The following is a 57,376-nucleotide window of genomic DNA, read 5'->3' as shown; positions in this document are numbered from 1 at the left end:
AATCGGGCGGCAGGCCGGGCGCCGTCGACCCGACCGGCAACTACGGCGGCCTCTACCAGTTCGACACCCAGACCTGGCAGTCCCTCGGCGGCAGCGGGCGCGCGCAGGAGGCGAGCGCCGGCGAGCAGACGTTCCGGGCGAAGAAGCTGTACGTCCAGCGCGGGTCCAGCCCGTGGCCGCACTGCGGCAGCCGGCTGTAGGGGCGGTGGCCGTCGCCGGTGGTGGCGACGGGGGCGGCCACCGCCTGCGGGGACTCCGGACGCCATGTGCACGGCGGACGGATGCCGCGGGTGGAACGGGCCGGGGTCCTCGGCAGGCCGAGCCGGGGGCCGGGGCCCTTTACGCTTGAGCGGTGAGCACCACTGAGCCTTCTGCGCCCCTGCCTGACTCCGCACCCGCCCCCGGGCCCGCCCCGGTCTCCGACAACCTGCTGGGTCCCGCCGACATCCGGGAACTGGCGGCGGTGCTCGGCGTGCGCCCCACCAAGCAGCGCGGCCAGAACTTCGTGATCGACGCCAACACGGTCCGCCGGATCGTACGGACGGCCGGGGTGCGCCCGGACGACGTGGTCGTCGAGGTCGGCCCCGGCCTCGGCTCGCTGACGCTGGCCCTTCTCGAAGCGGCCGACCGGGTCGTCGCCGTGGAGATCGACGACGCCCTCGCGGGCGCGCTGCCCGCCACCATCGCGGCGCGGATGCCGGGCCGGGCCGACCGCTTCACGCTCGTCCACTCCGACGCGATGCAGGTCCACGAGCTGCCGGGGCCGCCGCCCACCGCGCTCGTCGCGAACCTTCCGTACAACATCGCGGTCCCCGTCCTGCTCACCATGCTGGAGCGATTCCCGACCATCGAGCGGACCCTGGTCATGGTCCAGGCGGAGGTCGCGGACCGGCTCGCGGCCAAGCCGGGCAACAAGGTCTACGGTGTGCCCTCGGTGAAGGCCAACTGGTACGCCGAGGTCAAGCGGGCCGGGTCGATCGGCCGCAACGTCTTCTGGCCCGCGCCGAACGTCGACTCGGGACTCGTCTCGCTGGTCCGCCGTACGGAGCCGATCAGGACTACCGCCGCCAAGGCCGAGGTCTTCGCGGTCGTCGACGCGGCCTTCGCGCAGCGCCGCAAGACGCTGCGGGCGGCGCTCTCGGGCTGGGCCGGGTCCGCGCCCGCCGCCGAGGCGGCCCTGGTCGCGGCCGGGATCTCGCCGCAGGCACGCGGCGAGGCGCTGACGGTGGAGGAGTTCGCCCGTATCGCGGAGGCGAAGGCGTGATGCGTGCGGGTGGGAGCGGTGGAGGCACGAGAGGTGCGGGTATGAGCGGTCGGGGCGTGAGCGGGCCGGTCACCGTCCGCGTGCCCGCGAAGGTCAACGTTCAGCTGGCGGTGGGCGGCGCGCGGCCCGACGGCTATCACGACCTGGCCAACGTCTTCCTGGCGGTCGGCCTGTACGACGAGGTCACCGTCACCCCGTCCGACTCACTGCGGATCACCTGCTCGGGCCCGGACTCGGCGCAGGTCCCCCTGGACGCCACGAACCTGGCGGCGCGGGCCGCGCTCGCGCTGGGCGCGCGCCACGGCATCGCTCCCGACGTCCACATCCACATCGCCAAGGACATCCCCGTCGCCGGCGGCATGGCGGGCGGCAGCGCGGACGGGGCGGCGGCACTGCTGGCCTGCGACGCGCTCTGGGGCACCGGCGCGTCCCGTGCCGAACTCCTCGCGCTCTGCGCGGAGCTGGGCAGTGACGTGCCGTTCAGCCTGGTGGGCGGGGCGGCGCTGGGCACCGGCCGGGGCGAGTACCTCACCGCGCTCGACGTCGGCGGCGACTTCCACTGGGTGTTCGCGGTCGCGGACGGCGGTCTTTCGACGCCGGCGGTGTACGCCGAGTTCGACCGCCTGACCGAGGGCACGGCCGTCCCCGACCCGGTCGCCTCGCCCGCCCTCCTCAACGCCCTGCGCACGGGCGACGCGACGGCGTTGGCCGGCGCCGTGACCAACGACCTCCAGCAGGCGGCCCTCTCGCTGCGCCCCTCGCTGGCCGAAACCCTGGCCGCCGGTACGGCGGCGGGGGCGCTGGCCGGGCTGGTGTCGGGGTCAGGGCCGACGACGGCGTTCCTGACGAAGGACGCGGAGGCGGCGGAGACGGTGGCGACGGCCCTGCGCGAGTCGGGCACGTGCCGCACCGCGAGGGTGGCGGGGGCGCCGGCGGCGGGGGCGCGGGAGGTCTGACGCGGGGTACGGGCCCGCTGCGCGGAGCTTCCCCACCCCGCCCCTTCCCGTAACCGGGGCTCCGCCCCGGAACCCGGTCCTCATACGCCGGACGGGCTGGAGCGGGCGGGGTCGGGAAGCGCGGGGCGGCTACACACCCCGGACCCCCGGTCCTCAAATGCCGGACGGGCTGAATGGGCCCGCAGACGCCGACGGTTGCCGGACGCCACAGGAGGGCTTCGCCTTCCGCAGCTCCGAAGGGGCGGGCGGGGTGGGGCAGGTAGGGGCGTACTCAGGTCGCGAATGAGTACCCGCGCGCTCCCCTCCGCGCCCCGCGTCCGCGACCGTACCCGCATGGGAAACAGCGTTCGCGAGCTCGCCGACAAGACGCCCGAGGGGCGCGACCGGTACATCGATCTGCTGCGTGTCGCCTCGCTGGGGACCGTCGTGGCCGGGCACTGGCTGATGGCCACCGTCGGCGAGGACGGCGAGGTCGGCAATCTGCTCGCCGTCGTACCGGGACTCCAGCTCCTGACCTGGGCGCTGCAGATCATGCCCGTCTTCTTCTTCGTCGGCGGTTTCTCGCACGCCCTCTCCTACCGCTCGCTGCGCCGCAAGCAGCCCGGGGGCACCTCGGTGTACTCGGCGTTCCTGCGGGCCAGGCTCCAGCGGCTGCTGCGGCCCACCATGGTCTTCATCCTCGTGTGGGGCGCCGCCGCGCTCGTGGTCCAACTCCTCGGCGGCGGCAGCGGGCTGACCGGAGTCGCGTTGCGGCTCGTCGCCCAGCCGCTGTGGTTCATCGGCATCTACCTCGCGATGGTGGCCTTCACGCCGCCGCTGCTCAAGCTGCACGAGCGGTACGGCTGGGGCGCGTTCTGGGTGCTCGTCGCGGCTGCCGCTTCCGTCGACGTACTGCGGTTCGGCCTCGACGTGCCTTTCGTCGAGTTCCTCAACTTCGCCTTCGTCTGGCTGGCCGTGCACCAGCTGGGGTTCCTGCGCGCCGACGGCATGATCCGCATGCCGTCCGCCCTCGCGGGCACCGGTCTGCTCGCCGCGACAGGCCTGGTCGCCTTCGGGCCGTACCCGCTGAGCATGGTCGGAATGCCCGGCGAGAAGGTCAGCAACATGGCGCCGCCCACCCTCGCCCTGCTGTGCCACGCCCTGTGGCTCGTCGGCGCGGTCGAGCTGCTGCGCGCCCCCGGCGCACGCCTGGTGGCCCGGCCGCGGGTCTGGCGTGCGGTCGTCGCCGCCAACGGCATCGCGATGACGGCGTTCCTGTGGCACCTCACCGCGATGCTCGGTGTGTACGGGGCCCTGCTCGCCCTCGACGTCCCCCTGCCCGCACCGGCGGGCGGCGCCTGGTGGGCGCAGGTCCCGCTCCGGTTCGCCGCGGCGACCGTTCTCACCGCACTGTTCGTCGCCGCGTTCCGGACCTTCGAGCGGCCCGCCGCGGCGCGCCCCGCCGCCACCCGGCCCGCCGGGTCGCGCCCGGCCGGTCCCGCCGCCCCCGGCCCGCTCGCGGGGCCCGCCGCCGCCCTCGGCATCACGCTCTGCCTGCTCGGGGTGCTCGGCCTGTCGATGGTCGGCTTCGGCGAGCTGCTCGAAGGGCGCACGGCGATGCTCATAGCCGTGCCGGTCAGCGCCCCCTCCGCGGTGTTCATGGCTCTCGGGGGCTGGCTCCTCGTCGAGGCCGCAGGCCGGGCGCGTACCGGTGCGGGAAGGCTCTGAGAGGCCCGGAAACGGCCTCATCGAGGCCGCGGCTCAGGGACCGGCCTTCGGCGACTACGCTGGAGCGTCGATCCCATTCCCGTTCCTGGAGCGCGCATCAATGGCCGTCAACCTGGTCAATGTCGAGGCAGTCAGCAAGGTGTACGGCACCCGTGCCTTGCTCGACGGCGTGTCCCTCGGCGTGTCCGAAGGGGACCGGATCGGCGTCGTGGGCCGTAACGGCGACGGCAAGACCACCCTCATCCGCATGCTCGCCAAGCTGGAAGAGGCCGACTCCGGCCGCATCACCCACATCGGCGGTCTCGTCCTCGGTGTGCTGACCCAGCACGACTCGCTGGACCCCGCGGCGACCGTCCGCCACGAGATCATCGGCGACCTCGCCGACCACGAGTGGGCGGGCAACGCCAAGATCCGTGACGTACTGACCGGACTCTTCGGCGGCCTCGACCTGCCCGGCTTCGGGCAGGGCCTGGACACCGTGATCGGCCCGCTCTCCGGTGGTGAGCGCCGCCGCATCGCGCTGGCCAAGCTCCTCGTCGGCGAGCCCGACCTGCTGGTTCTCGACGAGCCGACGAACCATCTCGACGTCGAAGGCATCGCCTGGCTGGCGCAGCACCTGCGCGCCCGCCGCTCCGGGCTCGTCTGCGTCACTCACGACCGCTGGTTCCTGGACCAGGTCTGCACCCGCATGTGGGACGTGCAGGGCGGCTCCGTCCACGAGTACGAGGGCGGCTACTCCGACTACGTCTTCGCGCGCGCCGAGCGGGAGCGCATCGCGGCGACCGAGGAGACCAAGCGCCAGAACCTGGTCCGCAAGGAGCTGGCCTGGCTGCGCCGCGGCGCCCCCGCCCGTACGTCGAAGCCGCGCTTCCGCGTCGAGGCGGCCAATGAGCTGATCGCGGACGTGCCGCCGCCGCGCGACACCTCCGCGCTGATGAAGTTCGCCAACTCGCGGCTCGGCAAGACCGTGTTCGACCTGGAGGACGTCACCGTCCAGGCGGGCCCGAAGACGCTGCTCAAGCACCTCACCTGGCAGCTCGGCCCCGGCGACCGTGTCGGCCTGGTCGGTGTGAACGGCTCGGGCAAGACCTCGCTGCTGCGTGCGCTCACCGAGGCGGCCCGCACGCTGGGCGACATCCAGCCCGCCGCGGGCAAGGTCGTCGTGGGCAAGACCGTGAAGCTCGCTTACCTCTCCCAGGAGGTCAGCGAGCTCAACCCCACCCTGCGGGTGCTGGAAGCCGTCCAGCAGGTGCGCGACCGGGTGGACCTGGGCAAGGGCCGCGAGATGACGGCGGGCCAGCTGTGCGAGCAGTTCGGCTTCACCAAGGAGAAGCAGTGGACGCCCGTCCGCGACCTGTCGGGCGGCGAGCGCCGCAGGCTGCAGATCCTGCGGCTGCTGATGGACGAGCCGAACGTCCTCTTCCTCGACGAGCCGACGAACGACCTCGACATCGAGACGCTGACGCAGCTGGAGGACGTGCTCGACACCTGGCCGGGCTCGCTCATCGTGATCTCCCACGACCGGTTCTTCATCGAGCGGACGACCGACAAGGTGTACGCCCTGATGGGCGACGCTACGCTGCGCAACCTGCCGCGCGGGCTCGACGAATATCTGGAGCGCAGGCGGCAGATGATCGAATCTGCGGTTTATGCGCCTTCTGCGGCTTCCGCGAATTCGTCCGCCGGCTCCTCGGCCTCGGTGACGGCCCCCGCCCGCAAGAAGGCGGCCTCCGACGCCCGCGCGGCGAACAAGGAAATGCAGAAGCTGGAGCGCCAGATGGAGAAGCTCTCCGACAAGGAGACCAAGCTCCACGGCCAAATCGCCGACAACGCAACCGACTTCGAGAAGGTCGCACTGCTCGACGCGGAACTTCGTGATCTTGCTACGACTCGCGACGAGCTGGAGACGCGTTGGATGGAGCTTGCGGAAGACGCGTAGCGGACGCGTGCAAAGGAAATAACGAGCGCATCACGGGCCGGTCCTCCCTTGGGAACAGGGGAGGACCGGCCCGCCGTATCGAGGGGGTCAAGTGATAGAAAGAAACCCCGCTCGACTGACGTAAATTTGCGGGATCCCAGCCCGATTCGCTCCTTTCCGGGGGTATTTCACCACCGGAAACGCGGGGGAGACCGACCGGGCTGCGGATCACCCGTGTGAAGAGGTAAGTGCTGATGTCTCAGCCGCCCAACCAGCCGCCGCAGGGCGGCTTCGGAGCGCCGCAGGACCCACAGAAGGGAGCCCCGCAGCCGCCGGCCCAGCCGCCGCAGATGCCGCCGGCCCCGCCGACGCCGCCGCAGGGGCAGCCGCCCCAGCAGCAGCCCGGCTACGGCTACCCGCAGGCACCGCCGCCCCAGGCACCGCAGCCCGGCTACGGCTACCCCGCCCAGCCCGGCGGTCAGCCGCAGACCGGCCCGTACGGCCAGCCCCAGCAGCCGGGCCCGTACGGCCAGCCGCAGACCGGCCCGTACGGCCAGCCGCACCAGCCCGGCCCCTACGGCGGTTACCCCACCCAGCAGCAGTACCCCGGCGCCTCGGCACCGGGCGGCGGCGGTGGCGGCAGCTTCTTCAAGGGCAAGCCCGCGGCCATCATCGGCGGGGCCCTCGCGGCGGTGCTCCTCATCGGCGCAGGTGTCTACTTCGCGGTCGGAGACGACGGCGGTGGCGAGAAGAAGCCCATCGCGCGGGAGAGCAGCAAGAAGGACGACAAGCCGACCGGCGCGCCCTCCGCGGACGAGGGTGACGGCGAGGGCACCGGCCGCAAGACGAACGACGACCTCAACGTCGGGCGCCAGCCGGGCGAGGCCAAGGTGCTGTGGCTGAAGACCAACGACGTCGACATGCCGCGCGGCAGTCACGCGGCGTACGGCCCGTGGTTCACCGGGGGCGTGGTGGTGCAGGCCCTCTACAAGAAGGTCACCGCGTTCGACGTGAACACCGGTAAGAAGGTGTGGGAAGTGCCGTTCGAGAACGAACTGTGCGCCGCGCCCAGGAACACCACGTCCAGCGGAAAGCTCGTCGTCGGCCTCAAGGACGGCACGACCGACAAGGCCAAGTGCAACCAGCTGCGGCTCGTCGACCTGAGCACCGGCAAGGCGGGCTGGACGACGGAGGTCAAGAAGGAGAACCTCTTCGACGGCTCCTCCAGCATGGAGCTGGCGATCTCCGGCGACACCGTCACGGCCAGCCGCTGGGGCGTCTCCAGCGCCTACCGGGTCACCGACGGCAGCAAGGCCTTCGGCGACCTGAAGGTCAACGGCTGCGGCGCGGACTCGTTCGCGGGCGGCAGCAAGCTCATCGCGGTCGACAGCTGTGGCACCGACGGCAAGGCCCAGCAGGTGCGCGAGGTCAACTCGGCCACGGGCGCGGGCAAGTGGACCTTCCCGGTGCCCAAGGGCTGGCAGGTCAAGCGCGTCTACTCGGTCGACCCGGTGGTGCTCTACCTGACCAACGAGGAGAAGAAGGCGTGGAACGTCACCACGCTCAAGGGTGACGGCAGCGTCCGATCGCAGCTGAGCACCAAGGAGAGCATCCAGCCACAGTGCGGCTGGGCGATCATCGACGACAACCTGCAGGGCTGCCTCGGCACGGTCGCGGACGCCAACACCCTGTATCTCCCCACGGAGGAGGAGAAGGGTGGCGCGGACGGCTTCGACCGGACGAACGACATCATCGCCTTCAACCTGAACACCGGTAAGGAGAAGTGGCGTTCGCCGGCGGGCAAGGACCGCACGATGCTTCCGGTCCGCATGGAGGGCTCCAACGTGCTGGCGTACGTCCAGCCGTCCTACGACCACGGCGGTGGGATCGTCAGCATCGGCCCCGCGGGTGGCGCGCCCAAGTCGGAGCTGAAGTCCCCGGAGTCGACCGCGGAGATCGAGAACGGCTTCAGCAACCGTGGCGTCTCCTACACGGACGGCCGCCTCTTCATCACCCCGCCGACCCTGACCGGCAGCGACGACAAGGAGGGCGAGAAGACGATGATGGTCTTCGGCAAGTGAGCGCGCCGAGCCGGTTCTGAATCTCCCCCCCACCCCTTTCGTCCCCGAAGGTAGATCCGCCATGACGCAGCCGCCCCAGCCACCTCCGCCGCCCAACGAGCCGCCGCCCGGCGGTGGTTTCGGCGCCCCGACCCCGCCGCCGCCCGGCGGTTTCGGCGCCCCCACGCCGCCGCCCGCCGATCAGCCCGGCTACGGCTACCCGCAGACGCCGCCCGCCCAGCCGGGCTACGGCTACCCGGGCCAGCCCGGCCGGCCGCCGCAGATGCCGCCGGGCCAGCCCGCGCAGCAGCCGGGGTACGGCTACCCCGGTCAGCCCGGTCAGCCCGGTCAGCCCGGTCAGCAGTACCCGGGTCAGGCCGGTCCGTACGGCCAGCAGCAGGGTTACCCGCAGGGGCCGCCCCCGCAGGGCGGCCCCGGTGGCGGCGGCAAGAACGTCAACACCATCGCGATGATCATTGCCGCGTCGGTCGTCGCCCTGGCGCTGGTCGTCGGCGGAGTCGTGATCTACAACTCCAAGAAAGACGACGGCGACAAGAAGCAGGAAGCCACCTCCTCCGCGGGCACGACCGGCGGCGGCGACGAGCCCGCCGACGACAAGCCCGCCCCGGACGGCGAGGGCAAGGAGAAGCCGGCCGGGAGCACCAAGTCCAAGGTGCTCTACAAGCTGCCTTCGCCCAAGGTGACCGAATCGGTCGCGAGCATGGCCGGTTCCTGGATCACCGACAAGGCGTACGTCAAGAGCGGCCTCAACGAGGTCGTGGCGCACGACCTGGACACGGGCGCGGAGCTGTGGAAGATCCCGCTCTCGGGCGAGGTCTGCGCGGCGTCCAAGCACGTCACCGCCAACAAGACGGCCATCGCCTTCGCGGGTCCGGCGCAGGAGGGCCAGAAGTACACCCCCTGCACCGAGGTCGGTCTGATCGACCTGACCGAGGGCAAGCTGCTCTGGCAGAAGTCGGTCAAGGACGGCGACCGGAAGGTCACCTTCAGCGAGATCACGATCGGCGGCGGCACGGTCGCGGCCGGCGGTACCGGTGGCGGCGCCGCGTGGGACGTGGTTGGCGGCAAGCTCCTCTGGAAGCCGGTGGAGAACGTCGAGCAGTGCCGCGACGTCGGTTACGCGGGTGGCGAGGCCCTCGCGACGGTGCGCCAGTGCGGTCCGTACGACGCGGCGGTGCTCTCCATCGAGTACCTCAACCCGAAGGACGGCACCCCGCTCGCCAAGTACAAGCTGCCGAGCGGCGTCGAGAACGCCAGCATCGTCTCCACGAAGCCGCTGGTGGCGGCGGCCGACGTCGGCGAGACCGCGGGCGACGGCAGTGGCGTCACCGACTTCTTCTCGATCGACGAGAAGACCGGCAAGCTGCGCGCCAAGATCGCCGTCGACGCGGAGAAGTACGCGCCGCGGTGCCGCGACACCGAGGGCTGCTCCCAGGTCGCCGTCGGCAACGGCAAGATCTATGTGCCGAGCGAGGAGCACCCGGGCGCCGGTGACGACGGCTCCCGTACGAACGAGATCGTCTCGTTCGACCTCACCACGGGCAAGATCACCGCTGACCGGATCGACGCGGGCGAGCGCTACACGATCGACCCGATCCGCATGGACGGCGGCAATCTGATCGCGTACAAGTCGGCGCCGTTCAGCAAGGGTGGCCAGGTCGTGAGCATCAACGGCGGCTCCATGAAGCAGACCGTGCTGATGGAGAATCCGGCCAATGACGCGGTCATCAAGGTCGAGTCCACGTTCTCGCCGGACTCCGCCGAGTACCGCTTCGCCAACGGCAGGCTGTTCCTGGCGACGGTCCTGATGAGCGAGGCGCGCCCCGGCGACGAGCGGTTCCTGGCGATCGGCTTCGGCACCAAGTGACCTAGCGGGAGCGCGGTCGCACACCGGCCCCGGCAGTGGTACGCATCCACTGCCGGGGTCGCTTTGTGCCATGTTTGTCCGGCAAGTAGTCCGCAATGGCGTGGAATTCGACAATCCGAGGGGCTTCTCCCGGGTAAGGGGCGCGCATCGTCGAACAAGCGTGTAGCTTGCCGGGTCAGGAGGGTCGGGGGGCCAGCTCCGGGGGTATGGGGGGTTGCTCGATGGGCGTGCGGCTCATGGTGGTCGATGACCACCGATTGCTCGCCGAGGCGCTCGCCTCGGCGTTGAAACTGCGTGGGCACCGGGTGCTCGCGGCGGCCGCCCCGACCGCGGGCGCGGCGGACCTGGTCGTCAGCAGAGCGCCCGAAGTATGTCTGTTCGGCACGGCGTCACCTGCCGGACCAGGGGTTTTCGACCCGATCGTGCGGATCAGAAGTGAGCGCCCGCAGGTGGCGGTCGTGGTGCTCGGACCGGTGTCCAACCCGCGGGGGATCGCCGCGGCGTTCGCCGCCGGAGCAGCCGGTTACGTACGACATGACGAGCGCATCGAGGGCGTGGAACGCGCCATGGTGAAGGCCAGGGCGGGTGACGCGGCGGTGTCGCCGCAGCTGTTGCAGGGGGCGTTCGCCGAGCTGCTCAACCCGGCCGCGCAACCGGACGACGAGGGCCAACGGCTGCTGCAGCTGCTCACCCCGCGCGAGGTCGAGGTCCTGCTGCGGGTCGCGGACGGCGAGGACACCCGGCTGATCGCGGCCGGGATGGGCATCGCGCCGAGCACCGCCCGTACGCACGTCCAGCGGGTGCTGATGAAGCTGGGAGTGGGCTCGCGCCTGGAGGCGGCGGCGCTCGCCGCGCGCACCGGGCTGCTCGACCGGGCCATGGTGGGCGCCGGGCCCGGCACGGCGGGGGATCCGCCGCGCGAGGTGACGCAGGCCGTGGCGCGGGACATGGCACGGGACATGACGCGGGACATGGCGGCGGGGCCGGACCACGAGTGACGGTCCGGCCCCGTCAGGCGCTCCGGTGTGGCTGTGGCTGTGGCTGTGGCTGTGTCCGCGTCCAGGCCGGGACGCGGACACAGACCCGTTACGCCTCGGGCGGCGGCGGCGCGGTGGGGCGCAGCTTCAGCCAGATCAGGAAGAACAGCCCGAGGGCGAGCATGGCCAGGCCCGTCCAGAGGTTGATGTTGATGTCCTGGGCCTTCTTGAGGTCGGCCGCCGAGGGGTTGATCCCGGCGATCGTCACGATGACGCCGTAGAGCGTGAACAGCCCGCCGATGATGCGCCGGATGTCGAAGAGGCGTGCCGCGGTGGCGGACTTGCTCTCCAGTGCGGAGACTTCGCGCTGCAGGTCGGACATTTTTGTGGCCTCCGATCAGAAGGAGTAGGGGATGTAGCAGAGGGCGGCGAGGGCGATCGCACCCCAGCCCAGCAGGGCGGGCCTGCGGTACCAGGCGTCGTCGCCTTCGGCCGGGGCCTCCTCCATGTCCGGGGACTGCGTTCCGTACACCAGACCCGCCAGTTCGGCCTCGGGCTTGGGCGCGGTGAAGAGCGTGACCGCGACCATGACGACCGCTCCGGCGACGAAGCCGACGATCGCCGAGACGAAGTTGGCGCCTTGGTCGGTGGGGATGTCGATGATCCCCTGCTTGTAGATCCAGAAGTAGTTGACCATCGCGGCCGTGGTGCCCGCGAACAGGCCCCAGACGCCGGACTTCATCGAGGCCCGCTTCCAGAACATTCCGATGATGAAGACCACGAACATCGGGACGTTGAAGAAGGAGAAGAGCGTCTGGAGGTAGCTCATGATGTTGGTGAAGCTGGAGGCGATGAAGGCCGTGCCGATGGAGGCCAGCACGCCGATCGCGGTGATCAGGCGGCCGAAGCGCAGGTAGTAGGCGTCCTCGCGGCCCTGCTTCACGTACTTCGACCAGATGTCGTACGTGAACACGGTGTTGAAGGACGAGATGTTGGCCGCCATGCCCGCCATGAACGCGGCCAGCAGACCGGTGACCGCGATGCCCAGCACGCCGTTCGGCAGCAGTTCCTGCATGAGCAGGGGGATCGCGTCGTTGTACGTCAGGTCCGAGCCCGGCGTGCCGATCTTCGGCACGATCACCGCGGCGACCAGGCCCGGGATCATCACCAGGAAGACGATGAACATCTTCGGGAAGGCGGCGATGAGGGGGGTGCGCTTCGCGGCGGACAGGTTCTTCGCGGACAGGGCGCGCTGCACCTCGGCGAAGTTGGTCGTCCAGTAGCCGAAGGACAGCACGAACCCGAGGCCGAGCACGATGGTCAGCCAGTTCGCGCCGAGCGGGTTGGCGTCACCGATGCCCGTACCGCCCCAGGCGGTCATGAAGTTGTCGCCGTGGCTCTTCTGCAGCGAGCCGCTCAGACCGTCCCAGCCGCCGACCCGCTTCAGGCCGAGGATGGCCAGCGGGATGAGCGCGGCGAGGATCACGAAGAACTGGAGCACCTCGTTGTAGATCGCCGAGGAGAGACCGCCGATGGTGATGTACGCGAGGACGAAGAGCCCGGCCACCACGATCGCGAGCCACTGCGGCCAGCCGAGCAGTGCCTCGACGACGATCGACAGGGCGTAGAGGTTGACGCCCGCGATGAGGATGGCGGCGAAGGCGAAGAGGACCGAGCTCAGCAGGTGCGCGGACTTGTCGAAGCGCTGGAGCAGGAACTCCGGTACGGAGCGGACCTTCGACCCGTAGTAGAAGGGCATCATCACCAGGCCGAGGAAGACCATGGCCGGGATGGCGCCGATCCAGTACCAGTGCACGACGGCCACGCCGTACTGCGCGCCGGTCGCCGCCATGCCCAGGATCTCGGTGGCACCGAGGTTGGCTGCGACGAAGGCCAGGCCGGTGACCCAGGCGGGCAGTGAGCGGCCGGACAGGAAGAAGTCGAGGCTGGTCTTCACACTGGCCCGCGCGGCGAACCCGATGCCGAGGACCACGGCGAAGTAGATCGCCAGGATGGTGTAGTCGAGCCCGTTGGTGGGGAGCCGAAGCCCTTCGGCCAGGTAGTGCATGAGGGCACCTGATTCGTCGAGCGAAATGATCCAGACGGAACCTACGCCTCTCGGTACGGGAATTGAATACTTCTGGTGGTGTTCTTTGTTGGATTGTGATCGAAAGGGCTTACCTGTCGCCCCCCCGCGACCCAGGGCGTCTCGCTGGCCGGCTCCGGCGCTCCCCGTTGACGGAACTGTTGGCTCATGGTTTGTTGTGTTCGGTTCTGTTGGATAAGTGCGATGAGGAGCCCCAGCGCGTGAAGAAGACGTCGACCCGCCTCGCCGACGGTCGTGAGCTGCTCTATTACGACTCCCGCGACGACACGGTGCGCGACGCACCGGACCTGAGACCCCTCGATCCCGTCGCCACCACCGCGCAGATCCGCCACGATCCGCTGCTCGGCGACGCGGTCGCCGTCGCCTCGCACCGGCAGGCCCGCATCTACCACCCGCCGGCCGACGAATGCCCGCTCTGCCCGTCCCGGGACGGCCGGCGCAGCGAGATCCCGGCCGCCGACTACGACGTGGCCGTCTTCGAGAATCGCTTCCCCTCCCTGGTGGGCGACGCGGGCCGCTGCGAAGTCGTCTGCTTCACGTCCGACCACGACGCGTCCTTCGCCGACCTCACCGAGGACCGGGCCGCGCTCGTGCTGGAGGCCTGGACCGACCGCACCGCGGAGCTGGCCGAGCTCCCACAGGTCAAGCAGGTGTTCTGTTTTGAGAACCGGGGCGCCGAGATCGGCGTCACCCTCGGCCACCCGCACGGCCAGATCTACGGCTACCCCTTCGTCACCCCGCGCACCGAGCTGATGCTGCGCTCGGCCCGCGCCCACCTGGCGAAGACCGGCCGCAACCTCTTCGACGACGTCCTCGCCCACGAGCGCTCCGAAGGCACCCGGGTGGTCCTTGAGGGCGGGCACTGGGTGGCGTTCGTGCCGTACGCCGCGCACTGGCCCTACGAGGTGCACCTCTACCCCAAGCAGCGCGTGCGCGACCTGCGGGCGCTCGGCGACGAGGCGCGCACAGAGTTCCCACAGATCTATCTGGAACTGTTGCGCAGGTTCGACCGGATCTTCGGCCCCGACGAGCCCCCGACGCCGTACATCTCCGCGTGGCACCAGGCACCCTTCGGTGAACTGGGCGACCTGGGGGAGGCGGGGCTCGGCGGATTCGCGCTCCACCTTGAGCTTTTCACCATTCGACGCACTGCGGGCAAGCTGAAGTTTCTCGCGGGTTCCGAGTCCGGCATGAATGTGTTCATCAACGATGTGCCGCCGGAGACCGCGGCGACACGACTGCGAGAGGTAGCGAGCAAGTGAGTCAGAAGTTCTTGGTCACCGGCGGTGCGGGATACGTCGGCAGTGTGGTCGCGGCGCATCTCCTGGAGGCGGGGCACGAGGTGACCGTCCTCGACGACCTCTCCACCGGCTTCCGCGAAGGAGTCCCGGCGGGCGCCACCTTCATCGAGGGGCGCGTCCAGGACGCCGCGCGCTGGCTGGACGCCGGCTACGACGGAGTCCTGCACTTCGCCGCGTTCTCCCAGGTCGGCGAGTCCGTCGTGGACCCCGAGAAGTACTGGACGAACAACGTCGGCGGCACCATGGCGCTGCTCGCCGCGATGCGGGCGGCCGGGGTGCGCAGGCTGGTCTTCTCCTCCACCGCCGCGACCTACGGCGAACCGGTGTCCACACCCATCACGGAGAGCGCGCCGACCGCGCCGACCAACCCGTACGGCGCCACGAAGCTCGCCGTCGACCACATGATCAGCGGCGAATGCCACGCCCACGGCCTGGCCGCGGTCTCGCTGCGCTACTTCAACGTCGCGGGCGCCTACGGGGCCTACGGCGAGCGGCACGCCCCCGAGTCGCACCTCATCCCGCTGGTCCTCCAGGTCGCCCAGGGCCGCCGGGAGTCGATCGCGGTGTACGGCGACGACTATCCGACGCCCGACGGCACCTGTGTCCGCGACTACATCCATGTCGCGGACCTCGCCGAGGCGCATCTGCTGGCGCTGGGCGCCACCGGGGCGGGCGAGCACCTGATCTGCAACCTCGGCAACGGCAACGGCTTCTCGGTCCGTGAGGTCGTGGAGACCGTACGCAAGGTCACCGGGCACCCGATCCCCGAGACGCCGTCCCCGCGCCGGGCCGGCGACCCGGCGATCCTGGTCGCCTCGGCCGACGCCGCGCACCGCAGGCTCGGCTGGAGCCCGTCGCGCGCCGACCTCGCGGGGATCGTCGCGGACGCCTGGGCGTTCGCCCAGCGGGAGGAGACCGGTGGACATGAGTGACACGGGCAGTACGGCCACCGGCGGTACGGCCACCGGCAGTACCGACACGGCCGGCGCGGACACGGCCGACGCCGCGCGCGTCGCCGATGCCTTCGCCGCGCTGTACGGCGCCCGGCCCGACGGCGTGTGGGCCGCGCCGGGGCGGGTCAACCTCATCGGCGAGTACACCGACTTCAACGACGGCTTCGTGCTGCCGCTGGCCCTGCCGCACACCGCGCTCGCCGCCGTCGCACGGCGCGACGACGGCGTACTGCGCCTGCACTCGGCCGACATCGACGGCGGCGTCGTCCAGCTGGACGTCGACGATCTCGCGCCGCTGACCAACGCCGGCTGGGCCGCGTACCCGGCGGGCGTCGTGTGGGCGCTGCGCGAGGCGGGCCACCCGGTCTCCGGCGTCGACATCCACCTCACCTCCACCGTCCCCACCGGGGCCGGCCTGTCCTCGTCCGCCGCTCTTGAGGTCGTCACCGCCCTCGCTCTCAACGACCTGTACGAACTCGGCTTGACCGCACCCCAGTTGGCCGTCATCGCCCAGCGCGCCGAGAACGCCTTCGTCGGTGTGCCCTGCGGGATCATGGACCAGACGGCCGCCGCCTGCTGCACCGAGGGCCACGCCCTGCACCTGGACACCCGCGACCTCAGCCGGCGCCAGGTCCCCTTCGACCTGGCCACGCACCGCCTGCGGCTCCTCGTCGTCGACACCCGCGTCAAGCACGCCCTGGGCGACGGCGCGTACGCGGAGCGCCGCGCGGGCTGCGAGGCGGGCGCGCGCGCCCTGGGCGTCACCGCGCTGCGCGATGTGGCGTACGAAGCGCTGCCGGCCGCGCTGGAGACGCTGGCCGCTTCGGCCGACGAGGACGTCGTGCGCTACGTACGCCATGTGGTCACCGACAATCAGCGGGTGGAGCAGGTCATCGCCCTGCTGGACGCCTCCGACCCGCGCGCGGTGGGCCCGTTGCTCACCGAGGGCCACCGTTCGCTCCGCGACGACCTGCGGGTCTCCTGCGTCGAGCTGGACCTGGTCGTCGAATCCGCGAACGCGGCGGGCGCGCTGGGCGCGCGGATGACGGGCGGCGGCTTCGGCGGCTCGGCCGTCGTGCTGACCGAGTCGGGCCTGGCGGACACGGTCGCCAAGTCGGTGCTCGCGGCCTTCGCCGCGGCCGGGTACGCCGAGCCCCGGGTCTTCCCGGCGATCCCCTCGCGGGGGGCGCACCGGGTCAGCTGAGCGGCTTGGCCAGGATGAACTCGGTGACGCCCGGCGGGTGGTCGGTGACCTGGCCGTGTCTTACAGTGCGCTCCGCCCACGGGCCCAGGTCTCCAGCCGTGCGTACGGGCACTCCCGCTTTCGGTGCGCGGTCTGCCGGGGTGCCGTGTAGGGCGCGCATCGCCGGTCGCTCAACACAGAGCGTCGATCTTTGTCTACTTCTGTCTCAATACGAAACATGAGGCGCACCTTAAACAGCCTGGGCAATCAGTTCTGCCAATTACCTTCCGCTCCCGGCACCCAGTCGTAGGCTGAGGCGCAGCACCGGTGGGGGCCGGTGCCGATCAGGGGGCGAGACGGACGGGTACGACGCGCGGGGTGGGGCATCTGTAGTCGGAAAGCGGCGGCGGCCGCGCGACTGCGACGCCCGATTCCCGGGCGCCGTACCCGCGACGGCCGTTCCCCACCGGGGGTCCGGGGTGTCCCTCCGGACGACGCAGCATGGGGGTGTCCGTGGTTCGGATCCGGGTACTGGTGGTGGACGATCACCGCATCTTCGCCGAGTCGCTCGCAGCGGCCCTCGCGGCCGAGCCCGACGTGGACGTCACAGCGGCAGGCAGCGGCCCGGCAGCGTTGCGCTGCCTGGAGCGGGCAGCCGCGGAAGGCCGCAGATTCGATGTGATGCTCGTCGACGCCGACCTGGGTGCGTCGGCCGCGCCGGTCAACCGGCCCGTGCATCTGCCACCGCCCGGCGAGGACGGGCTGGTGGACGGCATCTCCCTGGTGGCGGGGGTCCGTTCGGGACAGCCCGCCGTCCGTACGGTCGTACTCGCGGAGAAGGACGACCAGCGCCGCGCCGCCCTCGCGCTCCAGGCCGGAGCGTCGGGCTGGGTCGCCAAGGACTGCTCACTGCAACGCCTGCTGGCCGTCATCCGCGGCGTCCTGCGCGACGAGACGCATCTGCCGCCCGCGCTGCTCACCGGCGTACTGCGGGAGCTGACCGCGGCCCGCAAGCACCGCACCGAGAGCGAGCGGCTGGTGGAGTCCCTGACCCCGCGCGAGCGCGAGGTGCTGCGCTGCATGGTGGCCGGGCTCGGCCGCAAGGCGGTCGCCGAGCGGCTCTTCCTCTCCCCGCACACCGTCCGCACGCACATGCAGAACGTGCTGGGGAAGCTGGGCGTGCACTCCACGCTCGCCGCGGTCGCGCTCGCGCGCCGCGCCGGGGTCGGGCCCGTCGACCTAGCCGGGGACGTTGTCGAACGGGGCGGTCAACTGGCGTAGCAGCCCGGCCAGTTCGCCGCGCTGAGCGCAGGAGAGCTCGCCGAGGATCGCCCGCTCCTGCGCGAGGAGCCCGGCCAGTGCCTGGTCGGCGCGGTCGCGGCCCTCGGCGGTGAGCCGCACCAGCACGCCGCGCCGGTCGCTCGGGTCGGGCAGCCGCTCGACGAGGCCCTTGGTGGCGAGCCGGTCGATGCGGTTGGTCATGGTGCCCGAGGTGACCAGGGTCTGGGTCAGGAGCTGGCCAGGCGAGAGCTGGTACGGGTCGCCCGCCCGCCGCAGCGAGGTGAGCACGTCGAACTCCCAGGGCTCCAGGCTGTGCTCGGAGAACGCGAGTCGACGGGCCCGGTCCAAGTGCCTGGCCAGCCTGCTGACACGGCTGAGCACCTCGAGTGGTTCCACGTCGAGGTCGGGGCGCTCGCGGCGCCAAGCTGCGACCAGTCGATCGACCTCGTCCTCCATGACGATCAGTGTAGAGGGTCTGTCGACCTCAAGTCTCTTGAGTTCAAGTATCTTGACATCAAGGTACTTTTTCGGGAAAGCTGACCGGCATGACAGCACCCACCTGGGACCCGGAGCAGTACCTGCGCCACGCCGACCACCGCACCCGGCCCTTCCGCGATCTGCTCGCCCGCCTCGACGCCCCGCCCACCGCCCGGATCGCCGACCTGGGCTGCGGCGCGGGCAACGTCACCGCGCTGCTGGGCGAGCGCTGGCCCGGGGCCCGCATCACCGGCTACGACAGCTCGCCGCAGATGCTGGAGGAGGCCCGGCGGTACGCGGGCCCACGGCTCGACTTCGCCCCGGCGGACGCGGCCACCTGGGTGCCCGAGGAGACGTACGACGTGATCGTGTCCAACGCGCTCCTGCAATGGGTGCCCGGCCACGCGGACCGCTTCGGGATCTGGCTGGACGCCCTCACCCCCGGCGGCACCCTCGCCTTCCAGGTCCCGGGCAACTTCACCGCCCCCAGCCACACGATCCTCGCCGAGCTCCGCGAATCCCCGCGCTGGCGCCCGCTGCTGCACGGCGTGGGCGACCGCACGGCCGGCGTACTCGAACCCGCCGAGTACCTGAGCCGGCTCACCACCCTGGGCTGCGAGGGCGTCGACGTGTGGGAGACGACGTACCTCCAGGTCCTCACCGGCCGGGACCCGGTCCTCGACTGGGTCAAGGGCACGGCCCTGCGCCCGGTCCTCACGGCCCTGGCCGACGCCCCCGCCGAGCGCGACGCCTTCATCGCGCGGTACGCCGAAGCGCTGCGCGACGCCTACCCGCCGGGTCCGCACGGCACGGTGTTCCCGTTCCGCCGGATCTTCGCCGTGGCGAGGAAACCGCGGGTCGGCTGACCGGCGGCGGGCCGCGTCAGCTCTTGCGGTGGCCTATCAGGCGCGGCTTCGACTCCAGGTTGCCCAGCCCGTGCCACGCCAGGTTCACCAGATGGGCCGCCACCTCCGCCTTCTTCGGCTTGCGGGTGTTCACCCACCACTGACCGGTCAGCGCCACACTGCCGACCAGTGCCTGCGCGTACAGCGGAGCGAGCTTCGGGTCGAAACCGCGGGCCTTGAACTCCAGGCCCAGGATGTCCTCCACCTGAGTGGCGATGTCGCTGATCAACGAGGCGAAGGTGCCCGTCGACTGGGCCACTGGCGAATCGCGCACCAGGATGCGGAAACCGTCCGTGTACTCCTCGATGTAGTCGAGGAGCGCGAACGCCGCCTGCTCAAGCAGCTCACGCGGGTGACCCGCGGTCAGCGCGCCCGTCACGATGTCGAGCAGCCGCCGCATCTCACGGTCGACCACCACGGCGTACAGGCCCTCCTTGCCGCCGAAGTGCTCGTACACCACCGGCTTGGAGACCCCCGCCTTCGCGGCGATCTCCTCCACCGACGTGCCCTCGAAGCCCTTCTCGGCGAAGAGGGTACGGCCGATGTCGAGCAACTGCTCCCGGCGTTCCTTGCCGGTCATGCGTACGCGGCGGGCCCGCCGGCTCGGGGGCTTGACCTTCTCGCTGTCCGGGTTGCTGCCGTCGATCGCCACGTCGCCCATCATGCCGCTTCTGAGGAACCGCGTTTACGTTCCGAGGAACTGGTCGTGCGCCGGGACTCGATCCGGTCGCTGCTCGGCCACCGGACGTCGTACGCCCAGCCGGCCTTTTCGAACCAACGGATCAGGCGTGCGCTCGAGTCGACCTGACCCCTCATTACACCGTGCCGCGCCGACGTCGGTTCGGCGTGGTGCAGGTTGTGCCAGGACTCGCCGCAGGACAGCACCGCGAGCCACCACACATTGCCCGAACGGTCCCGGGACTTGAACGGCTGCTTGCCCACCGCGTGACAGATCGAGTTGATCGACCAGGTCACGTGGTGCAGCAGTGCCACCCGTACCAGGGAGCCCCAGAAGAACGCCGTGAACGCGCCCCACCACGACATCGTCACCAGCCCGCCGACCAGCGGCGGGATGGCGAGGGACAGCATCGTCCAGTACAGGAAGTCGCGCGAGATGCGGCGGATCGCCGGGTCCCTGATCAGGTCCGGCGCGTACTTCTGCTGCGGCGTCTGCTCCTCGTCGAACATCCAGCCGATGTGCGCCCACCACAGGCCCTTCATCAGGGCAGGCAGCGTCTCACCGAACCGCCACGGCGAATGCGGGTCGCCCTCGGCGTCCGAGAACTTGTGGTGCTTGCGGTGATCGGCGACCCAGCGGACCAGCGGTCCCTCCACGGCCATCGAGCCCATGACCGCCAGCGCGATGCGCAGCGGACGCTTCGCCTTGAAGGAGCCGTGCGTGAAGTAGCGGTGGAAGCCGATCGTGATGCCGTGGCACCCGAGGTAGTACATGAAGACCAACAGCCCGAGATCGAGCCAGCTCACACCCCATCCCCACACCAGGGGCACGGCCGCGAGGAGGGCGAGGAAGGGGACGGTGATGAACAGGATCAGCGCCAGCTGTTCGATGCTGCGCTTGGACTCGCCGCCGCGGGTGGCGGACGGGACGGATGCGTCGCCTGTCGACTTCGAGGCGTCATCGAGCACGTCGGGGCTTGTCGGCATGGGATCCCCTGGGGGTGAGGGATGAGGATGGGGAGAGCGGAACCGCTGAAAGGCTACGGTTGCGTAACCTACGGCATCGTAAGTATGGCAGCGCTTCGCCGGGCGGCAAGAGCCGCGGAGAACCGGTTTGCCCTCGACACCTATCCTTGGTCTCGTCGGACAGCGTGGTCCACAAACCTCCAGTCGTGCTCAAACACTGCAAGGAGCCGCACCTGTGAGCAGTGCCGACCAGAACTCACACACCAGCCCGGAGCTGCGTGCCGACATCCGCCGTCTGGGCGATCTCCTGGGCGAGACGCTCGTCCGCCAGGAGGGCCCCGAGCTCCTTGAGCTGGTGGAACGGGTCCGCGCGCTGACGCGCACCGACGGCGAGGCCGCCGCCGAGCTGCTCGGCGACACGGACCTGGAGACCGCGGGCCGCCTGGTACGGGCCTTCTCCACCTACTTCCACCTCGCCAACGTCACCGAGCAGGTGCACCGTGGCCGCGAGATGCGCGTCAAGCGCGCCGCCGAGGGCGGGCTCCTCGCCCGCACCGCGGACCGGCTCAAGGACGCCGACCCCGAGCACCTCGCCACCGCCGTCAAGAACCTCAACGTCAGGCCCGTCTTCACGGCGCACCCGACCGAGGCCGCACGCCGGTCCGTGCTCACCAAGCTGCGCCGCATCGCGGCCCTCCTCGAAACCCCCGTCATCGAGGCCGACCGGCGCCGCCACGACCTGCGGCTCGCCGAGAACATCGACCTCATCTGGCAGACCGACGAGCTGCGTGTCGTACGCCCCGAGCCCGCCGACGAGGCCCGCAACGCCATCTACTACCTCGACGAGCTGCACGCCGGCGCCGTCGGGGACGTACTGGAGGACCTCGCGTCCGAGCTGGACCGGGTCGGCGTCGAGCTGCCCGCCGGGACCCGGCCGCTGACCTTCGGCACCTGGATCGGCGGCGACCGCGACGGCAACCCCAACGTGACGCCCGCCGTCACCTGGGAAGTACTGATCCTCCAGCACGAGCACGGCATCACCGACGCACTGGAGCTCATCGACTTCCTGCGCGGGCTCCTGTCGAACTCGATCCGCTACACGGGCGCCACCGAGGAGCTGCTCACCTCGCTCCAGGCCGACCTGGAGCGCCTCCCGGAGATCAGCCCCCGCTACAAGCGCCTCAACGTCGAAGAGCCCTACCGGCTCAAGGCCACCTGCATCCGGCAAAAGCTCGTCAACACCCGCGAGCGCCTCGCCAAGGGCACCGCGCACCGCCCCGGCTGCGACTACCTCGGCACCGGCGAGCTCCTCGCCGACCTGGTCCTCATCCAGACCTCGCTGCGCGCCCACCGCGGCGGCCTCTTCGCCGACGGCCGCATGGACCGTACGATCCGCACGCTCGCCGCGTTCGGGCTGCAGCTCGCCACCATGGACGTACGCGAGCACGCGGACGCCCACCACCACGCCCTCGGACAGCTCTTCGACCGGCTCGGGGAGGAGTCCTGGCGGTACGCCGACATGCCCCGCGACTACCGGCAGAAGCTCCTCGCCAAGGAGCTCAGGTCCCGCAGGCCGCTCGGCCCCACCCCGGCCCCGCTCGACGCCGACGGCGCGAAGACCCTCGGGGTCTTCTCGACCATCAAGGAAGCCCTCGCCAAGTTCGGCCCCGAGGTCATCGAGTCGTACATCATCTCGATGTGCCAGGGCGCCGACGACGTCTTCGCGGCGGCCGTACTGGCCAGGGAGGCCGGTCTCATCGACCTGCACGCCGGCTGGGCCAAGATCGGCATCGTGCCGCTCCTGGAGACCACCGACGAGCTGCGCGCGGCCGATGTGATCCTCGACGAGATGCTCGCCGACCCGTCGTACCGGCGCCTGGTGTCCCTGCGCGGTGACGTGCAGGAAGTCATGCTCGGCTACTCGGACTCGTCGAAGTTCGGCGGGATCACCACCAGCCAGTGGGAGATCCACCGCGCCCAGCGCCGGCTGCGCGATGTCGCCCACCGCTACGGCGTACGCCTGCGTCTCTTCCACGGCCGCGGCGGCACCGTCGGCCGTGGCGGCGGCCCCTCGCACGACGCGATCCTCGCCCAGCCCTGGGGAACGCTCGAAGGCGAGATCAAGGTCACCGAGCAGGGCGAGGTCATCTCCGACAAGTACCTGGTGCCGTCGCTGGCCAGGGAGAACCTGGAGCTGACGGTCGCCGCCACCCTCCAGGCCTCCGCGCTGCACACCTCGCCGCGCCAGTCCGACGAGGCGCTGGCCCGCTGGGACGCCGCCATGGACACGGTCTCCGAGGCCGCGCACACGGCGTACCGCCGACTCGTCGAGAACCCGGACCTGCCCGCGTACTTCTTCGCGGCCACCCCCGTCGACCAGCTCGCCGACCTGCACCTGGGCTCGCGTCCCTCGCGCCGCCCGGACAGCGGCGCCGGGCTCGACGGACTGCGGGCCATCCCGTGGGTCTTCGGCTGGACCCAGTCACGGCAGATCGTGCCCGGCTGGTTCGGCGTCGGCTCCGGCCTCAAGGCACTGCGCGAAGCCGGGCTCGACACCGTCCTGGACGAGATGCACGAGCAGTGGCACTTCTTCCGCAACTTCCTGTCCAACGTCGAGATGACGCTGGCCAAGACGGACCTGCGCATCGCTCAGCACTACGTCGACACGCTCGTCCCCGAAGACCTCAAGCACGTCTTCGAGATGATCCGCGCCGAGCACGAACTGACGGTGGCCGAGGTCCTGCGGATCACCGGTGGGCAGGAACTGCTCGACACCAACCCGGTGCTCAAGCAGACCTTCTCCGTACGTGACGCCTACCTGGACCCGATCTCCTACCTCCAGGTCTCGCTGCTCGGCCGCCAGCGCGCGGCAGCCGAGCGCGGCGAGGAGCCCGACCCGGCGCTCGCCCGGGCACTGCTGCTCACCGTCAACGGTGTGGCGGCCGGGCTGCGCAACACGGGCTGATCCCCGACCGGCGTTCCGCACGCCACCGCCCCGCACGCCACCGCCCCGCACCCGGATTCATCTCGGGTGCGGGGCGGTGGCGTCGCGCGGGCCGCTCACAGGGACAGGAACGCCGCCCCCAGCAACAGCCCGCCCCCCAGCGCCGTCCACCACGCGATGCGGGTCCGCCGCAGGCCGCCCGCGATCACCAGCGCTGCCAGCAACAGCGCGCCGCCCAGCGGCATCCAGGCGAGCAGGACACCGGACGCGCCGGCCCGTACCGCTTCGGTGGTGCCGGGCTTGACCACCACCGCGAGATACGCGCCCTTCTTGGTGGCGACCGACTGCTCGATGCTCACGCGCGCGTGGTCGGTCGTGCCGCCGCCCGGCGTGTACGGGCCGGTACAGGTCTCCGCCGCGCAGTCGGCGACCGACATCGTGCCGTGGTCGCGGCCCTTGGTGAGCATCACGTGCTGCGCAGTGCCCCAGGAGGAGCGCACGCCTGCGACGAGCAGCAGCAGGGCGATGACGGCCATCGCCCCCCGGCGGGCGTACAGGAGCACTTGAGTCCGCTTCATGACCATGGAGCGCGATCCTTGGCCATACGACTGCACTGGGTCAACCTCTGGCCAGGAATCGCTCAGGAATTGTACGTAGTCTGAGCACGCTCAAGGCCCTCGGTGACGAGACACTCCACCGCGTCCGCCGCCCGGTCCACGAAGAAGTCCAGCTCCTTGCGCTCCGTCGACGAGAAGTCCTTCAGCACGAAGTCGGCGACCTGCATCCGGCCCGGCGGGCGGCCGATGCCGAAGCGCACCCGGTGATAGTCCGGACCCATCGCCTTGGTCATCGACTTCAGACCGTTGTGCCCGTTGTCCCCGCCGCCCAGCTTCAGCCGCAGCACGCCGTGGTCGATGTCCAACTCGTCGTGGATCGCGACGATGTTCGCGGTCTCCACCTTGTAGAAGTCGCGCAGCGCCGCGACAGGCCCGCCGGAGAGATTCATGTACGACAACGGCTTCGCCAGCACCACCCTGCGGCCCGCCGGACCCGGCGCACCCACCCGGCCCTCGACGACCTGGGCACGCGCCTTGTGCGCCTTGAACTTCGACCGCATCCGCTCCGCGAGCAGGTCCGCGACCATGAACCCCACATTGTGGCGGTTGGCCGCGTGCTCCGGCCCCGGATTGCCCAGCCCCACGATCAGCCAGGGCTCCGCTGCGTCCGTCATCTGATCCGTCTCTCCTAGAGGTGAGGTGCCGGTCCACCCGCTCACCGGTTCGTACACCGGCTCCTACCACGCTTGATACGCCAACCGCCGCCCCGCGCACTGCTGCGCGGGACGGCGGCTGAACGAAGAACAGCGAGGATCAGGCCTCGGGGGTCTCGTCGGCGGTCTCGGAGACAGCCTCTTCCTTCGGGGCCAGAACCTGGATGACAACGGCCTCCGGGTCGGTGACCAGGGTGGTGCCCTCGGGCAGCGGGACGTCCTTGGCGTGGATCGTCGCACCGGCCTCAAGGCCCGCGATGGAGACCGTGACGGAGCTCGGGATGTGCGTGGCCTCGGTCTCGACCGACAGCGTGTTCAGCACGTTCTCCAGGAGGTTGCCACCCGGGGCCAGCTCGCCCTCGGTGTGCACGGAGACGTCGACGGTGACCTTCTCGCCCAGCTTGACCGAGAGCAGGTCGACGTGGGTGATGTTGCGGCGGATCGCGTTGCGCTGGATCGCCTTCGGGATGACCAGCTCGGTCTTGCCGTCGACCTGGAGGCTGAGCAGCGCGTTGCTGGTCTTGAGCGCCATCATCAGCTCGTGGGCCGGCAGCGTGATGTGCAGCGGCTCGGCACCGTGGCCGTAGACGACGCCGGGAACGCGGTTGTCGCGACGGGTCTGACGCGAGGCGCCCTTGCCGAACGTGTTACGGACTTCGGCGGCGATCTTGATCTCAGCCATGGCTGCACTCCTCGTAGAAGAAAAAGGTGACGCAAAGGGGGACAGTCACCCGGCCCACGAACGGCGGCCTGCTACGAAGAGCGCGTCGATAACGGATGAACTGTGTACGGGACACAGCTTCCCTCGCCGAGCAACCCGGTGAGTCTACCCGCAGTGACGAGCAGGTCCCAAGTGGATCATCGAGAGAGCGAAATGGTGCCCCGGCCGAGACGGCCGGGGCACCAATTTCACGACTTGGCGTGTGCGGGCGTACTAGTCGCCCTGCTCCTCGAAGAGGCTCGTGACCGAGCCGTCCTCGAAGACCTCACGCAGCGCACGCGCGATCGTCGGCGCGATCGACAGCACCGTGATCTTGTCGAGCTCCAGCTCGCCCGGGGTCGGCAGCGTGTCCGTGAAGACGAACTCGCTCACCTTCGAGTTCTTCAGACGGTCCGCGGCCGGGCCCGACAGGATGCCGTGCGTGGCCGTCACGATGACGTCCTCCGCGCCGTTCTCGAACAGCGCGTCCGCGGCTGCGCAGATCGTGCCACCCGTGTCGATCATGTCGTCGACCAGGACGCAGACGCGGCCCGCGACGTCACCCACGACCTCATGGACCGTCACCTTGTTGGCGACGTCCTTGTCACGGCGCTTGTGCACGATCGCCAGCGGCGCGTCCAGCCGGTCGCACCAGCGGTCGGCGACCCGGACGCGGCCCGCGTCCGGAGAGACGATCGTCAGCTTCTTGCGGTCCACCTTCGCGCCCACGTAGTCCGCGAGGACCGGCAGCGCGAAGAGGTGGTCCACCGGGCCGTCGAAGAAGCCCTGGATCTGGTCGGTGTGCAGGTCCACCGTGACGATGCGGTCCGCGCCCGCCGTCTTCATCAGGTCGGCGATCAGGCGGGCCGAAATGGGCTCGCGACCACGGTGCTTCTTGTCCTGACGGGCGTAGCCGTAGGACGGGACGACCACGGTGATGCTCCGGGCCGAGGCCCGCTTCAGAGCATCGAGCATGATCAACTGCTCCATGATCCACTTATTGATCGGAGCCGTGTGGCTCTGTATCAAGAAGCAGTCGGCGCCACGCGCCGACTCCTGGTAGCGGACGTAGATCTCACCATTGGCGAAGTCGAAAGCCTTCGTCGGCACGAGGCCGACACCCAACTGGTGCGCGACCTCCTCGGCCAGCTCGGGGTGGGCGCGGCCGGAGAAGAGCATCAGCTTCTTCTCGCCGGTCGTCTTGATCCCGGTCACAGCACTGTCTCCTCGGACGTGAATCATTGCTGCTGTGCCCGCACACCCAGAAGTCGGGGTGCGAGCCAGCCGAAAATGTGTGCACCTATCACGGTACGCCGTAGCCGACGCGCCTGTTTCCGGTCAGCTTTCGCCGTCGGCCTTCCCGGCCGCCGACTGGGCCGCCTGCGCGGCAGCGCTGCCCGGACGCTTACGGGCCACCCAACCCTCGATATTCCGCTGCTGCCCACGGGCGACCGCCAGTGAGCCGGCCGGTACATCCTTCGTGATGACCGAACCCGCGGCGGTGTAGGCACCGTCCCCGACCGTGACGGGCGCCACAAACATGTTGTCCGAGCCGGTCCGGCAGTGCGACCCGATCGTCGTGTGGTGCTTCGCCTCACCGTCGTAGTTCACGAAGACGCTCGCGGCGCCGATGTTCGTGAACTCACCGATGGTCGCGTCCCCGACGTACGAGAGGTGCGGCACCTTCGTGCCCTCGCCGATCGCGGCGTTCTTCATTTCCACGTACGCCCCGGCCTTGGACCGCGCACCCAGCCGCGTTCCCGGCCGCAGATACGTGTACGGGCCGACCAGCGCCCCCTCGCCGACCTCGGTGCGGTCCGCCACGGTGTTGTCCACCCGGGCGTCCTTGCCGACCAGCGTGTCCGTCAGACGGGAGTTGGGGCCCACCTCGCACCCCTCGCCGAGGTGCGTGGCACCCAGCAGCTGCGTACCCGGATGCACGATCGCGTCCTGGTCGAAGGTCACCGTCACATCGATGAACGTCGACGCCGGGTCCACCACGGTCACGCCACCGAGCATCGCGCGCTCAAGGAGCCGGCCGTTCAGCAGCCGGCGTGCCTCCGCCAACTGGACCCGGTTGTTGATCCCCAGGATCTCCCGGTGGTCACCGGCCACGGCGGCGCCCACGCGGTGCCCCGCCTCGCGCAGGATCCCCAGGACGTCGGTCAGGTACTCCTCGCCCTGGCTGTTGTCCGTACGCACCTTGCCCAGCGCGTCCGCGAGCAGCTGCCCGTCGAACGCGAACACACCGGAGTTGATCTCCCGGATGGCGCGCTGCGCTTCGGTCGCGTCCTTGTGCTCGACGATCCCGGTCACCGCGCCGCTCGCGTCGTCCCGGACGATGCGCCCGTAACCCGTGGAATCCGGCACCTCGGCGGTCAGCACCGTCACGGCGTTGCCGTCGGCGGCGTGCGTACGCGCAAGCTCGGTCAGGGTGTCGCCGGTGAGCAGCGGGGTGTCGCCGCAGACCACGACCACGGTCCCGTCGATGCCCCCGCCGAGCTGCTCAAGACCCATCCGCACCGCATGACCGGTGCCCTTCTGCTGCTCCTGTACTGCGGTACGTACCTCGGTGTCGATCTCGGCGAGGTGCGCGGAAACCTGCTCACGGGCGTGGCCGACGACCACGACGAGGTGCTCGGGGTCCAGCTCGCGGGAGGCGGCGACGACATGGCCGACGAGCGAGCGCCCGCTGATCTCGTGCAGGACCTTCGGGGTGGCCGACTTCATACGGGTGCCTTCACCCGCTGCGAGGACGACGACGGCTGCCGGGCGATTGGCGCTCACGGTGATGCCCTTCGGCTTCGGGTGGTGGACACCCGCAGGATACCGGGGGGTCTCACGGCCGAAACGCGCGCGGGTCCTGACCAGAGCGGTCAGGACCCGAAGCTATGGCTCCCGGGGAAGGAATCGAACCCTCATTCAATGGACCAAAACCATTTGTCCTGCCATTAGACGACCCGGGATGGTTCGTCTCCTATGCCCGACTTTGCGAGTCGGGCGCGAGTGACGCCCCTACTATGCCGTACCAGGCGCCCTCCATGCGACGGTAGAGATCAGCGCTCTGCGTCACGTAGACGACCAGGCAACCTCGGTACGCCTCGCCCGTGTTCTCGCGGACGGTCCTCGGGTTGTGCTTCTTGAGCGAGGTCTTGCCGAAAGCGCTGACGTCCGCCCCGGCGAGGTCTGCCCAGTAGTGCTCGGCCGCGTGCACGTCGGCCGATTCATGGATGCTCACGTAGAAGCGAAGGCGCTCGCGGGGGACCTCCACAGGTCGAGCCAACGCAGGTAGAGCTTGATCACATTCGGCGCGCTTTGGCCCGCAGGTCGTCCTTCGCGTTCGGGCGCTTCGTCCACTCGGGGGCGGGCTCGCCGTCGAGGAGGCGGTTGAGGCCTTGCCGACGCAGCGTGATGGCTTGCTCGCGGAGGCTTTCGAAGGCGGCGTATTTGCCGGGGGTTCCGCCATGCGGGCAGCCTTGTTCGATATGCGGACGGTCGAGTCGAAAACCCTGTCGATTCATATTTCGTGCGCACACCATGCGTTTCGGTGGTGTTCCCTCGCGAGTTGCGCATGGCGCAGTCTCCGGAAATTGGGTCGCGTGCGCCCGTAGGCTGGACGGCATGACCGTAACGGGGGCAGATCAGGACGCCACGGGCATGACCGCCCGGCGCTACTGGTGGTGGGATCGGCGACGCAGTGTCGTGCTGGATGTGGCGCTGGCGTTGGTTTCGGCGTTGGAGTGTGTGCTTGAGGGGGTGAGGTTCGCCGGGACCGCGGGGGTGCCGGTGCCTCTGGGGGTGATCTTCGGGCTGCTGGTGGGGTCCGTGCTGCTGGTGCGGCGGCGGTGGCCCATCGCCGTGGTGCTGGTGGCGATCGCCGTGACGCCGGCCGAGATGGGCTTCCTGATGGGCATCGTGTCGCTGTACACGCTGGCCGCGTCGGAGGTGCCCCGGCGGATCACGGTGGTGCTGGCCGGGATGTCCCTGACCGGGACGCTGATCGTGACGTTCGTACGGACCCGGCAGGACGTGGGGAACGCGGCGGACGGGGACTTCAATCCGGCTTCCTGGTACGTGCCGCTGATGTCGTTGATCCTGTCGTTGGGGCTGACCGCGCCGCCGGTTCTGTTCGGCCTCTACATAGGGGCCCGGCGGCGGCTGATGGAGAGCTTGCGGGAGCGGGCGGACAGTCTGGAGCGGGAACTGTCGCTGCTGGCCGACCGGGCGGAGGAGCGGGCCGAGTGGGCCCGTACGGAGGAGCGGACCCGGATCGCGCGGGAGATGCACGACGTGGTGGCGCACCGGGTGAGCCTGATGGTGGTGCACTCGGCCGCGTTGCAGGCGGTGGCGCTGAAGGATCCGGCGAAAGCCGTGAAGAACGCGGCGCTGGTGGGCGACATGGGACGGCAGGCGCTGACGGAGCTGCGGGAGATGCTCGGGGTGCTGCGGTCCGGCGATCCGGTGCGGCCCGTGTCGATGGCGGTGCCGTTGGCTGCGGTCGGCGTCGCGGCGGCGGCAGCCGCGGCGGCCGGGGCGGCGGAGGACGGGCCGACCCTGGCGGAGCTCGAAGCGCTGGTGGGGCAGTCGCGGCAGGCCGGGATGGTGGTGGAGCTCTCGGTGGAGGGCGAGCCCGTCGACGCGTACGGGCCGCTGGTGGAGCAGACCGCGTACCGCGTGGTCCAGGAGGCGCTGACGAACGTGCACAAGCACGCTGCGGGCGCGAAGACCTGGGTGCGGTTGGCGCACCGGAGGTCGGAGGTCGCCATGCAGGTGGAGAACGGGGCGTCGGACGGCGGCACGGCGGACGCGGGGCTGCCGAGCGGGGGCAACGGTCTGGTGGGGATGCGGGAGCGGGTGACGGCGCTGGGGGGCGTGTTCGTCTCGGGGCCGACGGACGCGGGCGGTTTCCGGGTCTCGGCGGTGTTGCCGGCCGGTGTGGCGCGGGAGGGCTAGGTGTTCTGACCCGTGAGGTTGGGGACGCGGCTTGACGGAGCGTGGGGGCGTGACGCGCGGCGGTGCGGGCCGCGCGCGACCGGGCCGGCAGTGGCCGCGCGGGGCCGGGCCGCCCGGTGCGTTGTTCGGTGACGCGTGGCCCGGTGCGCTGCGCGGTGGCGCGCGGCTTGAGGCGCGCGGCTGGAGGTGCGTTGTTCGGTGGCGCGCGGGGCCGGGCCGCCCGGTGCGTGGCTGGTGGCGCCGCTTGAGGTGCGCGGGGGCGTGGGTCGTCGGCGGGGTCTGGGCCGGGCGGCCGGCGCGTTCAGGTCGGGCGTATGGGCCGGGGCGGCGTGCGGGAGCGGCGCGGGGCCCCGGGTGCGTACCCGCTCAGGGGCCCGTCGGGCTGAGGCGCGGGGGCTGGGTTCCGGTGACCAGGGTGGCCAGGGCCTGGTCGACGTCGGGGCCGAGGTACCAGTCGCCGGTGTGGTCGAGGCTGTAGACACGGCCTTCCGCGTCGATCGCGATGATGGCCTGGCTGTCCCCCTCGCTGCCCAGTTCCGTGCCGAGCGGGCAGACCTCGGTGTCGAGGGCGCGGCCGAGGTCGGCGAGGGTGCGGGCGTGATGCAGCCCTTGGAGCGGGTCGAAGTGGAAGGGCGTCGGGGCGATCTGGCGGCCCGCTCCCGGCGCGGTGAGGTGCAGCCCGCCGAATTCCGCCCAGGCCTCGACCGCGGCGGGGAAGACGCTGTGCCGGTGGCCGGTCGGGGAGGTGTGGGCGCGCAGGGTGTCGGCCCAGTGTTCCGCCTGCCGTATGTCCCAGCGTCCGGGCTGCCAGCCCGCGGTGCGCAGGGCGGCGTCGACGGCGACGGGGAAGCGGGTGGTGTTGGTGTTGGGGCCCGGCATCGGTGGCGGGTCAGCCCTTCTCGGTGGGGGACGGGGTGGGTGTGGCGGCTGTGGTGGGGTCCACCGGGCGTACGCCGAAGTGGGCGAGCATCGGTGTGCAGGAGCGGCACGGCGGTGCGTAGCTGCCGTGCCGGGGGTCGCCGTCCTCGCTGATGCGGCGGGCGGTGAGTTTGGCGTGCTTGAGGGAGCGGCGGGCCTCACCGTGGGTGAGGGGTTTGCGCGAGGCGCGTTTGGATCGTGAGGTCTCGGCGGCGGTGATGTGCCGGGAGACGAGGATCGCTTCGGGGCAGCGCCCGGTGAAGCGTTCGCGCTGGCCGCTGGTGAGGGTGTCGAGGAAATCCTGAACGAGCGGGTGCAGTGCGGGTGGTTGGTCGCCCTTGCCCGCGGTGCAGGTGAGGGTGTCGGCGCCGCGCACGGAAAGGGCGGCGGCGACGGTGGGCAGAATGCCGTCGCGGCGGTGCTGGAGCCGGGGCGGGCGGGCTGACTCGGTGCTGCTCCAGCTGAGCCGTGGATCTCCCGATGCGAGTGGTGTGGACGCGTTCGGTGTGACCGGTGTGCCTGTTTGAGCTGTGTGCATGGTGGTGCATTCCCTCCCCGTGCCCGCGGCGGTAGCCGCTGTGTCACGCCCCCGAGTTGCGGGGACAGCCTGCCAAATGTGTCCGGTGGTGTGAAAGCGGGGGCGCCGCTGTGTCGCCATCGGATGGAATTGGTGCAGTCGAAATGTGCTGATTCGGCGATGTCCGATCACTCGGGCGTGACGGTGTGTGTACGGAAGGCGAGGGGCAGGGCCGCCTGTTGCGGCACCGCATAGGCTGTGGCGAACCAGCCAGAAGCAGCAGGGGGCATTCGCCATGACGACAGGTCGGCTCGGGCAGCAAGCCGCGCCACCGAATGCGGCGTACGCCGGGCAGGTCGTGCATTTCCCGGACCCGGTCCGGGCGTCCCGCCACCCCAGGGGTGTGCGTATGGATGAGAACGGCCACCCGGATTTCTCGCATTACGCGCGGGCCGCCGCGGAGATCGCGGAGCCCCCGGAGGGCTTCGGCGTCGACGAACTGCGGCTCACCGATTATGTGTCGGCCAACGCGGCGCTGGCGGCCGAGGGGCACGAGCTGTGGGACACGATCCCGGCGGTGGCGACCCCGCACGGCTGGACCTGGCACCACGTGCCGGGCGAGCGGCTCATGGAGCTGGTGCCGGTCGAGGTGAAGGCGCTGCTGCGCCATCACGGCGGCCTGGCGACCACCGCCGTTGATCAGGAGAAGCGCGGTACGCGCCCGTTGCAGGAGACCCGGCCCGCCCATTTCGGGCTGCCGAAGGGTTCCGTTTCGGTGAGCGAGGAGCAGATCCTGGGTGTGGAGGAGGACCTCGGCTACCGGTTGCCCGGTGCGTACCGGTCGTTCCTGAAGGCGGCGGGTGGTTGCGCGCCCGTGGGTGCGGCGCTCGACGCGGAGCTCGGGCTGCTGGTGGACCAGCCGTTCTTCACGGTGCGGGACGAGGCCGCGGTCAATGACCTGGTGTACATCAACAAGTGTTTGCGTGACCACATGACCAAGGACTATCTGGGCGTCGCTTTCGTTCAGGGCGGTCTGCTGGCGGTGAAGGTCAGGGGTGACGCGGTCGGGTCGGTGTGGTTCGTCGCGTACGACGATGCGAGAGACCGCGACGGCTGGACGGTGCACGAGCGCGTGGAGCGGCTTCTGCTGCCCTGCGGTGATGACTTCGACGCCTTTCTGCAGCGGCTGGCGGGCAATCCGCCGGAGCTGGAGACCGTGGCGAACCTGATGGTGGACGGCGGCTTCGCGCGTGCTGTCCCGGTGGAGGGGTGAGCGCGATGGTGACCTTCGCGCAGGCGCAGGAGCGCGCGGAAGAGTGGGTCAACGGGGACGTTCCCGCGTATCAGCACCGTGAGGTGCGGGTGCGGGAGTTCGAGCTCGGTTTCGTGGTGTGGGCGGAGGACCGTCACGACGGTCCGACGTCGGACGGTGGCAGGCAGCGCCTGGTCATCGCGCGGGACAGTGGTGAGGCCACGCTGTGGCCGGGGTTGCCGGTGGGTGAGGTGATCCGCCGGTACGAGGAAGAGTACGGAGCGCCGGCGGAGATCATGGACGCGGACGAGGCTGCGGCGCCGCAGCGGATCGATCTGGAACAGACGTCGTTCCTGCTGACTCCTCCCGAGTGGCTTCAGGAAGCGGCGGACAAGATCGGGATTCCGGATCACCGGAGGTCGTCGGGCGGGGGATCCCTTGCCGGGTCGCCCGCGGCGGGCGGTGCGGGTTCCGGTGCGGGCGCGGGGGGCAACGGGGCTCCGGTGGACGCGGGTTCGCCGCGGGCCGGCGGGGACTGGTCGGACTCGGTGGGCGCGGGTGCGTCGGCCGGTGCGGGTGTCGGTCCCGGCGCGGCCGGGGCCGGGGCCGCGGGGCCGCCCTCCGCGGGCGACGACTGGCCGGCTGGCGCGGGTGCGGCTGGGCCGGTGAGCCCCGGTGACGGCGCGGGCTCCGGTTCGCCGGTCGCCGGTGGCGACTGGGCCGGGCCTGCGGGTGCCGGCGCCGGAGATGCCGGCGGGCGCCAGGGCAGGGCGGGTTCGCGTGGCGCGGGCGACGACTGGCCGGCTGGCGCGGGTGCGGCGGCCGGCGCCGGTGCGTCAGGGCCTGCGGGCTCCGCCGGTGCCGGTGCTGCGGACGCCAACGGGCCGCAGGGCAGGGCGGGTTCGCGTGGCGCGGACGACGACTGGCCGGGTGTTGCCGGAGCCGCGGGCACCGGTGGCGCCAACGCGCCGCAGGGCGGCGGCGGTTCCCGTCCGGCCGACGACTGGCCCGCCGCCGGTGCGGGCGGAAGCGGCGCCCAGGGCGCTGCAGGTTCGCCCTCCGCGGGGGGCGGCCGGCCCGGCGCTTCCGGTTCCGGTGCGCCCAACGGTCCGCAGCCCGCCGGGAGTTGGGGTGGGCAGGGCGGTAACGCCTCGCAGTCCGAGCGGAGTTCTTGCGGTGCGGCCTGGCCGAGCGCCGGTCCTGGCGGCGACTACGAGCCCACCAGCCCCGAGGGAGTGCCCGCGTCCACGCCGGGGGTGCCCGCCGGGGCGACCCCGTGGGCCGGGACCGACACCAACGCGGACTCCGACGACGCGTCGGTGCCGCTGCCGTCCACGGTGTACGCGCCCATGCTCTCGGGGTCCGACGCGGACGACGCCCGGCCGCCCGGTGTGCCGCCCGAGGCCAAGACTTCGCTGATGTCCGGCGGCAGCCGGCTGCCCTCGACCACGGTGGCTCCCGCGCTGCGCGCGGACGCCGCCGCGCCGGGTGCGGGCCCGCACCCGGCCGTGTCGCCGATGCCTCCGGCGGGCCCCGCCGGGCCTGCCCGGCCCGGTCAGAGCTCCGGGGACATCTCCGACGCCGCGACCAGCAAGGCCGCCATGCCGCCGCGCGGTGCGCGGGGCGGCGGCTCGACGACCCCGCCGCCGCCGGGCGCCCCCGGTACGCCGGGTGCGCGGCCCGGTGGGGCTCCGGCTCCTTCGGGTCCGGGTGCGCCCGGTGCGCCGGCCGGTGGGTACGTACCGACCCGGCTCGTTTCGCAGCTGGGCCCGGACGGGGCGCGGGCGCCAGGTCCGCCCTCGCCTCCGTCCGCCGGTGGCGGGGTGCATCACGCGCCGACGATGTTCGCGGACGCCAGTCAGGGTGGCGCGATGCCGAGCGCCCCGCAGCCGCCGGGCCCGCCCGGTCCGCCCGGTCCGCCGTCGCCCCCGTCGGCCGGTGGCGGGGTGCATCACGCCGCGACGATGTTCGCCGACCCGAGTCAGGGCGGCGGCATGCCCGGCTTCCCGCAGCCGCCCGGTCCGCCGGGTGCGCCGGGTGCCGGTGCTCCGCATCCCCCCGGCCCGCCCGGCGCTCCCGGCGCCGGTGCTCCGCAGCCGCCCGGCCCGCCCGGCGTCCCCGGCGCGGGCACGCACCAGGCGGCCACCATGCTGGCCGGGCCCGGCCAGGTGGGACCGCCTCCGAGGGGTCCGCAGCCGCCCGGTCCGCCCGGCATGCCCGGCGGCGGTCAGCCGCCGCACCTGCCCCAACCGCCGCTTCCGCAGGGCCACATGCCGCAGCACCAGGGGGCCCAGCGGCCTCCGGCGTACGGCTATCCGCAGCAGCCCACCGGTATGCCGACGGTCGGTCCCGGCTATCAGGCCGTGCTGCGCTACCGGGGTCCGGACGGTTCGGAGCAGCAGCTGATCCGCCGCTCCGCGCCCGGAACTCCGCACCCGGAGTGGCAGATCCTGCACGAGCTGCGCGCGATGAACGTGCCGCCGCAGCAGGTGCTCGAACTGCACACCGAGCTGGAGTCCTGCGAGCTGCCCGGCGGTTACTGCGCCCGGATGATCCGCGAGACCTGGCCGCAGGTGCGGATCACGAGTGTGGCGCCGTACGGCACGGATCATTCGAGCCGTCAGCAGGGCATGCAGCATCTGCTCACGCACCAGGGCGAGTTGCACCAGGTCGCGGACGGCCCGGCGCGTCCGGCGCCGATGCGGGCGCCGTTGCCGCACCCGGGTCAGGTGATGCAGGCGCCGCCGATCCCGCCCGAGGGGGTCGCGCACGAGCTGGCCGGTGCCTTCGGTCCGCAGGGTGTGTTCCGCTTCGACCAGGGCGCGGTGTCGCGCCAGGGTGTGCCGGAGATCGTGGCGCGCACGCTCGTCTGGGCGGGGCTGCCCATCGATTTCGGGCCATTCTTCTGGGCGCAGGCGGTGCCGGGTCAGCCGGTGCCGACGCTGGCGGAGCTCGCGGCGCAGCGCGGTGTGCAGCCGGCGTCCGACGCGGGTTCGTACCTCGTGATGGGCAGTGACTTCGGCCGGGCGCTCTGTGTCCAGTACGGCACGGCGCACATCGTGGCCGTGCCGGTGGAGGCGGGCCCCGGTGGTCAGCCGGTGCCCCCGCAGTTCGTGAACACGGGCCTGCCGGAGTTCGCCCGTTCGCTGGCGCTGCTCGGCCGGATGTGGCGGCTGCGCTTCGGTCTCAATCCGGAGCAGGCGGGCCGCTGGACGGTGGACTTCCAGGCGCAGCTGGTGGCGCTTGACCCGGCGGCGCTCGCGTCGCCGGAGAGCTGGTGGTCGGTGCTCCTCGAACAGATGTGGGACGGCCTGCTCTGACCGGGCAAGGCGGCGTGGCGAGGTGACCGGGGCGCTCGATCTGCGGGATGGGTCGGGCGCCTCGATCATGCTCGTATGAGGCGTCGTCGAATGAGCCGGCCCAAGCGGATCGCGCTGCTGGTCCTGGTCTTGGTCGTGCTGGTGGTCGGGTACGGCGCCGGGCTGTATTTCTGGGCCGGGTCGAAGCTGCGGAAGACGGACGCGCTGGCGCGGTACGACGGCAGGCCCGCGGCGGGCAAGGGGACGGACTGGCTGCTCATCGGGTCCGACAGCCGCTCGGCGCTCACCCCCGAGCAGCGCGAGAAGCTGCACGTCGGCAACGACGTGGGCCTGAACACCGACTCGCTGATGATCCTGCACTTCGGGGACAGCGGCCCGTACCTGGTCAGCCTGCCCCGTGACTCGTACGTCGACATCCCCGGGCACGGCAAGAACAAGATCAACGCGGCGTACGCGCTGGGCGGCGCGAAGCTGCCGACGCGGACCGTGGAGCAGGCCACCGGGTTGCGGCTCTCGCACTTCGGGGGGGACGACGCGGAGGCCGAAAGGCTGTTCGGCGCCCTGCGCGCGGACGCTCCGATTCCGGCCTCCGACAAGCCCTGACGTGTCCTTGGACCGTACGGTCGGGTGGACTGTCGGGTTTTGCGCATTTCCCTCTGCTCCCTCTGATCCACCAGGATGAGTGCGCGCCGTACCGCGCTTGTGTCGGAGAGGGGCTACAAGGATGAGTTCACCGGTTTCGCCGTCACCTCACGGCTTCGTCATTGTGCGAGGCCGCGGTTACCTGCCCGAGCAGGTGGAACGCCGTGCCGCCGAGCTGTCCAAGGACCGGGACGACGCGTGGGAGCGTGCCGCGCGCCTCACTGTCCTCGCCAAGGAGATGGAGGCCGGGGCAGCGGCACTGGGCGAGCAGCTGCGGGGGATGGCCCCGCAGACGTACGAGACGCTGAGCGAGCGGGCCCGGTATCTGCTGGCGGTGGTCCAGGAGGAGGACACCGAGCTGCGGGCCTCGGTGCGCGACGAGGCGCAGGCCCTGCACGAGGCGGCCGAGGGCGCGGCGCAGGCGGCCCGTGCGGCGGCGCGTGAGCACGCGGAGGCGGTACGGGCGGACGCGGAGGCCCGCGGCCAGGAGGTGCTGCGCGCGGCGCAGCAGGCGGCCGACGAGGCACGGACCGGTGCGCGCCGGGACGCGACGCAGTGGCGTGACGAGGCCGTCGCGGTGCTGGCGGACACGCGGGAGCGCGCGGGAGCGGTGGTCGCCGCCCAGGAGAAGGACCACGCGGAGCGCTGGGAGGCGTCCGGGCATGAGATCGCCGCCCGGGAGACGCGTCTTGAGGCCCGTCACGCGGAGCTGACGGCGCACGCCGAGGCGTCCTTGGCCGATGCGAGGCGGGTGCTGGCCGAGACGGAGGAGGCGGCCAGGCACGGCCAGGAGGACGCGGAGGCGCGGGGCGCCGAGCTGATCGCGCAGGCGCGGGTGCTTGAGGAGCGGGTCGTGCGGGAGACCGAGCGGATCCTGCGGGAACACGACGAGTCCCGCGAGGAGATGCAGGCGCACATGGACCACGTGCGCAGCAGTCTGGCCTCGCTGACGGGCCGTGGGCCGTCGGGGGGCTGAGTCCAATCGCCGGACCGGGAGCCTGCCGGGGCCCCCGGCCCGACCGGCCGGGAGCCGCCCCGGCCGCCGGCCCCGGGCGTCCCCGGCCGCTGGGCGTCTCAGCCCGCGTCGGCCCGTCCTGACGCCGCAGGCAGTGCGCAGGCGGGGGTTCCGCCCGGCATCCGCTCGCGGTTGGCGGCGATGAGCCGGTACGCGCCCCGGGCGACCTGGCGCACCCCCGGGAGCGTGAGCAGCGCCCCCGCGACGGCCCATGCGCCGCCCGCGTTGAGCAGCAGCTTGGCGACGGCCTGCGCGCCGCCGTACGTGACCCCGGGCGGGGTCACCCACAGCACCTCGTACCGGGCGCGCTCCTGGGTGATGCCGAGGGGGCCGAGGTCGGCGAACTGCCAGGGGACGATCTCGCAGCGGGGCCTGATCCGCCGCTCGACGAACCGCACGCAGGTGGTGCAGAAGGCACAGTCGCCGTCGTACACGAGTACAGGTCGGGTATGCATACCTCCATCGTGCCGGACGGGCGGCGGGAGTGTTACCCGGGCCTTTGGCCGCCGCCGCCCGCGCCAGGCCAGGATCCACGCCTCGACCGCCTCGTACTTCCGTCGCTCCTCGTCCGGCGCCCGACGCGTCAGCCTCGTGCCCAGCCAGCCCATGAAGAAGCCGAATGGGATTCGACACCGGGCTCGTCGTGGTGAACGGGTACCGGTTGAAGTCGCGGGCGGGGAAGACCGATTGGGGCGAGCCCGAGACCAGGTTGGTGCCCGTCATCAGGACCAGGACGCACAGCGTGCCGCCGATCAGGGTGCACATCAGGCCGGTGCGGGTGAAGCGGCGCCAGAAGAGGTGCGCTTGTTCGGGCCGCGTACGTTACCCAGGGGTACCCGCGCAGGGGAGCCTTTCGTACGAACTCGAACCAAGGATCGGTCAGTTACCGCAGGTAAAGAGGCACCTCGGGATCTGTACTGGCGGTAACCGAACCGGAGGGCTGCTGACCACCACGCCCCGGACGGCCGAAGGGCCCGCGTCCGGTGGGCGCGGGCCCTTCTGTGGTGCGGGTGTGTCCGGTCGTGCTCAGGCCGCGGAGTCGGACTTGCGGCGGCGTACGACGAACACCGCGCCGGCGCCGACCACCACGGCCGCGGCGCCCGCGAGGGCGATCTGCGGGACGGCCGAGTTGGAGCCGGTCTTGGCGAGCGCGCCGCTCACCGGCTGCGGGGACGAGGTGCCCTGCGGCGACGGGGCCGCGACCGGGGGCTTCGTGGCCTTGCCGGGCTTGGCGGGCGGGACCGTGCCGGGCTTGGTGCCCGCAGCCGCGATCTTGAATTCGTACGTGGTCAGGTCCGGCGTACCGCCGCACGACGTGTCGTCGTTCCAGTAGTCACCGGCGACGAAGGCGACGCCCTGGCCGTCCGGGGCCTTCGCGTCGGCCTTGAGGCGCAGCTTGATGTCGCTGTGCGCGCCGGCCTTCAGCGGGGCGATGCGGTCGACGTAGTTCTCGACGTCGACGTTCTGCCAGGCCTTGGAGGTCGCGGAGGACCACTGGAGCTTCAGCAGGTGGCTGAGGTCCTTGATGCCGTTCTTGTCCGACGCGTGGACGGTGACGAAGGGGTAGACCTCGTCCATCGTCTTGTCGGTGCCGTTGGTCAGGCGGAGCTTGAAGTCGACCCACTTCCCGGCGACCACCGTGCTGGGCAGGCCCGTCACGACGGTGGTGAACTCGGGCTCCAGGACGCACTTTCCGTCGCCCTCGTCGCCCTCCTCCTCCAGCGCGTCGGCGAGCGCCTTGTCGGCGGCCTTCTTGACGCCGAGGGCGTCCTTCTCGGCCTGCTGCGCCAGGCTGATCTGCTGGGCGGCGGCGACCCGGGCGTTGTCCAACGCGTCCTGGGCCGTCGCGCTCTTGGCGTCGGCTGCGGTCTTCGTCTCGGCGGCCGTCTTGGCGACTGCCTCGGCGTCGGTGACGGCCTTCTCCGCGGCGGCCTTCTGCTCCACGGTGGCGTCTGCCGGCAGCGCGGCGAGCGCGGTCTTCGCGTCGGTGACCGCGGTGTCGGCGGCGGTCTTCGCGGTGGCGGCCTTGGTGGCCTCCTTCTCGGCGGCCTTCTGCGCGACGCGGAGCGGCGAGGCGTCGGTGGCAAGGACGTCGAGCGCGTCCCTGGCGTCCCGCACGGCCTTGACCGCGTCCTCGTACGCCTTCCGCGCTATCTCGGCGGCCTTTTCGAGCTGCTTGACGGTGGGCTTGCTCGACTGCTCCTGCGTGGCGGGCTTGGCGTCGGCGAACGCCGGGGCGACCGAGAGCAGGGCGAGGGGTGTCGTCACTGCGGCCACGGCAGCAGTGGCGAGGATGCGGCGGAATCTCACAGGTGACCTTTTTCTGGGTCCGAAAGAAACAAGCGAAAGAAAAGAAAAGGGGAAGTCGCCGTGGAGAACCTCTGTGGTGCGCGACTTTGCCGAAGAGTAAGGGGGGAATAAGAGCTTAGGAAGCCGGATTTTTGTGTATCAGGTCTGTGGTGCTTACGTGAGGGATGGTCAAAAAGGGCATTCGCTGACGGTTGCTCACGAGTTCTGTGATTTCCCTGTGAGGCATGTCACTTGAGCGGCGCGGGATCTTCCGGTTCGTTGATGACGGGGAAGCGGCGCGGGGCGACGAATATCAGCGCGAGCAGCGCCAGGACTGCCGCGCAGGACGCGCCCAGATATACGTGGTCGACGGCCGCGTCGACCGCCCGGCGCAGGTAGTCGGCCGCCTCCGCGGTGAGCCTGCCCGGGTCGCCCAACGCGTGGGACACGGAGTCGAGGTCGCCGGGCAGGCCGTCACGTATCGCTTCGGGGGCGTCCGCGAGCCTGGACGCGAGGGTGGCGTTGGCGACGGCGCCGAAGAGCGCGGCGCCCACCGACTGGCCGACCTGGCGGCAGAAGAGGACGGACGCGGTGGTGGTGCCGCGCTCCGACCAGCCGACCGTCGACTGGACGCCGACGATGAGGGGGAGTTGGAAGAGGCCGAGCGCCCCGCCCAGCAACAGCATGATCAGGGCCGGCTGCCACGCCGAGCCGGGGAACGGCAGCAGCGGGAAGGCGAGCAGGATCAGTGCCGCGCAGCCGATGCCGATGATCGCGGTCAGCCGGAACCCGATGCGGTTGTACGCGTGCTGGCTCAGCGCGGCCGACACCGGCCAGCTCAGTGTCATGATCGAAAGGACGAAGCCGGCGGCTATCGGGTCGAGTTCAAGGACCGCCTGGGCGTAGGTGGGCAGGAAGACGGTCGGGGCGACCATCAGGAGGCCCAGCGCCCCCAGCGCGAGATTGACGGCGGCGATGGTGCGCCTGCGCCACACCCAGCCCGGGATGATCGGCTCGGCGGCGCGGCGCTCGATGACGACGGTGGCCGCGGCGAGCAGTGCGCTGCCGCCGAACAGGGCGAGGGAGGGTGCGGAGAGCCAGGGCCAGGCGACGCCGCCCTGCACGAGCGCGAAGAGCAGCAGGCCGCCGCAGGCGAACACGCCGAGCGCGCCCGCCCAGTCGATGCGGGGGCGGCCGGTGGCCGTGGGGGACTTCGTGCGCGCCGGTTCGTGGAAGTGCCGGGCGATCAGCCACAGCGCCACGGCGCCCACCGGCAGGTTGATGAGGAAGATCCAGCGCCAGTCGGCGTACGAGGCGAGCAGCCCGCCGACGGCTGGGCCCGCGACGGCCGACACCGCCCACACGGTGGACAGCTTCGCCTGGATCTTGGGGCGTTCCTTCAGGGGATACAGGTCGGCGGCGACCGTCTGGACCGTGCCCTGGATCGCTCCGCCGCCGAGGCCCTGGACGACGCGGAACGCGATCAGGCTCTCCATGTTCCAGGCGAAGGCGCAGAGGAGTGAGCCGACGAGGAAAAGGATGATCCCGGCCAGCAGGACCGGCTTGCGGCCGAAGGTGTCGGAGAGCTTTCCGTACACCGGGAGAGTGACCGTCACCGCGAGCAGATAGCCCGCGAACAGCCAGGAGAAGATCGCGAACCCGCCGAGGTCGCCGACGATCTGAGGCACGGCGGTGGACACGATCGTGCCGTCCAGGGCGGCCAGGGCCATGCCGAGCATGAGCGCGGCGACGACCGGGCCGCGGCGGGCGTCGGGGAGCGCGGGAGGGGGAGTGGGGCCGGGAGCGGCGGGCGTGGGCGGTGGGCCGCCGGGTATCGCGCCGGTGCCGTCCGAGCCGCCGCCGCTGCCCGTGCCCGCACGGCTCGTGCTCCCGGTGCTTCCCGGGCCGGTACTCCCCGTATTGCCGCCCGCGCCGCCCACCAGGGTCCCTTCACTGTGCACGTATGTGGTTCCGTCACCTTCTCATCCGCAGCTCACGCGGGGGGAGGGGGCGGACGACCCGGAGTGGCCCTCCCTCTGAGGGTGGAGATCCCCTAGGGGGATCTCCTTATTTCTGGCCAGCGAGTGTTCGTCCCGGCGGAGGACGAGCCGGACGCCGCCTTTCTTTAACTTGGTCTTACGGCCTCGATGCGGGCTGCCCCACCTCACGGACGGGGCGCCCCCGGGCGCACACGCAAACGGAGACACCTGACGGACATGGACCTTCGACGTCCATGCATCAAGCGACATAGGAGACTTACCGTGACAACGGCCATGACCATTCCCAGGCACGGGGGCACTGGAGGGCGTACGGCCGTCGCCGCGAGGGCGCGACAGGTCGTCAAGGCGTACGGGTCCGGGGAAACCCGCGTCGTCGCGCTCGACCACGTCGATGTGGACATCGCCCGCGGGCAGTTCACCGCGATCATGGGCCCGTCCGGGTCCGGCAAATCCACGCTGATGCACTGCCTGGCCGGCCTCGACACCGTCACGTCGGGCGAGATCTTCCTCGACGAGACCGAGATCACCGGGCTCAAGGACAAGAAGCTCACGCGGCTGCGCAGGGACCGTATCGGCTTCATCTTCCAGGCGTTCAACCTGCTGCCGACGCTCAACGCCCTGGAGAACATCACGCTGCCGATGGACATCGCGGGCCGCAAGCCGGACGCCGCGTGGCTCAACCAGGTGGTGGAGACCGTCGGCCTCGCGGACCGCCTCCGCCACCGGCCGACCGAGCTTTCCGGCGGCCAGCAGCAGCGGGTCGCGGTCGCCCGGGCACTCGCCGCACGGCCCGAGATCATCTTCGGGGACGAGCCGACCGGAAATCTCGACTCCCGCGCCGGAGCAGAGGTGTTGAGCTTCCTGCGCCGGTCCGTCGACGAGCTGTCGCAGACCATCGTCATGGTGACCCACGACCCGGTCGCCGCCTCGTACGCGGACCGTGTGCTGTATCTCGCCGACGGTCGCATCGTCGACGAGATGTTCGCCCCGACGGCCGACCAGGTGCTCGACCGCATGAAGGACTTCGACGCACGCGGGCGGACGTCATGACCGTACTCAGGAGCTCTCTGCGCAACTTCGTCGCGCACAAAGGGCGGATGGCGCTCTCCGCCGTCGCGGTCCTGCTCTCGGTGGCGTTCGTGTGCGGCACGCTCGTCTTCACCGACACCATGAACACCACCTTCGACAAGCTCTTCGCCGCCACCGCGGCCGATGTCACGGTCGCCCCCAAGCCGTTGAGCGACGACGACGCTCCGCAGACCGGCAAGCCCGAGTCGCTGCCCGCGTCCGTCGTCGGGCAGGTGGCGAAGACCGACGGCGTGCAGTCCGCCGAAGGCGCCGTCTCCAGCATGTCGGTGACCGTCGTCAACAGCGACAACAAGAACATGGGTTCCGACAGCGGTGCCCCCACGATCGCCGGCAACTGGACGAAGAGCGACCTCAAGTCCATGGAGATCACCTCCGGGCACGCCCCGCGCGGGCCCACGGAGGTCATGGTCGACTCCGACACCGCCGACAAGCACCACCTCAAGCTCGGCGACGAACTGCGCACCATCGCCGTCACCGGTGACATCAGGGCGAAGATCACCGGCATCGCCTCCTTCAAGGTGACCAACCCGGGCGCGGCCGTCTTCTACTTCGACACCGCGACCGCGCAGCAGAAGCTGCTGGGCAAGCCGGACACCTTCAGTCACATCGCGGTGACCGCCCAACAGGGTGTCGGTGACGCCCAGTTGAAGCAGCGCATCGCGGACGCGCTGGACGGCCCCTACAAGCTCCAGACCGCGAAGGAGTCCGCGGACTCCGGGCGCGAGGAGATCGGCTCCTTCCTCGGCGTGATGAAGTACGCGATGCTCGGCTTCGCCGGGATCGCCTTCCTCGTCGGTATCTTCCTGATCGTCAACACCTTCTCGATGCTGGTCACCCAGCGCACCCGCGAGATCGGGCTGATGCGGGCGCTCGGCTCCAGCCGCAAGCAGATCAACCGGTCGGTGCTGGTGGAGGCGCTGCTGCTCGGCATCGTCGGTTCGATTCTGGGCATCGGCGCGGGCGTCGGCCTCGCCATCGGGCTGATGAAGCTCATGGGCAGCCTCGGCATGGAACTGTCCACAGACGACCTGACAGTGGCCTGGACGACCCCGGTCATCGGGCTCGCCCTCGGCATCATCGTCACCGTCGTCGCCGCCTACGTCCCGGCCCGGCGGGCCGGCACCGTCTCCCCGATGGCCGCGCTGCGCGACGTCGGGACCCCGGCGGACGGCAGGGCGGGCCGGGTACGGGCCGCACTCGGCCTGGTCCTGACCGGCGCCGGCGGCGCGCTGCTGTACGTGACGACGCGGGCGGACAAGGCGGGCGAAGGCTCACTGTTCCTCGCCGGCGGCGTGGTCCTCACCCTCGTCGGCTTCGTCGTCATCGGCCCGCTGCTCGCGGGCTTCGTGGTCCGGGCGCTCAGCGCGGTCGTCCTGCGCATGTTCGGCCCGGTGGGGCGGATGGCCGAGCGCAACGCGCTGCGCAATCCGCGGCGTACGGGGGCGACCGGCGCCGCCCTGATGATCGGCCTCGCCCTGGTGGCGTGCCTGTCGGTCGTCGGGTCCTCCATGGTCGCCTCGGCCACCGACGAGCTCGACAAGTCGGTCGGCGCGGACTTCATCGTCCAGGCGAAAACCGCGCAGCCGATCGTCCCCGGCGCCGAGGAGGCGCTGCGGGCGGCCCCCGGCATCGAGCACGTCACCAACTACAAGTCGGTCGAGGCCAAGCTGACCTCGCCCGACGGCAAGGTGGAGGACGAGGACCTGGCCGCCGCCGACCCGACGTACGCGGAGGACCTGCGGCGCGAGACCGTCGCCGGTGAACTGACGGCGGCGTACGGCAAGGACGCCATGTCGGTCGGCGACGACTATGCCAAGAGGCACGACATCAAGGTCGGCGACGAGATGACGGTCGACTTCACCGCGGGCAAGAGCGCGAGGCTGCGGATCGCGGCGATCACCTCGGACGACGTGAACGTCGACAAGGGCGCGATGTACACCAACATCACGACCGTCGCGAAGTACCTGCCGGCCGAGAAGATGCCGAAGAACCAGATCATGTTCGCGAAGGCCGAGGAGGGCAAGGAGAAGGCCGCCTACGCGAGCCTCAAGGACGCGCTGTCGGCGTACCCGCAGTACCGGGTGCAGAACCAGACCGACTTCAAGCAGGACCTCAAGGACCAGGTCGGCCAACTGCTGAACATCGTCTACGGCCTGCTCGGCCTCGCCATCGTCGTCGCGATCCTCGGCGTGGTGAACACCCTCGCCCTGTCGGTCGTCGAGCGGACCAGGGAGATCGGCCTGATGCGGGCCATCGGCCTCTCGCGCCGGCAACTGCGCCGCATGATCCGCCTGGAGTCCGTGGTCATCGCGCTCTTCGGTGCGCTGCTCGGCCTCGGGCTCGGGATGGGCTGGGGTACGTCAGCGCAGAAGCTGCTGGCCCTGGAGGGCCTCAGGGTCCTGGAGATCCCGTGGCCGACGATCATCGGAGTCTTCGTCGCCTCGGCCTTCGCGGCCCTGGTCCCGGCATTCCGGGCGGGCCGGATGAACGTACTGAACGCCATCGCCACCGAGTAGCGGGAGCGGCGGCCCGTGCGGGTGCCGCACGAGTGGTGCGGCACCCGCACGGGGCGGTGCGGTGCGGGTGAGGGTCCGGGACTGGGGTGCACAGGGGAGATCCCAGCACCGGGCCGGGCAGGGGGCGTTCGGCGGATCTTCGCCGGGCGCCCCCTGCCGCGTCCCCTGCTCGGCCCGCAGCCCGTCCACCACCTGCCGGGACCGGGTGACGAGCTGGAGCTCCTGGTGGAGCTCGTGCAGTCGCACATCGACCAGCCGGGCCAGCGCCACCTCCGGATTGGCCGGGGAGATCAGCCCGTTTGGCGCCGGTGGGGTGCAGCAGCCCCAGCTCACGCAGCCGCGCGAGGCAGCTCCGGACGGCTTCGGGGTCGGTGTACAGCCGCAGATGGATGTCGTCGGCGGGTGTATCGGGATTGCGCGGAAAGTGCCGGTAGATCTCTTCTTCGGCCTCGGACACGCCGAATACGGACATCTGGTTCTCAGCCAAGTGTGCCCCCGCTGCTTGGTCCTCGGCAGCGCTGCCCGACGAGGGTCGCCCGGGTTCGGCCACTGCTGCCGGAGCAGTAAGGCAAAGAATGAGCCGTGGTCATCGGTTTTGAGACGGCGACGGCGTCAAATATGTGTGAGGTGCGGGCGTACCGCGGGCAGCCCCCTCGCAGGCCGGGGCCGCGGCGCGCCGAGGGGCCCGCACGGCGCTCGGGCCTCCGGTCGATCTTCGTGGCGGGCGTTGCGGACGCGAGTGTCGTAGGGGAGTCGTACGCTGGAATCCGCCCCCGGCCCGTGAGACGTGTCGGGCCCTTCGCGTTGCCCACCTCGTCACTGCCTGTCACCCCGGACGGAACCCCTTCATGAGCCTGCACGGTCTGCTGGACGCCGTTGTACGAGACCCGGCGCTCGCCGAAGCGGTGAAGGCCGCCACCGACGGCAACCGCATGCGTGTCGACCTGGTCGGCCCGCCCGGCGCCCGCCCCTTCGCGGTGGCCGCGCTCGCCCGCGACGCGGGCCGGCCGCTGCTCGCGGTGACCGCGACCGGCCGGGAGGCCGAGGACCTGGCGGCGGCGCTGCGCACCCTGCTGCCGGAGGACGGCGTCGTGGAGTACCCGTCGTGGGAGACGCTGCCGCACGAGCGCCTGTCGCCGCGCAGCGACACGGTGGGCCGCCGGCTCGCCGTGCTGCGGCGCCTCGCGCACCCCATCGCGGACGACCCGTCGGCGGGCCCGATCAGCGTCGTCGTGGCGCCCGTGCGGTCGGTGCTCCAGCCACAGGTCAAGGGTCTCGGCGACCTGGTTCCGGTGTCCCTGCGCTCCGGGGCGAGCGCGGATCTGGGCGAGATCACCGAGGCGCTCGCCGCGGCGGCCTACTCCCGGGTCGAACTGGTCGAGAAGCGCGGCGAGTTCGCAGTTCGCGGCGGCATCCTCGACGTCTTCCCGCCGACCGAGGAACACCCCCTGCGGGTGGAGTTCTGGGGCGACGACATCGAGGAGATCCGCTACTTCAAGGTGGCTGACCAGCGCTCCCTGGAGGTCGCCGAGCACGGGCTGTGGGCGCCGCCCTGCCGCGAGCTGCTGCTGACCGACGACGTACGGCAGAGGGCGGCGGCCCTCGCCGAGGCCCACCCGGAGCTCGGCGAACTGCTCGGCAAGATCGCCGAGGGCATCGCGGTCGAGGGCATGGAGTCCCTCGCGCCGGTCCTCGTCGACGAGATGGAGCTCCTGATCGACGTCCTGCCCAAGGGCTCGATGGCCGTGGTCTGCGACCCCGAGCGGGTCAGGACCAGGGCGGCGGACCTGGTGGCGACCTCGCAGGAGTTCCTCCAGGCGTCGTGGGCGGCCACCGCGGGCGGCGGCGACGCCCCGATCGACGTCGACGCGGCCTCGCTGCGGGGGATCGCGGACGTACGGGAGCGGGCGCGCGAGCTGGAGATGATGTGGTGGTCCCTCGCGCCGTTCGCCGCCGACGAGGAGCTGTCGGACGACACGCTCAAGCTGGGCATGCACGCCCCCGAGACCTACCGCGGTGACACCGCCCGCGCGCTCGCCGACACCAAGGGCTGGCTGGCCGACGGCTGGCGCACGGTCTATGTGACCGAGGGGCACGGCCCCGCCGCCCGCACCGTGGAGGTACTCGGCGGCGAAGGCATCGCCGCCCGCCTGGACGTGGAGCTGACCGAGGTCACCCCGTCCGTCGTGCATGTCTCCTGCGGCATGATCGACTACGGCTTCGTGGACCCGGGCCTCAAGCTGGCCGTCCTCACCGAGACGGACCTCACCGGCCAGCGCACCGCCAGCAAGGAGCTGGGCCGGATGCCGGCCCGGCGGCGCAAGAGCATCGACCCGCTGACGCTGCAGGCCGACGACTACATCGTGCACGAGCAGCACGGCGTCGGTCGGTACGTCGAGATGGTGCAGCGCACGGTCCAGGGCGCCACCCGCGAGTACCTCCTGGTCGAGTACGCCCCCGCGAAGCGCGGCCAGCCCGGCGACCGGCTGTACATCCCCACCGACCAGCTGGAGCAGGTCACCAAGTACGTCGGCGGCGAGGCCCCGACCCTGCACCGCCTCGGCGGCGCGGACTGGACGAAGACCAAGGCGCGCGCCAAGAAGGCCGTCAAGGAGATCGCCGCCGACCTGATCAAGCTCTACTCGGCGCGCATGGCGGCCCCCGGCCACACCTTCGGTCCCGACACCCCGTGGCAGCGCGAGCTGGAGGACGCCTTCCCGTACGTGGAGACGCCCGACCAGCTGTCCACCATCGCCGAGGTGAAGGAGGACATGGAGAAGTCCATCCCCATGGACCGCCTGATCTGCGGCGACGTCGGCTACGGCAAGACGGAGATCGCGGTCCGCGCCGCGTTCAAGGCCGTCCAGGACGGCAAGCAGGTCGCGGTCCTGGTCCCCACGACGCTCCTGGTGCAGCAGCACTTCGGGACGTTCTCCGAGCGGTACGCGCAGTTCCCCGTTGTGGTGAAGGCGCTCAGCCGCTTCCAGTCGGACGCGGAGGCGAAGGCGACCCTGGAGGGCCTCAGGGAGGGCTCGGTCGACCTGGTGATCGGCACCCACCGGCTGTTCTCCTCGGAGACCAAGTTCAAGGACCTGGGCCTGGTGATCGTCGACGAGGAGCAGCGCTTCGGCGTGGAGCACAAGGAGCAGCTGAAGAAGCTCCGCGCCAACGTCGACGTTCTGACGATGTCCGCGACGCCCATCCCCAGGACGCTCGAAATGGCGGTCACCGGCATCCGCGAGATGTCGACGATCACCACCCCGCCGGAGGAGCGGCACCCCGTCCTCACCTTCGTGGGACCGTACGAGCAGAAGCAGATCGGCGCGGCCGTACGGCGTGAACTGCTGCGCGAGGGCCAGGTCTTCTACATCCACAACCGCGTCGAGTCGATCGACCGGGCCGCCGCCAAGCTGCGCGAGATCGTCCCGGAGGCGCGCATCGCCACGGCGCACGGCCAGATGGGCGAGAGCGCGCTGGAGCAGGTCGTCGTCGACTTCTGGGAGAAGAAGTTCGACGTCCTCGTGTCCACGACGATCGTCGAATCGGGCATCGACATCTCCAACGCCAACACCCTGATCGTCGAGCGCGGCGACAACTTCGGCCTGTCCCAACTCCACCAGCTGCGCGGCCGGGTGGGCCGTGGCCGCGAGCGCGGCTACGCGTACTTCCTGTACCCGCCGGAGAAGCCCCTCACCGAGACCGCCCACGAGCGCCTCGCGACGATCGCCCAGCACACCGAGATGGGCGCCGGCATGTACGTCGCGATGAAGGACCTGGAGATCCGCGGCGCGGGCAATCTGCTGGGCGGCGAGCAGTCCGGTCACATCGCGGGCGTCGGCTTCGACCTGTACATCCGCATGGTCGGCGAGGCCGTCGCGGACTACCGGGCCGCGGTCGAGGGCGGCGAGCAGGAGGAGCCGCCGCTGGAGGTCAAGATCGAGCTCCCGGTGGACGCGCACGTCCCGCACGACTACGCCCCGGGCGAGCGCCTGCGCCTGCAGGCCTACCGCTCGATCGCCTCCGCCAACTCGGAGGAGGACATCAAGGCCGTGCGCGAGGAGCTGACCGACCGCTACGGCAAGCTCCCCGAGCCCGTCGAGAACCTGCTCCTGGTGGCCGGACTGCGGATGCTGGCCCGCGCCTGCGGCGTCTCGGACATCACCCTGGCGGGCAACAACATCCGCTTCGGCCCGGTGGAGCTGCGCGAGTCCCAGGAGCTGCGGCTCAAGCGACTGCACCCGCGAACGATCATGAAGCCGGCCACTCGCCAGATCATGGTCCCGCGCCCGGCGCCGGCCACGATGGGCGGCAAGCCGGTGGTGGGCCGCGAACTGCTGCGCTGGACGGGGGAGTTCCTCACCACGATTCTGGGGTCGTGACGGCCGCCCCGGCCGGGAGGGTGGCCCCTGGACGGGAGGGTGGCGGCCCGTAGGATCCAGGGAGTCAGCTCACTCCCTCGGTCAGGACGGCCCGCCTTGCCGCGCATGCTCAGGAAAGCCGCTCCCGTCGCGTTGCTCGCCGTCGCTCTCGCCGTCACCGGCTGCACCGAGGGCGGTGTGGGTGGCATGGGTGACGGGAGCAGTGCGTCGAGCGGGCGGGGCGGCGGCCCGGCGGGGGAACCGGGGTCCGCGCTCGCCGCCGTGCAGAAGCTCACCGTCAAGGGGCGCGCCCCCAAGACCGGCTACGGGCGCGAGGAGTTCGGCCGGGCCTGGGCAGACGTCGACGACAACGGGTGCGGGACGCGCGACGACATCCTCAAGCGGGACCTGACCGGCGAGCGTTTCAAGGCCGGGGTCAGGGGCGGGGACTGCGAGGTCGTGTCCGGGACGCTCACGGACGACCCGTACACGGGGCGGCGCGTGGAGTACATGCGCGGACGCAGCAAGGTCGACATCGACCATCTGGTCGCGCTCTCCGACGCCTGGCAGAAGGGCGCCCAGCAGTGGGGCCGCGGCAAGCGCGTCGCGCTCGCCAACGACCCGCTGAACCTGCTGGCCGTCGACTCCTCCGCCAACCGCCGCAAGAGCGACGGCGATACGGCGACCTGGCTGCCCGGCAACAAGGCGTACCGCTGCACGTATGTGGCGCGGCAGGTCGCCGTGAAGAAGAAGTATGAGCTGTGGGTGACCGGCGGCGAGCGCGACGCCATGAGACGCGTACTCTCCGGCTGCCCCGACGAACGGCTGCCCGCGGGCGGCGGACCCACCGACGCACCGGCCGGCCGCTGAGGGCCCTTTCCGCACCCACCGGGCCGGGCTCCGCCGGGCCGACCGGAGCCCCGTGAAGCGGCCGGCGGGCGGACAGTGATCCGGGCCACATCAGTTCCGTACAACCCAGGGGCCGTTGTCGGTGTCGGTGTATACGCTCGTAGTGCGTCCGCTCGCGCTTCGTCGTCCGGTCCGGGTCCGCGTCCCGGTGCACGTCCCCGCTCACGTCCCCGTTCTCGCCCCACCAGGTCTTCCAGGAGCAGCCATGCACGGCTCCGGCGCCGCGCCGCCCGCCCGTAATGACGGTGCCGTCATCGGTCTGCGGGTGCTGCTCGCCCTCTGCGGGGCGCTGAGCTGCGGCCTGCTGTCCTGCGTGCCGCTGTTCAGGATCGCGATGCTGCGGGGCAGGTGGTTCGACTGGGTGCTCGCCTGCGGAAGTCTGCCGGTGTCCTTCGCCGCCCTCTCTGTGGTCGGTTCGCTGCCCGAGGAGGATCCCAGGACCGATGTCGCCGTGGCGGTGGTGCTGCTGCTCGGCATGGCGAGCGCCGCGTACTTCCTGGTCTTCGACATCCGGCACCACAAGCAGGCGCCGGCTCTCGGCGCCGCCGGCCCCTACGGCCCGTACAGCAACACGGTCCCGCAGTACGGCTCGTACCCGAACCAGGTCCGCGACCCTGCGCCATATCAGCTCCCGCACCCGACGCCGAACCCGGGCCCGCCCCCGAATCCGTACGCGAACACCCCGGCCCCCGGGCCCTCGTACGGCTACCCGGCGACACCGCCCCCGCAACCCCAGCAGCAGCCTCCGCACCAGCGCCGGCGCCTCGACCAGGTCCGCGCCGAGCTCGACGAGCTGAGCGACTACCTCCGCAAGGACAGCGGCAGCGGTGGCGACAGCCGCGACGGTGAAGGCCGGTGAACGGGCGGATCATCGCCGGGCGCTACGAGCTGGCCACTGTCATCGGCCAGGGCGGCATGGGCCAGGTCTGGACGGCGTACGACCAGCGCCTCGACCGCCGCGTCGCGGTGAAGCTGCTGCGCCCCGACCGGATGGCCGCCGCCACCGCGGCCGAGGACATGCGCCGCCGCTTCGTGCGCGAGTGCCGCGTCACCGCCCAGGTCGACCACCCCGGCCTGGTCACCGTCCACGACGCGGGCAGTGACCACGACGACCTCTACCTCGTCATGCAGCACGTCGACGGGATCGACCTCGCCGACCACATCGCGAAGCACGATCCGTACCCCTGGCGGTGGGCCGTCGCTGCCGCCGCCCAGCTGTGCGCCGTGCTCTCCGCCGTGCACGCGGTGCCGATCGTCCACCGCGACCTCAAGCCGCGCAACATCATGGTGAAGCCCGACGGCACGCTCACCGTCCTCGACCTCGGCGTCGCCTCCGTCATCGACACCGACACCACCCGTCTCACCCACACCGGATCGCCCATCGGCAGCCCCGCCTACATGGCACCCGAGCAGGCGATGGGCGGCGCCGTCGGCCCGTACACCGACCTCTACGCACTGGGCGTGGTGCTGCACGAACTGCTCAGCGGGAATGTGCCGTTCGCGGGATCGACCGTCCTCGGCGTGCTGCACCGCCATCTCTACGAGGCGCCGCTCCCCGTCCGCCAACTGCGCCCCGAGATCCCGCAGCCGCTCGAAGCGCTCGTGCTGCACCTGCTCGCCAAGGACCCGCAGCACCGCCCGTCCTGCGCCCAGGAGGTCTACGAGTCGCTCGTCCCCCTCCTGCCCGCCCCCGCCCACGCCGTGCCCGCGCGCCCACTCGACCCGACCCGCCCCTTCCTGCGCCCGCACGCCCCCTGGCCCGACCGCGTCTCCGCGCCGCCCGCCGCGCAGCCCACGCCCACCCCCGCGCAGCCCGACATCGCGGGCGCCGTCGACGAGGTCAAGCAGCTGCTCGGCGAGGGGCGGATCACCCAGGCCGTGGACATCCTCGGCGGGATCCTGCCCGCCGCGGCAGCCCAGCACGGCGAGCGCTCCCCGGTCGTGCGCATCCTGCGCAAGCAGTACGCGGCGACGCTGCTCGACGACGGGCAGTACCGCCGCGCCCTGCCCGAGCTGCGGCGCCTCGCCGACGACCGGGCCGCCGACGCGGGCCCGGCCGACCCGCAGGCACTCCAGTTCCGCTACGACGCCGCGCAGTGCCTGGAGCAGCTCGGCGAGCCGGCCGCGGCCCTCGCCGAGTACCGCGGCCTCCTGCCGTACTACGAGAACCAGTACGCGACCGGCGCGCCCGGCACGGTCGACCCGACGGCCCGCGCGTTCGAGCTGCGCAACCGCATCGCGCACCTGCTGCTCGCGATGGGCGACCACACGCAGGCGCACGGCCAGTTGCAGTCGCTGCTCCACGACGCCGAGCGGGTGTACGGCGCGTACCACCCGCTGCCGGCCGAGGTGCGGCGCTCCCTGGACCGGCACCAGCAGATGCGCGGCGGGTAGCTCCGCTGCCCGGCGGTCAGCCGGCCCGCAGGAACGCGGACGTGGCGACCCGGCCCACCATCGTGAGCCTGCTGCCACCCGCCGCATGCTTCTCGAACGCGTCCTTGACGCCGGGCCAGCGCCCGTCGCCGTAGTCGTCGAGGACCACGATGCCGCCGGGCGCGGCGATCCGCTCGGCCCACTCCAGGTCGGCCAGCACCCCCTCGAAGGAGTGGTCGCCGTCCACCACGATCACGCCGTACCGGCGGTCGGAGATCTCGGATCGCACCTCGGGGTCCCCGGAGAAGCCCTGCCGGATCCGGGCCTCCACGCCCGAACGGCCGCCGCCGAGCGCCAGGTTGGCCCGTACGACGTCCTCCCGCACCGGGGTGCCCGTCGGCTCCTCGTAGTCGGTGGTGCCCGGCTGGAGCTGGGTGCCCGCGAGCGGATCGACGATCGTCAGCCTCGCCTCGATGCCCGTCCGGTGCAGCATGCGCATCAGCGCCGCGGCGAACAGCCCGTGCAGCGTGCCGATTTCCAGCACGTCGAGAGCCTCGCCGTCCCTCGGGGCGAGCAGCGGAACGGTGGCGAGCTTGCCGCACACATTGGACGTGCCGCCCGCCATCCGGCCCACCCCCAGCGCCTCCAGGGCCACCACATTGCGGTAGGCGACGGTGACATTGCGGCGTGCGCGTTCGCCCGCGTCCGTCACCGCGCCCACCTCGCGCACGAGCGCGTCGATCTGGTCGGGCGTCGGCATCCGGTGCTGGCCGCGCCCGGTGCGGTCGAGCAGCATGCCGAGCCCGTACTGCTTGCGCCGCAGCTCGGCCAGGTCCTTGCGGGTTGCTTCGAGATCGCCGCGCAGCCCTGAAGTGGTGCGGACGATGCGCTGGTCGACGAGTGCGGCGACGGGGCGCAGGGCCCACTTCGTCAGCCGGTTGCTCAGAAGAGATGGCATGGGGGATTCGCCTCTGGCTTCGGTCCTGGGTGTGGGGGGCAGGCGGCCGACCGTACGCCGGAGCTCATGCCGTGCGGGCCAAGGGCCGGTGGTCCTCGGATGAAGAGTGGGTGTCGTCGCCGTTGCGGCGGCGCGCGCGGCTGTGGGCCCGCAGCCGGGGGAGGGCGGCGACCGCGATGAGCACGAGCAGGGAGAGCCCGCCCGCGTACCCGCCGAGCCGCAGGCCCGGCGGGCTGAAGTCACAGGCCAGTGAGGTGGTTCGGCCGTCGAGGGGCACGGCGACGAGCCCCAGGTGGGTGTCGGCGGGGCGGGCCGCCGAGCCGTTCGCGGCGCAGCTCCAGCCCGCGATACGAGGCATGGCGAAGACGGCGGTTCCCCGGGCGCCCGGCGGCAGTTCGGCCCGTACGCCACTGTCGGAGACCCGGACGGAGCTCGCGCCGCTCGCGGTGAGGGCGGCCACGGCGCTGTCCAGCCGCTCCCGGTCCAGACAGCCGATGCTCCGCGCGGGCAGCTTCGCGCCCCCGGCCGCCGGATTCTTCGACGGGCCCTTCAGGGTGATCGCGACGCGGCCGTCGGCGGACACCCTGCCCAGCGGCTGCATCGCCGCGCGCCGCGCGGGCTGCCCGCCCCGCAGGTCGCTCTGCGGGCCGGAGCCCAGCCGGGCCGTCCCGAAGAAGTCGGGCGCCCACAGGAAGACCTCGCTGCCCGCCGGGCACGCGGCTCGCAGGGCGGCGCCGGTCCGCGTCGTGGGCGGCAGCGTATAGACCCGAGCGCCGAGCAGCGCCTCCTGGTTGCGGAACGGCGAGGCGCCGTAGCGCGGCGGCGGGCCGGGCGGGCGCACGGTGACCAGCGGCGGCGCGGGCGCGCGGGTCACCGTCACCGCGCGGTCGTCGGGCCGCGAGTGCCCCTGGTGCGGGTCGCGCGGCATGTGCACCCGCGCGCCGACCGAGAACACGGCGTCGGTCACCGGATTGTCCAGGCTCTGCACCGAACGGCCGCCCGAGGTCCAGCCCCCGCCGAGCGCGGCGAGCGTGCGGGTGAGGACGTCGGGCGTGTGGCTGCTGTAGTACGAGGCGCCCTGGCCGCCGACCAGCAACGGGTCGTTGCCGGTGCTCTGTTCACGCCCGGTCTCGGTGCGGAACGCGGGCCACTGGTCGGCGCCCTCCACCGCTCGCGCCTGCAACCGCTGGCGCTCGCCCCACGGCGCGTAGTCGTCGAGCCGCCCCAGCCGTTGCCGGTCGGAGTACGCCGTGGTCGCGGTCGCCTGCCCCACCTGCGCCCCCACCAGCAGCACCGCGGCGGCCACCCCGAGGATCCGGCGCCCCCGCCGGTCGGCCCGCGCCGCGAGCAGTACCGCGACCCCGGCCGCCAGGAGCCCGCCCACGAACAGTGGGTACGTCCAGGCGGTCAGATGCTCGCTGGTCACCGCACCCGCCGCGGCCAGTACCAGCACCCCGCCGCCGCCCAGCAGCGCACGGCGCCCCGGCCAGCCGTACGAGACCGACACCCACCCGGTGATCACCAGGATCCCGGCGAGCACGAAGGTCTGCCGGTACGGGCTGCCGTTCGGCGTCGCGAAGACGTGCCACACGAGATGCGTGGGCCCCCACTGCATGGACACCGCCACGGCCACCGTGAGCAGTGTCCAGGCCCGCCGCTCACGTCGGGGCGCCGCCCGGTTGAACACCAGCGTGCAGGCGAGCAGCAGCGCGCCGGTGCCGACAAAGACGGCGGGCGTGAAGAAGCTGTACGTCGCCGGGAGCATCCGCGCGAAGACGTCGGACCAGCCGGAGGGTGCGAACTCCCGTGTCCAGCCCGGATAGGAGTGGGTCGACCCGAGGAAGACGACGGCCAGGACGGGCGCGGCGAGACCGATGCCCAGCAGGGTGGTGCAGGCGGCGCGCAGCAGGACACGTACGCGCGCGCCGGCCGCCGACTCCTCGTCGAGGAGCAGTCGCAGCACCAGCACGAGCGCGGCCCCCAGCGTCGCCATGTACGCCGTGTAGAAGTTCGCGACCCACGCCAGGGCCACGAGCACCGGGCCCAGGACGCGATGGCGGCCCGTGCGCGCCCACTCGCCGACCAGGCACAGCAGCGGGAAGGCGATCAGGCCGTCCATCCACATCGGGTTGTAGATCGCCTCGGCGACGGCCCAGCCGCACAGCGCGTACGACGCCCCCAGGACGCCGGCGGCCCACCACCGGCCGCCGCCCTCGCGCAGCGCGAGCAGCAGCACGGTCATGGCGGCGGCGGCCACCGCCATCTTCAGGACGGTGATCGCGTACACCGCCAGGTCGATCTCGTCCCTCGGGAAGACCCCGACCAGCAGGGCGAAGGGGCTGCTGACGTACGTACCGAGGTCGGCCAGGAAGCTGGTCCCGTACCCGGACTGCCAGTTGAGCAGCGCCCCGCCGTCCGCGCGTCCGTGCAGCAGGTCCCACAGATGCGCGTGGTACGGCACGAACTGGTTGCCGAGGTCATTGACGCTGCGGGTGCGCGGCCCGAAGGGAAAGCTGCGGGCGACGGCGTCACCGGCGCACACGGCGGTCACGGTGATCAGCGCGGCGAGCGCCGCGGCCCGGATTCTGAACGCTTCCACGATCGACATGGACAACCTTTTACTGCGCGCGATACCGAATAAGCCAGCATGCGATGGAAAAAGAGATCTCTATGACACCGGGGAGACCCTCCCGTGGCGGAAATTCCGGCAAAAACCGTCGAATTCACCCGGC

Annotated in this window: 43 protein-coding genes, 1 tRNA gene and 3 pseudogenes (1 of these 47 cut by a window edge); 25 read left to right on the top strand and 22 right to left on the bottom strand. The window is 71.3% G+C overall.

All coding sequences use genetic code 11. From position 1 onward, the window contains the following. From ACLLJJ_RS14255 to ACLLJJ_RS14220, 8 genes are all read left to right on the top strand, one after another. A protein-coding gene (locus ACLLJJ_RS14255) for a ubiquitin-like domain-containing protein (RefSeq protein WP_434600415.1) crosses the window boundary here: on the top strand, positions 1-200 show its end. Its footprint begins 1,120 nt before the window's first position; the window shows 200 of its 1,320 coding nt (coding positions 1,121-1,320); its start codon lies off the left edge, out of view; its stop codon occupies positions 198-200. 179 nt (positions 201-379) lie between these two features. After that, positions 380-1,264 (top strand): 16S rRNA (adenine(1518)-N(6)/adenine(1519)-N(6))-dimethyltransferase RsmA, encoded by an 885-nt coding sequence (gene rsmA / locus ACLLJJ_RS14250; protein WP_434600414.1) that lies wholly within the window; start codon positions 380-382, stop codon positions 1,262-1,264. A gap of 41 nt (positions 1,265-1,305) precedes the next feature. Further along, entirely contained in the window at positions 1,306-2,220 is a 915-nt protein-coding gene (locus tag ACLLJJ_RS14245) for a 4-(cytidine 5'-diphospho)-2-C-methyl-D-erythritol kinase (protein ID WP_434590712.1), read from the top strand. Positions 2,221-2,553: 333 nt separating this feature from the next. Then, positions 2,554-3,927 (top strand): acyltransferase family protein, encoded by a 1,374-nt coding sequence (locus tag ACLLJJ_RS14240; RefSeq protein WP_434590709.1) that lies wholly within the window; start codon positions 2,554-2,556, stop codon positions 3,925-3,927. Between the two features lie 100 nt (positions 3,928-4,027). Beyond that, entirely contained in the window at positions 4,028-5,866 is a 1,839-nt protein-coding gene (locus ACLLJJ_RS14235; RefSeq protein ID WP_434590706.1) for an ABC-F family ATP-binding cassette domain-containing protein, read from the top strand. Positions 5,867-6,099: 233 nt separating this feature from the next. Further along, on the top strand, positions 6,100-7,926 hold the full coding sequence (locus ACLLJJ_RS14230; RefSeq protein WP_434590703.1) for a PQQ-binding-like beta-propeller repeat protein: 1,827 nt from the start codon (positions 6,100-6,102) through the stop codon (positions 7,924-7,926). Between the two features lie 61 nt (positions 7,927-7,987). After that, positions 7,988-9,793: a PQQ-binding-like beta-propeller repeat protein gene (locus ACLLJJ_RS14225; protein ID WP_434590700.1), complete on the top strand. Its 1,806-nt coding sequence runs from the start codon at positions 7,988-7,990 to the stop codon at positions 9,791-9,793. 221 nt (positions 9,794-10,014) lie between these two features. Then, positions 10,015-10,791, top strand: a complete 777-nt coding sequence (locus ACLLJJ_RS14220; RefSeq protein ID WP_434590697.1) for a helix-turn-helix transcriptional regulator — start codon at positions 10,015-10,017, stop codon at positions 10,789-10,791. An 88-nt stretch (positions 10,792-10,879) separates the two neighbouring features. On the opposite strand, the gene ACLLJJ_RS14215 is transcribed toward ACLLJJ_RS14220, so the two are convergent. Further along, on the bottom strand, positions 10,880-11,152 hold the full coding sequence (locus ACLLJJ_RS14215; RefSeq protein ID WP_434590695.1) for a hypothetical protein: 273 nt from the start codon (positions 11,150-11,152) through the stop codon (positions 10,880-10,882). 15 nt (positions 11,153-11,167) lie between these two features. Beyond that, the gene (locus tag ACLLJJ_RS14210) at positions 11,168-12,838 is read right to left on the bottom strand and encodes a sodium:solute symporter family protein (RefSeq protein WP_434590692.1); all 1,671 of its coding nucleotides are present in this window, start codon (positions 12,836-12,838) and stop codon (positions 11,168-11,170) included. Between the two features lie 239 nt (positions 12,839-13,077). Here ACLLJJ_RS14210 and galT point away from each other — a divergent pair, with 239 nt between their 5' ends. From galT to galK, 3 genes are read left to right on the top strand one after another with little or no spacing between them, the layout of a single operon-like run. After that, positions 13,078-14,139 (top strand): galactose-1-phosphate uridylyltransferase, encoded by a 1,062-nt coding sequence (gene galT, locus ACLLJJ_RS14205; protein WP_434590689.1) that lies wholly within the window; start codon positions 13,078-13,080, stop codon positions 14,137-14,139. Continuing rightward, positions 14,136-15,110 carry a UDP-glucose 4-epimerase GalE gene (galE, locus tag ACLLJJ_RS14200; RefSeq protein WP_434590687.1) on the top strand — a complete coding sequence of 325 codons (975 nt, stop codon included), beginning with the start codon at positions 14,136-14,138 and terminating at the stop codon, positions 15,108-15,110. The genes galT and galE overlap by 4 nt, the downstream gene beginning before the upstream one ends. Further along, positions 15,103-16,335, top strand: a complete 1,233-nt coding sequence (gene galK, locus ACLLJJ_RS14195) for a galactokinase (protein ID WP_434590684.1) — start codon at positions 15,103-15,105, stop codon at positions 16,333-16,335. Before galE ends, galK begins: the two co-directional genes overlap by 8 nt. Here the strand turns inward: galK and ACLLJJ_RS14190 are convergent. Continuing rightward, positions 16,328-16,495 carry a hypothetical protein gene (locus ACLLJJ_RS14190; protein ID WP_434590682.1) on the bottom strand — a complete coding sequence of 56 codons (168 nt, stop codon included), beginning with the start codon at positions 16,493-16,495 and terminating at the stop codon, positions 16,328-16,330. The genes galK and ACLLJJ_RS14190 overlap by 8 nt on opposite strands. A 332-nt stretch (positions 16,496-16,827) precedes the next feature. Here ACLLJJ_RS14190 and ACLLJJ_RS14185 point away from each other — a divergent pair, with 332 nt between their 5' ends. After that, entirely contained in the window at positions 16,828-17,595 is a 768-nt protein-coding gene (locus ACLLJJ_RS14185; protein ID WP_434590680.1) for a LuxR C-terminal-related transcriptional regulator, read from the top strand. Here the strand turns inward: ACLLJJ_RS14185 and ACLLJJ_RS14180 are convergent. Then, positions 17,554-18,051 carry a MarR family winged helix-turn-helix transcriptional regulator gene (locus tag ACLLJJ_RS14180; RefSeq protein ID WP_434590679.1) on the bottom strand — a complete coding sequence of 166 codons (498 nt, stop codon included), beginning with the start codon at positions 18,049-18,051 and terminating at the stop codon, positions 17,554-17,556. The genes ACLLJJ_RS14185 and ACLLJJ_RS14180 overlap by 42 nt on opposite strands. A gap of 89 nt (positions 18,052-18,140) precedes the next feature. Here ACLLJJ_RS14180 and ACLLJJ_RS14175 point away from each other — a divergent pair, with 89 nt between their 5' ends. Next, positions 18,141-18,938, top strand: a complete 798-nt coding sequence (locus ACLLJJ_RS14175; protein ID WP_434590677.1) for a trans-aconitate 2-methyltransferase — start codon at positions 18,141-18,143, stop codon at positions 18,936-18,938. Between the two features lie 16 nt (positions 18,939-18,954). Here the strand turns inward: ACLLJJ_RS14175 and ACLLJJ_RS14170 are convergent, their stop codons facing one another. Then, positions 18,955-19,641 (bottom strand): TetR/AcrR family transcriptional regulator, encoded by a 687-nt coding sequence (locus ACLLJJ_RS14170; RefSeq protein WP_434590675.1) that lies wholly within the window; start codon positions 19,639-19,641, stop codon positions 18,955-18,957. Beyond that, positions 19,638-20,642: an acyl-CoA desaturase gene (locus tag ACLLJJ_RS14165; RefSeq protein ID WP_434590674.1), complete on the bottom strand. Its 1,005-nt coding sequence runs from the start codon at positions 20,640-20,642 to the stop codon at positions 19,638-19,640. Before ACLLJJ_RS14165 ends, ACLLJJ_RS14170 begins: the two co-directional genes overlap by 4 nt. A 214-nt stretch (positions 20,643-20,856) precedes the next feature. Between ACLLJJ_RS14165 and ppc the strand changes: the two genes are divergently transcribed. Continuing rightward, positions 20,857-23,586 (top strand): phosphoenolpyruvate carboxylase, encoded by a 2,730-nt coding sequence (gene ppc / locus ACLLJJ_RS14160; protein ID WP_434590672.1) that lies wholly within the window; start codon positions 20,857-20,859, stop codon positions 23,584-23,586. Between the two features lie 95 nt (positions 23,587-23,681). Here the strand turns inward: ppc and ACLLJJ_RS14155 are convergent, their stop codons facing one another. From ACLLJJ_RS14155 to ACLLJJ_RS14125, 7 genes and pseudogenes are all read right to left on the bottom strand, one after another. Then, the gene (locus tag ACLLJJ_RS14155) at positions 23,682-24,143 is read right to left on the bottom strand and encodes a hypothetical protein (protein ID WP_434590669.1); all 462 of its coding nucleotides are present in this window, start codon (positions 24,141-24,143) and stop codon (positions 23,682-23,684) included. A gap of 62 nt (positions 24,144-24,205) precedes the next feature. Continuing rightward, a complete protein-coding gene (gene pth / locus ACLLJJ_RS14150) occupies positions 24,206-24,796 on the bottom strand; it encodes an aminoacyl-tRNA hydrolase (protein WP_434590666.1) in 591 nt (196 codons plus the stop codon). A gap of 139 nt (positions 24,797-24,935) precedes the next feature. Then, on the bottom strand, positions 24,936-25,517 hold the full coding sequence (locus ACLLJJ_RS14145) for a 50S ribosomal protein L25/general stress protein Ctc (RefSeq protein WP_434590664.1): 582 nt from the start codon (positions 25,515-25,517) through the stop codon (positions 24,936-24,938). A gap of 252 nt (positions 25,518-25,769) precedes the next feature. Next, entirely contained in the window at positions 25,770-26,750 is a 981-nt protein-coding gene (locus tag ACLLJJ_RS14140) for a ribose-phosphate diphosphokinase (RefSeq protein WP_283515366.1), read from the bottom strand. Between the two features lie 123 nt (positions 26,751-26,873). After that, positions 26,874-28,322, bottom strand: a complete 1,449-nt coding sequence (glmU, locus tag ACLLJJ_RS14135) for a bifunctional UDP-N-acetylglucosamine diphosphorylase/glucosamine-1-phosphate N-acetyltransferase GlmU (protein WP_434590660.1) — start codon at positions 28,320-28,322, stop codon at positions 26,874-26,876. A gap of 105 nt (positions 28,323-28,427) precedes the next feature. Continuing rightward, positions 28,428-28,501 (bottom strand) — tRNA-Gln (locus ACLLJJ_RS14130). 11 nt (positions 28,502-28,512) lie between these two features. After that, positions 28,513-29,056: pseudogene (locus tag ACLLJJ_RS14125) on the bottom strand (hypothetical protein). Between the two features lie 100 nt (positions 29,057-29,156). On the opposite strand from ACLLJJ_RS14125, the gene ACLLJJ_RS14120 reads away from it, so the two are divergent. Then, positions 29,157-30,488, top strand: a complete 1,332-nt coding sequence (locus ACLLJJ_RS14120) for a sensor histidine kinase (protein ID WP_434590657.1) — start codon at positions 29,157-29,159, stop codon at positions 30,486-30,488. Between the two features lie 366 nt (positions 30,489-30,854). Here ACLLJJ_RS14120 and ACLLJJ_RS14115 read toward each other — a convergent pair whose 3' ends face one another. Beyond that, positions 30,855-31,367, bottom strand: a complete 513-nt coding sequence (locus ACLLJJ_RS14115) for an SUKH-3 domain-containing protein (RefSeq protein WP_434590654.1) — start codon at positions 31,365-31,367, stop codon at positions 30,855-30,857. Between the two features lie 10 nt (positions 31,368-31,377). Continuing rightward, positions 31,378-31,944, bottom strand: coding sequence for a YwqJ-related putative deaminase (locus tag ACLLJJ_RS14110; protein ID WP_434590651.1), 567 nt, complete (start codon positions 31,942-31,944; stop codon positions 31,378-31,380). A 274-nt stretch (positions 31,945-32,218) separates the two neighbouring features. On the opposite strand from ACLLJJ_RS14110, the gene ACLLJJ_RS14105 reads away from it, so the two are divergent. The 4 genes from ACLLJJ_RS14105 to ACLLJJ_RS14090 all read left to right on the top strand — a co-directional run bounded on the left by ACLLJJ_RS14105 (position 32,219) and on the right by ACLLJJ_RS14090 (position 38,113). Further along, positions 32,219-33,196, top strand: a complete 978-nt coding sequence (locus ACLLJJ_RS14105; protein ID WP_434590648.1) for an SMI1/KNR4 family protein — start codon at positions 32,219-32,221, stop codon at positions 33,194-33,196. Positions 33,197-33,201: 5 nt separating this feature from the next. After that, a complete protein-coding gene (locus ACLLJJ_RS14100; protein WP_434600413.1) occupies positions 33,202-36,495 on the top strand; it encodes an SUKH-4 family immunity protein in 3,294 nt (1,097 codons plus the stop codon). 90 nt (positions 36,496-36,585) lie between these two features. Continuing rightward, complete coding sequence (locus ACLLJJ_RS14095; protein ID WP_434590645.1) at positions 36,586-37,098, top strand: LCP family protein; 513 nt, start codon at positions 36,586-36,588, stop codon at positions 37,096-37,098. A 121-nt stretch (positions 37,099-37,219) separates the two neighbouring features. Continuing rightward, entirely contained in the window at positions 37,220-38,113 is an 894-nt protein-coding gene (locus ACLLJJ_RS14090; RefSeq protein ID WP_434590642.1) for a cellulose-binding protein, read from the top strand. A gap of 98 nt (positions 38,114-38,211) precedes the next feature. Here the strand turns inward: ACLLJJ_RS14090 and ACLLJJ_RS14085 are convergent, their stop codons facing one another. From ACLLJJ_RS14085 to ACLLJJ_RS14070, 4 genes and pseudogenes are all read right to left on the bottom strand, one after another. Further along, positions 38,212-38,607, bottom strand: a complete 396-nt coding sequence (locus tag ACLLJJ_RS14085; RefSeq protein ID WP_434600412.1) for a thiol-disulfide oxidoreductase DCC family protein — start codon at positions 38,605-38,607, stop codon at positions 38,212-38,214. Between the two features lie 51 nt (positions 38,608-38,658). Continuing rightward, a pseudogene (locus ACLLJJ_RS14080) lies at positions 38,659-38,950 on the bottom strand (cation acetate symporter); the annotation flags it as partial. Positions 38,951-39,178: 228 nt separating this feature from the next. After that, a complete protein-coding gene (locus ACLLJJ_RS14075; protein ID WP_434590640.1) occupies positions 39,179-40,420 on the bottom strand; it encodes an LAETG motif-containing sortase-dependent surface protein in 1,242 nt (413 codons plus the stop codon). Between the two features lie 269 nt (positions 40,421-40,689). Then, positions 40,690-42,276: an MDR family MFS transporter gene (locus tag ACLLJJ_RS14070; RefSeq protein ID WP_434600411.1), complete on the bottom strand. Its 1,587-nt coding sequence runs from the start codon at positions 42,274-42,276 to the stop codon at positions 40,690-40,692. 426 nt (positions 42,277-42,702) lie between these two features. Here ACLLJJ_RS14070 and ACLLJJ_RS14065 point away from each other — a divergent pair, with 426 nt between their 5' ends. Together ACLLJJ_RS14065 and ACLLJJ_RS14060 are read left to right on the top strand one after the other, a co-directional pair. Further along, positions 42,703-43,491, top strand: a complete 789-nt coding sequence (locus ACLLJJ_RS14065; RefSeq protein ID WP_434590637.1) for an ABC transporter ATP-binding protein — start codon at positions 42,703-42,705, stop codon at positions 43,489-43,491. Then, positions 43,488-46,046, top strand: coding sequence for an ABC transporter permease (locus ACLLJJ_RS14060; RefSeq protein ID WP_434590636.1), 2,559 nt, complete (start codon positions 43,488-43,490; stop codon positions 46,044-46,046). The genes ACLLJJ_RS14065 and ACLLJJ_RS14060 overlap by 4 nt, the downstream gene beginning before the upstream one ends. Before the next feature lie 144 nt (positions 46,047-46,190). On the opposite strand, the pseudogene ACLLJJ_RS14055 reads toward ACLLJJ_RS14060, so the two are convergent. Next, positions 46,191-46,533: pseudogene (locus ACLLJJ_RS14055) on the bottom strand (helix-turn-helix transcriptional regulator); the annotation flags it as partial. A 361-nt stretch (positions 46,534-46,894) separates the two neighbouring features. Between ACLLJJ_RS14055 and mfd the strand changes: the two are divergent. The 4 genes from mfd (at position 46,895) to ACLLJJ_RS14035 (ending at position 53,707) form a co-directional block, all read left to right on the top strand. Continuing rightward, on the top strand, positions 46,895-50,425 hold the full coding sequence (mfd, locus tag ACLLJJ_RS14050) for a transcription-repair coupling factor (protein WP_434590634.1): 3,531 nt from the start codon (positions 46,895-46,897) through the stop codon (positions 50,423-50,425). Positions 50,426-50,530: 105 nt separating this feature from the next. After that, positions 50,531-51,274, top strand: a complete 744-nt coding sequence (locus ACLLJJ_RS14045; RefSeq protein ID WP_434590633.1) for an HNH endonuclease family protein — start codon at positions 50,531-50,533, stop codon at positions 51,272-51,274. Between the two features lie 244 nt (positions 51,275-51,518). Beyond that, positions 51,519-52,172 (top strand): hypothetical protein, encoded by a 654-nt coding sequence (locus ACLLJJ_RS14040; protein ID WP_434590630.1) that lies wholly within the window; start codon positions 51,519-51,521, stop codon positions 52,170-52,172. Then, entirely contained in the window at positions 52,169-53,707 is a 1,539-nt protein-coding gene (locus ACLLJJ_RS14035) for a protein kinase domain-containing protein (RefSeq protein ID WP_434590628.1), read from the top strand. The genes ACLLJJ_RS14040 and ACLLJJ_RS14035 overlap by 4 nt, the downstream gene beginning before the upstream one ends. Before the next feature lie 16 nt (positions 53,708-53,723). On the opposite strand, the gene ACLLJJ_RS14030 is transcribed toward ACLLJJ_RS14035, so the two are convergent. Together ACLLJJ_RS14030 and ACLLJJ_RS14025 are read right to left on the bottom strand one after the other, a co-directional pair. Then, on the bottom strand, positions 53,724-54,644 hold the full coding sequence (locus tag ACLLJJ_RS14030; RefSeq protein WP_434590625.1) for a class I SAM-dependent methyltransferase: 921 nt from the start codon (positions 54,642-54,644) through the stop codon (positions 53,724-53,726). Between the two features lie 64 nt (positions 54,645-54,708). Beyond that, positions 54,709-57,252: a YfhO family protein gene (locus ACLLJJ_RS14025; protein ID WP_434590623.1), complete on the bottom strand. Its 2,544-nt coding sequence runs from the start codon at positions 57,250-57,252 to the stop codon at positions 54,709-54,711. Between the last annotated feature and the right edge of the window lie 124 nt (positions 57,253-57,376).

This window comes from Streptomyces sp. A5-4, assembly GCF_051131715.1.
GTDB lineage: Bacteria > Actinomycetota > Actinomycetes > Streptomycetales > Streptomycetaceae > Streptomyces.
The sequence above is the reverse complement of the archived record's forward strand: the minus strand, read 5'-3'. Positions and strand labels throughout refer to the sequence as shown.

Coding starts and splice junctions, on each gene's coding strand:
- ACLLJJ_RS14245 (WP_434590712.1), top strand. CDS start 1,306: ATGAGCGGTCGGGGCGTGAGCGGGCCGGTCACCGTCCGCGTGCCCGCG.
- ACLLJJ_RS14240 (WP_434590709.1), top strand. CDS start 2,554: ATGGGAAACAGCGTTCGCGAGCTCGCCGACAAGACGCCCGAGGGGCGC.
- ACLLJJ_RS14235 (WP_434590706.1), top strand. CDS start 4,028: ATGGCCGTCAACCTGGTCAATGTCGAGGCAGTCAGCAAGGTGTACGGC.
- ACLLJJ_RS14230 (WP_434590703.1), top strand. CDS start 6,100: ATGTCTCAGCCGCCCAACCAGCCGCCGCAGGGCGGCTTCGGAGCGCCG.
- ACLLJJ_RS14225 (WP_434590700.1), top strand. CDS start 7,988: ATGACGCAGCCGCCCCAGCCACCTCCGCCGCCCAACGAGCCGCCGCCC.
- ACLLJJ_RS14220 (WP_434590697.1), top strand. CDS start 10,015: ATGGGCGTGCGGCTCATGGTGGTCGATGACCACCGATTGCTCGCCGAG.
- ACLLJJ_RS14215 (WP_434590695.1), bottom strand. CDS start 11,152: ATGTCCGACCTGCAGCGCGAAGTCTCCGCACTGGAGAGCAAGTCCGCC.
- ACLLJJ_RS14210 (WP_434590692.1), bottom strand. CDS start 12,838: ATGCACTACCTGGCCGAAGGGCTTCGGCTCCCCACCAACGGGCTCGAC.
- galK (WP_434590684.1), top strand. CDS start 15,103: ATGAGTGACACGGGCAGTACGGCCACCGGCGGTACGGCCACCGGCAGT.
- ACLLJJ_RS14190 (WP_434590682.1), bottom strand. CDS start 16,495: ATGCGCGCCCTACACGGCACCCCGGCAGACCGCGCACCGAAAGCGGGA.
- ACLLJJ_RS14180 (WP_434590679.1), bottom strand. CDS start 18,051: ATGGAGGACGAGGTCGATCGACTGGTCGCAGCTTGGCGCCGCGAGCGC.
- ACLLJJ_RS14175 (WP_434590677.1), top strand. CDS start 18,141: ATGACAGCACCCACCTGGGACCCGGAGCAGTACCTGCGCCACGCCGAC.
- ACLLJJ_RS14170 (WP_434590675.1), bottom strand. CDS start 19,641: ATGATGGGCGACGTGGCGATCGACGGCAGCAACCCGGACAGCGAGAAG.
- ACLLJJ_RS14165 (WP_434590674.1), bottom strand. CDS start 20,642: ATGCCGACAAGCCCCGACGTGCTCGATGACGCCTCGAAGTCGACAGGC.
- ACLLJJ_RS14155 (WP_434590669.1), bottom strand. CDS start 24,143: ATGAAGCGGACTCAAGTGCTCCTGTACGCCCGCCGGGGGGCGATGGCC.
- pth (WP_434590666.1), bottom strand. CDS start 24,796: ATGACGGACGCAGCGGAGCCCTGGCTGATCGTGGGGCTGGGCAATCCG.
- ACLLJJ_RS14145 (WP_434590664.1), bottom strand. CDS start 25,517: ATGGCTGAGATCAAGATCGCCGCCGAAGTCCGTAACACGTTCGGCAAG.
- ACLLJJ_RS14120 (WP_434590657.1), top strand. CDS start 29,157: ATGACCGTAACGGGGGCAGATCAGGACGCCACGGGCATGACCGCCCGG.
- ACLLJJ_RS14115 (WP_434590654.1), bottom strand. CDS start 31,367: ATGCCGGGCCCCAACACCAACACCACCCGCTTCCCCGTCGCCGTCGAC.
- ACLLJJ_RS14110 (WP_434590651.1), bottom strand. CDS start 31,944: ATGCACACAGCTCAAACAGGCACACCGGTCACACCGAACGCGTCCACA.
- ACLLJJ_RS14105 (WP_434590648.1), top strand. CDS start 32,219: ATGACGACAGGTCGGCTCGGGCAGCAAGCCGCGCCACCGAATGCGGCG.
- ACLLJJ_RS14100 (WP_434600413.1), top strand. CDS start 33,202: ATGGTGACCTTCGCGCAGGCGCAGGAGCGCGCGGAAGAGTGGGTCAAC.
- ACLLJJ_RS14095 (WP_434590645.1), top strand. CDS start 36,586: ATGAGCCGGCCCAAGCGGATCGCGCTGCTGGTCCTGGTCTTGGTCGTG.
- ACLLJJ_RS14090 (WP_434590642.1), top strand. CDS start 37,220: ATGAGTTCACCGGTTTCGCCGTCACCTCACGGCTTCGTCATTGTGCGA.
- ACLLJJ_RS14085 (WP_434600412.1), bottom strand. CDS start 38,607: ATGCATACCCGACCTGTACTCGTGTACGACGGCGACTGTGCCTTCTGC.
- ACLLJJ_RS14060 (WP_434590636.1), top strand. CDS start 43,488: ATGACCGTACTCAGGAGCTCTCTGCGCAACTTCGTCGCGCACAAAGGG.
- mfd (WP_434590634.1), top strand. CDS start 46,895: ATGAGCCTGCACGGTCTGCTGGACGCCGTTGTACGAGACCCGGCGCTC.
- ACLLJJ_RS14045 (WP_434590633.1), top strand. CDS start 50,531: ATGCTCAGGAAAGCCGCTCCCGTCGCGTTGCTCGCCGTCGCTCTCGCC.
- ACLLJJ_RS14040 (WP_434590630.1), top strand. CDS start 51,519: ATGCACGGCTCCGGCGCCGCGCCGCCCGCCCGTAATGACGGTGCCGTC.
- ACLLJJ_RS14030 (WP_434590625.1), bottom strand. CDS start 54,644: ATGCCATCTCTTCTGAGCAACCGGCTGACGAAGTGGGCCCTGCGCCCC.
- ACLLJJ_RS14025 (WP_434590623.1), bottom strand. CDS start 57,252: ATGTCGATCGTGGAAGCGTTCAGAATCCGGGCCGCGGCGCTCGCCGCG.